We start from the raw sequence: 57671 nt of genomic DNA on the forward strand, positions 1-57671 counted from the left end.
GGAAAAGTGATATTTTAATTCAGGGAAAAAACAAATACTTTAGTATGCTAATACACTAAATAATTCCGTTGACATGCATTTTAAAATTGTGTTAACTTTATATTACGATATTTCATCACTCTAATACATTAGTAAACTAAAGTAAACAGAGTAATACTAAAGCCAAAGGTGGTTTTTAATATGAAACGAATAGCGACAATTATGCTGACGATAGTAGCTGTATTTTCACTACTTGCAGCATGTTCTTCCAAACAGGAGGAGAAAGATAACACGCTGGTGATTGGCATCGACGATAAATTTGCCCCCATGGGATTCCGAGATGAGAATAACAAAATCACTGGTTTTGATATTGACTATGCTAAAGCTGCTGCAGAAAAAATGGGGGTAAAGGTTAAATTTCAACCCATCGACTGGAAAACAAAAGAATCCGAACTAAGCAGTGGTCGTATAGACCTCATTTGGAATGGGTACACAATTACGGATGAGCGTAAAGAGAAGGTTCTTTTTACAAAGCCCTATTTAAAAAATGCACAGGTGGTTGTAACACGTGAAGATTCGAAGCTTACTAAACTGGATGATTTAAAAGGAAAAGTAGTGGGCCTTCAATCGCTTTCTTCCGCATCAGATGCATTGAATGCTAATCCGATTCAATCTAAAATCAAGACGATCACGGAATTCTCCGATAACGTATTGGCTCTAAGTGACCTTAAATCTGGCCGTGTTGATGCTGTCGTCATTGATGAAGTTGTTATTAAATATTACATGTCAAAAGAAAAAGAAACCTTTAAAATTCTTGATGAGTCGCTTGTACCAGAGGAATATGGAGTAGGCGTGAAAAAAGGGAATGAAGATCTTCTGAAGCAGCTTCAAGGTGCACTTGATGAACTGAATGAGGACGGCACTGCCGCTAAAATCTCTGAGAAATGGTTCGGGGAAAATAAGGTATTAAAGTAATTGAACGTACAATATTAAGCAAACAGGATTTCCTATGGAAACCCTGTTTTGTTTTTGGGGGAATCCATTCATGTCCGCAGATTATATTTTATCAATACTTAAGCCTATGCTCGAAGGGGCACAGATGACGGTCCTCTTATTTTTGATCGCCATAGTCTTGTCCATTCCTTTGGGCTTCTTGCTAACTCTGGCTGTAAGAAGCAAGATCAAGCCTTTAGCCTGGCTTGCCCATACCTATATTTACTTGATGCGCGGTACACCGCTGTTGCTTCAATTGCTATTTATCTGTTTCGGGCTTCCGATGATTCCCGTGATTGGCGAATATATGGTTTTGGATCGCTTTGTAGCTGCATGTTTGGGCTTTATTTTAAATTATGCTGCCTATTATGCCGAGATTTTCCGAGGAGGTCTTCTCGCTATTGATAAAGGCCAATATGAGGCATCCCAAGTATTGGGTTTGACTAAATGGCAGACAATGAGGAAAATCATTCTGCCTCAAATGTTCCGCGTGGCGCTTCCGGCCGTTTCCAATGAATCGGTGACACTTGTTAAGGATACTGCTCTGCTCTATGCAGTTGCTGTACCGGAACTATTACACTTTGCGCAGACAGCAGTGAATCGTGACTTTACAATTGTTCCATTTTTCTTAGCAGGTATCATTTACTTAATCATGACGCTCATTTTAACAGTATTCTTTAAATTTCTAGAACGAAGGTTCAAATTTGAATAAGAAGGGGTGGGGAATGTGGCTATAATTGAAGTAACTAACCTCAAAAAGTCATATGACAAACTTGATGTATTAAAACAATTTACTTTTGATGTAAATAAGAACGATGTGGTTGCAATAATCGGCCCCTCCGGTTCAGGAAAAAGCACGATGCTCCGCAGTTTGATTTATCTCGAAGAAATCAACGAAGGTAGCATCTGTATATCCGGAGATTATCTGGTGAGGGATGGCATCTACTCGAAACCGCAAGAGATCAAGCAAATCACCTCCAAAATGGGGATGGTCTTCCAACATTTTAATCTCTTCCCGCACCTAACTGTTAAAGAAAATCTAGAAGTCGCCCCCAGAATGGCGAAAAAGGGGACAAACACAGAGCTTCACAAGCAAAGCAGGGAGCTCTTGGAGAAGGTTGGTCTTTCTGACCGGGAGACAGCTTACCCGGAGAATCTTTCGGGCGGACAAAAACAAAGAGTAGCCATTGCAAGGGCACTTATGATGAATCCAGAAATCCTGCTGTTTGATGAGCCCACTTCGGCTTTGGATCCTGAATTGACCGGTGAAGTACTAGAAGTAATGAAGGATCTAGCTGAAGAGCAAATGACTATGATTGTGGTGACGCATGAGATGGGGTTTGCAAAGGAAGTAGCAAACAGGGCCATTTTCATGGATAATGGGGAAATTATCGAATCAGGTGATCCGACAGAGTTGTTTACAAACCCCCAGTTCGAGCGAACGAAAGCTTTCTTGAACCGTAGTTTGAAATAAACCCTGAAGTGCACTATCAATTGATTTTATAAAACCTCGGCATTTGCTGAGGTTTTTTTGCATATAAACAAATATGAATCATAAAAGCCTAACGGTAGTGTGATTCGATTAGGAAAATGCAAAGACGAGGAACGCCACAAATGACTTTTCGAAAACGTAATGTTTGTATCACTTAAAATGTGAATTTCATAAATTATACTTGCAACTTGCAAATGTTGGTGTTATAAATTGGATATAGAATATTTGTAATAAATAATGTTTACAAGTGAAAGGAGAAGGGGAAAGGTATGATCATTCGTGAAGCGATGGCAGCGGACATAGATTCCATCAAAGAAATTTACAATCAAGGGATTGAGGATAGAATTGCCACGTTAGAAACAGAACTGAAGGATCAAGCCTACATGGAGGAGTGGTTCGCCAAACACATCGGACGCTTTAAGGTAATTGTCGCTGACCAAGAAGGGGAAATCGTTGGATGGGCTTCCTTGAATCCGTATAACAGCCGCGATGCTTATAAAGGGGTTGCTGACTTATCCGTTTATATCTCAAGAGATCATCGAGGAAAAGGGATTGGCTGTTTATTGCTGCAATCCATCGAAAAGCTCGCAAAAGAAAATGACTTCAATAAAATTGTGTTATTCACTTTTCCCTTTAACCAGATGGGTCAAGGATTGTACCAAAAACGGGGGTATCGCGAAGTGGGAGTGTTTAAGAACCAGGGGATTTTAGACGGGGAATTTGTCGATGTGATGGCTATGGAGAAATTACTTTAAACAATTAGGGGGTAGGAGGATTATGACAGTGAACCATTCAAGCGTATTGTCTGTTGGTTATTTTGATGCTTATTTCAAGCTGGTTTTAGCTTCTCGTGAACCTGGGTTGGAAAAGGCAAAAGATTTCATTGAAACCAACTTTTTTAAAGGAGAAGCGTGTTATTATGGCGAGCAAACTCACCGAAATTTCATGGCTGCTTTTAATAAGCTAAAAGGATCAATAAAAAAATAGTTGAATCAAATAGTTGCAAAATGCAAATAATTAGCGTATAAATAAAGAGAGGTGAAAGTAATGGAAAATGAAAACCTTAGAGGTCTCTTCCAACTCTTGACAAGACGTTTTGGATTATTGAATAAAAATTGTTGCAGCGCTGATGGAATTGAGATATCCCTCGTTCAAAGCCATATCCTGTATGAAATAAACAGACAAAAAAAAGCTTCCATCCAGCAGATTGCAGAAACACTAGGAACGGATATTACGACGTTCAGTCGACAAATCCAATCCCTAATAAAATTGAATTTAGTCACTAAAACGCCTGATGTAGAAGATCGGAGAATTTCTATCCTTTCCCTAACCGATGAAGGCGTGAAAATCAATCAAACCATCGATCAACAAATAAATGATTATTTGAATGAAATCTTCAAGACGATGAATGAGTTTGAAAAGGAATCCGTCGTGCGGTCTCTGACATTGCTTAATGATCGAATGTTGAAGTCTTCCGTATGTTGTACTACTCCTTGGGGGTAGTATAATTTTTCGACAATACTTGCAAATTACAACTTTTTTAAACGAAATATAGGAGGGAATAATGATGGTTCAATTTGATGAAAGTGCTTTACCCGTAGCAATTATAGGCGGGGGTCCTGTAGGGCTTGCCGCTGCCGCTCATTTACTGAAAAAAGGGGAGAAGTTTATCGTACTGGAAGCGGGAGATTCGGTTGGTTCCAGCATGCTGGAGTGGGGGCATGTCAGAATGTTTTCCCCATGGCAGTATAACATCGATCAAACAGCAAAGGAACTGCTGGAGAACGCAGGATGGACGTCACCTGACGAAAATGCTTTGCCAACAGGTCGCGAACTGGTAGAAGAGTACCTTCTTCCGCTAAGTAACCTTCCAGAAATAAAAGAACAGATTATGTTACAGGCAAAAGTAGTCGGTGTTGCCAAAAAGGCTCATGATAAATTAAAAACAGGAGAACGAGACACGGTTCCCTTTCAACTGTATGTAGAAGTGAATGGTGACACACAAGTCATTGAAGCGAAAGCAGTGATTGATTCCTCAGGTACTTGGACCAATCCAAACCCCATCCTTTCAAGTGGAATTTGGACGAATGCGGAGAAACAATTACACAATCAAATCCACTATGGCATCCCTAACGTCGAACAATTAGAAAACAGATATCAAAATAAATCCACCGTGGTGATCGGAAGCGGTCATTCTGCCATAAATGCTCTATTGGATTTGGCCACTTTACAGCAGAAATTTACGGATACAAAGATCTACTGGGTTCTTCGTAAAAAACAAATCCATGAAGTGTACGGCGGGCAAGAAAACGATGGCTTGGCAGCTCGTGGAGAATTGGGCACTAGAATTCAGCAATTAGTGGAGTCTGGACGAATCAATATTCTTACTCCCTTCCATATTAACGGAGTGTATCCAACGAACAATAAAATCACTGTGGTGGGGGAACTTGACGGAGAAAAAACCACAATCGGTGAGATCAATGAAATCGTTGTGAGTACGGGGTTCAGACCAGATACATCCTTTTTAAATGAAATAAGGATAAACCTTGATTCAGCTGTGGAAAGCATAGAAGCGCTTGCTCCGTTAATTGATCCTAATATTCATAGTTGTGGAACGGTGCGGCCGCATGGTGAACAAGAACTACGACATCCTGAAAAGAACTTCTATATTGTTGGCATGAAGAGTTATGGAAGAGCACCTACATTCTTACTGGCGACAGGCTACGAACAAGTCCGTTCCGTGGTGGCTTATCTCACAGGGGATGTAGAGGGGGCAAAAGAAGTACACTTGGAACTCCCTGAAACAGGAGTTTGCAGTGTGAATCTTGCATCTAATTCTTGCGAATCTGATCTTCCTGCAAATGAAACAAAGGATGGTTCATGCTGTGGCAGTCCTGTGTTAGCGAGATTGGAGATCAAAAATAATTCTTGTTGCGAATAAACCAAAAGACCAGTCTGAAATTAGGCTGGTCTTTTTTGATACTTTTTATTTCGAGATGCAATATTAAATTATTTTTGGATAGTCGGACCACTTATTGTGTCTTCTTTTGCCCATGGAGCTACCGCACCCGTTAGCCATCCATGAAGCGCAAAAATCAGCGCTTCACCACAGAGAATGAAAATTGGTCTCTATGTCGATAATGTTTTAATGGCTGGCGAAGAAGGTCGTTGAACTATGGTGCCTTTGAGCCCATCCGTTAGTCTGACTCCGACGACCACGGTGTACCACCGACTGTCGCGCTAGCCTCTACTTAATTTGCTATAATTGGAGGTTTTTGTTTAACGATTGATCAAACTCAATCAGATCACTCATAAGGCTCAGCCTTTTTTTTAAAAGCGTTTTTACTGGGTCTATTTTGTTGTGATTTTTTTGGATTTTGAGCTTTTTTAATTTTCATGGGAGTTCTATAAGATGTTTTATATTTTAGTGGGCTTCTAATGGTATTTTTCCAATATTCGAAACGTCAATATGCTCGTATTTTATCACTTCAAAACCTGGTATTCGTAAAGTAATTGTATCGAAACCGTAAGGTGGCATTCTAGGTCCTTCATAAGTAACAATTTGAATTGTTATATCGTATTTATCATCGAATTCATCACGAACAATATCGATAACTCTTTCCGAATCAAAGAGCCTTGATTCACCATAATACTTTTTTGTTACATTGAGTATCTCTGTACCGATAGATCTCAAAAATGCCTGTTCGAGTATAACTTCACTACCGACCGTAGGAAGTTTCTTCTTCTCAGTTTTAACGACTTTCCAGACGTTATTTTCTTTTTTTAGTGTATATAAAAAATTTAATCCATCTAACTTGACTGCATGTATATAAGCAATGTTTTCTTTAACATAAATCCTTGGCTCCCTAACCCACGTCCATATATCACCCTGTAATACAGATAATACTGCCCTACCTAAAAGTGAAACTTGTCCTTTATCATTATAGAAGGGAAATTCTCTGAAGAAATATATATCTTTAACCCCATTTAAATTAACATCGAAATAATACTTATTAATTAATTCTTGACTTGGTGCTTCTTGCCTTGCAAAAACAGCAGTATTATTTATAAAAAACAAGATACAGAAAATCACATAGAGTTTTTTCTTCAATAAGAACCACCTACTTTTAATTTTGTAGGTATCTTTCCCAAAAGCTTTTGCAACAAACCTGTCCCTTAGTAACTAAACTGTAAACGGAATGTTACGCAAATAGCATTGTTGGAGGAGACTTCAATATATATAATTAAGACTCGTTAAGGAGTGATGAAATTGATAAGCGTTACAGTAGATAAGTTAAAATTCAAGAAACAATTATCGGGAATTGAACAAATCACACTGAAAGATTTTCTGTATACCTGGGTAGGTAGCTCAAGCAAAGGATTGGATGATTTTTTTCACCTTGAGTACACAGTAGATGTATTTGCCAAAATGGAAAAAACGACGAATGACACCGATTTGTTGATTTCTGATGATGATTATTTTAGATACATAACATTGACGGAAGATAATCAAATTGTGATAGGTGTTTTAGATATGAATTCAGAATTAAAACATAGAATAATTTCATTAGATAAGATTAAATAATTCTGCGTGTTCTTTAACCCATAAAAAAAGAGGCAGCATTGCACATAACCCTGTCAAGTAGACAATAAAAAAAGAGTATTTTTTAAGCTGCGGCCTTTTCTCGATATTCAATTGGGGAAAGGCCGTTGAATTTCTCTTGAAAGCGAGCCGTATTGTAAAACTCTATATACTCTTGAATAGCTAGATAAGCTTGCTCTGCTGTTTTTGGACATTTTAAATATAACTTTTCTGTTTTTAAATGTGAGAAGAAGCTTTCTATACACGCGTTGTCGTGACAATTGCCACGACGAGAGTGGCTTCCTCGAATGCCGAGTTCCTTCACCTGATTTTCATATGATTTCGTCGTATATTGGAATCCTTGATCTGAGTGCAGGAGAGCCCCCTTGCTAAACGGCTTGTCCCTTAGCTGGTTTAGTGTATTATGAACCAATTCAAGATCATTTCGTGTAGAAACTTCCCATGCAACAATTTCATTATTATACAAATCTAATTCGGCGGAAAGGTAGGCAAACGTGTCTCCAATCCGTACATAGGTTATATCTGTTACTAACTTATGAAACCTCATCTCTGCGTAGAATTCACGATTTAAGACATTATGAAATACAACTGACCCTCTTCGGCCGTAGAAAGGGCGTTTCTTCCGAATGACAGATTGGACCCCCAACTCTCTCATCAATCGACGAACACGCTTGTGGTTTACAACGATTCCTTCTCTGGACAAAGCTCCAGTCATCCGTTTATATCCGTAGTAGGGGTGTAGCTTATGGATGGCTAAAATATGTTCTTTTATCCATAGATTTTTCTCAAGTCGCAAAGAACGAGCAGACTGTGCCTTCCGCCATTTGTAGTATCCAGCCTTTGAAACTTCAGCGATTTTTAATAGCCACGAAAGTGGGTGCGTTTTCCTCAAACCATCGATTATTTGAAACCTTTCGGCTTTCAGGACCATTCCTTCCCATGTAGATTTGGATTGCGCTTTTTTAAATAATCCACCTGCGCTTTTAGATAGGCATTTTCCTCTTCGACACTAGAAAAATTCTTACGGTTCCATACACCACGTTGATCTTCAAAAGACTCGTTATTCTGCACTTTCTTCACCCAACTCGCTACCTGTGCATCACTTTTAATACCAAAACGCTCACGAATCTGGCGATATGACCAACCTTCCTCCACCTTCAGACGAACCACTTCTCTCTTTAATTCTTCTGTATACGCTTGAAACGTTTGCCCCTTTTTTGCCATACAAAAAATCCCCTCCAGATTGACAGTTAAGAACATTTTATCATGTTCTCTTTTTTCTCTGTCTACTTGAAGGGGATAATACCACATGGTACACTGTCTTTTTTTATTTGTTCACTATATGTCTTATGCGACGTTACTGAATTATCCTGCCCCGATAGTTGCATAAGAAAAGGAGCTGCTGGTCAGCTCCTGATAATGAAGTAAAGCACATGTTAGTTCATTAAGAAAATCGATTCTTAAACCCAATATAGAATTGATTCATACTTTATTTTTTTTGTCTGCAACTTCATTACGGTGTAACTACATTTATAATTTGCCCTTTTAATTCAACTAACTTGTTCTTAATGAATGGATCTGTTTCTTCAGGTAATTGATCTAGTTTAAAAAATTGAGCCTCAATTGCCTGATTCTCATCAGGAGTTAATTCTCCTTCATAGTGAGTACATAAATATCCTATTGCAACAATGTGATACTCATCACCAACGTCCTCTGGTTTCTTAGATAATTCCATACCAGAATAAACACCAAATAATTGTAATGAATTTAACGTTAACCCAAAATCTTCTTGTACATTTCTTTTAATACATTCCTCAACTGACTCATTTAACTGCAAAATACCACCAGGAATCCCCCATGTTCCACCTGCATATCTATACAGTATAATTTCTCCTTTATTATTAATAATAGCTACACTTGGCCTTACTACTATCAATGGGGAATTTCCAATCATTTCTCTCATAACTTCACAATAATCCATAAAATCCTCCTATGATAATTGATTAGTAAACTTTGTAACATTTCCTAAACAACAACTACCTTGAGGGTTGTTTACCTCACAACCACATCTATTTTCTTTTATGTTTTCACGAATATGTTCTACTGGATTAGGATTAATTCCTTTTTCTACATATTGTTTAATTTTTTCCTTTGTCCAATCAAAACAATAACAAATTGGTGTAGTCACTGAGTCATTTTTTTGATGAACAGCTACCTTTATGTCAGATACAATGTACTTTTTTTTACTTGTATCAAAATAGACTACTTCACAATCTTTGGTTGAACAAAAATAGTGATTGTCTTTAGCATTTAATGTTTCTAATGCAGATGGTCTAAGCAATGATTTTAGTGTAATTAACTTTACATTTTTAGCTTTATTTTCACAAGATGGACAATTACCATTATTATCGATTTTTATTGTTTTTAGGTTACTACAACAATCTTCCATCATTCCTCCACCTTTACAATTTATATTTTTATAAGCCTTATTCCGTTTTCTTGTTTTCACCCATTAAAGTTTCGATAATAGGACATTCATGTAAAGTTTTTTCAACAGGACAACATTCTTTTAAATTATTAAGCATTTGTTCGATCTTTTTTAAGTCTCTTATCTTCTTTTGGACTTCATCTATTTTTTGAATTACAAAATCATACATATCTATACATCGTTCATCGTCTTTATCAACGACTCCAAGTAATTTATCAATTTCTGATAAAGAAAATCCTAAATCTTGCATTCGTTTAATGAACTGTATACGATTGACGGTTACATCTTGATATGTCCTATAACCAGTATTAGTTCGAGTAGGCTCTGGAATCAGTCCAAATCTTTCGTAATATCTTATCGTTTCTTTATTAACTCCGCATTTATTTGCAAGCTCACTTATAAGATATTTCACCATATTCACCTCATAATAAATTATAAACCCTGTACCATAGTACAGGGTAAAGGGGAGTTTTGAATTTTTTCACTAATTGACGTTAATACAATACAATACAATACTTCACAATCTCATCTATGTATTAACATGAATAGCGTTAACCCATCAACTTCAAAGGTCATAGAAAAATGTTCTTCACCGTAAATATCATAAAAATTAGAGCTTTGGTTTTCTTTAGATTTAACAAGAAAAATACTTTGGTTTGTAAAATTAAGAATTGCTTTTATAGCTTAACTCTGTAACCAATTTACTTACATAAGTTCAATAAGTATCATTTTTTTTCAACTCTTTTAAGCAGACTAAAATTAAAAATTATTTTGTTTTGAATAGTTAATGATTGATTAAATAAGAATATACTTATACAATGATGTTAAATAACCACATAAGCATATGATTATTTATTAGATTAGGCTAGGAGGGATAACATGCAAACGAATGAAGCGTTGGATATAGAAGCTACGGCAAATGTTCTTAAACTTTTAGGTGATAAAACACGTTTGACGATGGTAAAAATTATGTCTGAGCATGAATGTTGTGTCTGTGAATTTGTTGACCTGTTTGATATGAGCCAACCTGCTATTAGCCAACATTTACGAAAGTTGAAAGATAGCGGAATTGTGAATGAAGCAAGAAGGGGACAATGGATATTTTACTCGTTAAATCAAACATCTCCGTATTACTCATTTATTCAAACGGTCATCAAAGATTTGCCAAGTCAAGCATTTAAATTAGAAGAATTAACAGCACAAGGAAAACGAATTTGTTGTGACTAACGAGGAGGAGAACATCAGTGGGTATAGTTATATTAGCAAGTATCATCTTTTTGCTGACGTTGACATTCGTCATCTGGCAACCCAAGGGATTGTCAATCGGCTGGTCAGCATGCGGGGGTGCGGTACTTGCCTTACTCGTTGGGGTTGTTGACTTCAACGATGTAATTACCGTTACGGGTATTGTATGGAACGCGACGTTGGCGTTCATTGCTATTATCATTATTTCTTTAATTTTAGATGAAATTGGTTTCTTTGAATGGGCAGCTCTACATATGGCGAGAGCGGCCAAGGGAAATGGAGTGAGGATGTTTGTGTATGTGAGCATTCTTGGAGCCCTAGTCGCTGCGTTCTTCGCAAATGACGGAGCCGCGCTCATCTTAACTCCGATTGTATTGGCGATGGTTCGAAACTTGAAGTTGGAAGAGAGAATGATCTTTCCATTTATCATCGCGAGTGGGTTTATAGCGGACACTACATCCTTACCGCTTGTGGTAAGTAATTTGGTCAACATTGTTTCTGCTGACTTTTTTGATATCAAGTTTATTGAGTTCGCATCTAGAATGATCGTTCCCAACCTGTTTTCATTAGCAGCAAGCATTCTGGTATTATATTTGTACTTCAGAAAGAGCATTCCGAAGAATTATGATATGGCTCAATTGAAGAAGCCAGTCGATGCCATTCGGGATGTGAAAATGTTTCGCCTGTCTGGGATTGTTTTAGGTGTTCTGTTGGTAGGTTATTTTATCAGTGAATTTTTCAACATTCCCGTATCCATCATTGCAGGTGTTATCGCCATTTTCTTCTTGTTTATGGCAAGGCGAAGTCCAGCTGTTAATACCAAAACTGTTGTAAAAGGCGCACCATGGGCGATTGTGTTCTTCTCCATTGGAATGTATGTTGTGGTGTATGGATTGAGAAACGTTGGATTGACGAACATTTTAGCTGACCTTATACAAGTAACGGCTGATCAAGGATTATTCGCTGCTACTGTCGGAATGGGATTCATCGCAGCTATTCTTTCATCGCTTATGAATAACATGCCGACGGTTATGATAGACGCTCTTGCCATTTCCGACACGAATACAACGGGCGCGATTAGGGAAGCCCTTATTTATGCCAATGTCATCGGTTCGGACTTGGGACCAAAAATTACACCGATTGGTTCTTTGGCTACCTTATTGTGGCTGCATGTCCTTTCATTAAAAGGCGTGAAAATCTCATGGGGAACCTACTTTAAAACGGGAATCATCTTAACCATCCCAACATTGTTCATCACATTAGTTGGCTTATATATATGGTTGAATATTATTCACTAAATACATCATTTTACTCATAAAGGAGATAAACAACATGGCTAAAAAAACACTTTACTTCTTATGTACAGGTAACTCTTGCAGAAGTCAAATGGCTGAAGCATGGGGTAAGAAATATCTAGGAGACGAATGGCAAGTGCTAAGTGCAGGAATTGAAGCACATGGCTTGAATCCGAAGGCTGTTAAAGCGATGAACGAGGTTGGAATGGATATTACCAATCAAACTTCCGATATCATTGACCCTGACATTTTAAATAATGCCGATTTTGTGGTCACATTATGTGGCGATGCTGCAGACAAATGTCCAATAACGCCACCGCATGTGAGGCGTGAACATTGGGGCTTTGATGACCCAGCAAGAGCGGAAGGAACCGATGAAGAAAAATGGGCGACCTTCCAACGTGTTCGTGATGAAATCAGAGAAAGAATCGAACGTTTCTCTAAAACGGGCGTATAAATAAAACTGAAAAGCCGAGTAATCACTCGGCTTTCGTTTTATCCATGGCATAAGTAAATGATTATATATGAAGGGGAGATGAGCAAGTGATGAAAGTTGAAATCTTTGATCCTGCGATGTGTTGTTCAACGGGGGTATGTGGACCGAGTGTTGATCCTGAATTAACAAGGGTGGCATCTGCTGTTTATTCTTTAGAAAAGAAAGGGTTCGATATCAAACGTTATCAATTAACCAATGATCCTGCTAAGTTTGTAGATAACCCTGAGATTAATAAAGCTTTACATGAAAAAGGACCTGACGTCTTGCCAATTATTTTAGTCAATAATCAGATTGTAAAAGAGGGAAGTTATCCAACGAACGAAGAGTTTGGAGAATGGTTTGAAATAAAACCTGATGAGTTAAATGAAAAGCCAAAAGCTCGTCTTTCCATTGATTTAAATCAACTGAAATAAGAAAGAAAGAAAGAAAGAAGGGGAAAGAGCATGTTTCAATCTTTCAATCCGAAGAATGTCATTCAAACACCCTTTTTATTTTTAACAGGAAAAGGTGGGGTAGGAAAAACATCGACAGCCAGTGCCACCGCCGTTGCATTAGCTGATAGTGGGAAAAAGGTGTTGCTCATCAGCACAGACCCAGCTTCCAACTTACAAGATGTATTTGGAATAGCGTTAACCAATTCACCCATAGCCGTACCAGGTGTTGATAATTTATTTGCCAGTAATTTAGATCCAGAAGCTTCAGCGAGAGCGTATCGTGACAAAGTGGTGGGTCCATATAAAGGAAAGCTACCTGATTCGGTCGTTGCCACCATGGAAGAACAATTATCGGGAGCATGTACGGTGGAGATTGCTGCATTTGATGAATTTTCCAATTTGTTGACTAATGTTGACATAGTCAATCAGTATGACCATATTATCTTTGACACCGCTCCAACTGGGCATACGTTAAGGCTTTTACAGCTTCCGACGGCATGGAGTGGATTCCTGGAAGAAAGCACACACGGTGCGTCATGCTTAGGTCCTTTATCAGGGTTGGCGGACAAAAAAGACCTTTATTCTAAAACTGTGGAGGTCCTTTCCAATCCAAGTAAAACCACATTAATCCTAGTTACAAGACCTGATGCCTCATCCTTATTTGAAGCAGACCGTGCATCCAATGAACTCAAAGAAATTGGCGTGAAAAACCAAATACTTATCGTGAATGGGCTTCTTCAGACACACCTTGAAGAAGATGAAGTGTCATCCGCCTTTTATCACCGACAACGAAACGCATTGCAGCACATACCAGAACATTTAAAACAGATCGCTGTTTATTCGTTACCGTTTGTTTCTTTTCCCTTAACAGGGATAGACAATTTACGATATTTATTTAAACAATACACGATCCCATCAAAGATGGTGACATATGAAGATTACACAGCGAATCTTCCAAGATTGAATGAAATGATCACTGATTTCTCATCAAATAATACAAAGCTTATTTTCACAATGGGGAAAGGCGGAGTGGGGAAAACAACGGTTGCTTCCGCTATTGCCGTTGGTTTAGTGGAAAAGGGGCACCGTGTACACTTAACGACAACAGATCCTGCGGGGCACTTGAATTACCAATTCGAAAATGATCAATTCAATCAAAACTTAACGATCAGCAGCATTAATCCAAAAGAAGAAGTGGAAAAATACAAAGCAGATGTCATTACAAAAGCAGGCTCAGATTTAGATGAAGAAGGACTCGCTTATTTAGTGGAAGATCTTAATTCACCTTGTACAGAGGAAATAGCCGTTTTCCGAGCCTTTGCTGAAATTGTAGCTAAATCAGAAAATGAAATGGTCGTTATTGACACGGCGCCAACGGGTCACACGTTGTTATTGTTGGATGCTGCACAGTCTTATAGTAAAGAGATTTCGAAGTCAACAGGTGAAGTCCCTGAAAGTGTAACAAAACTGCTTCCTCAAATTAGGAATGCAGAAGAAACAGCTGTTGTAATTGTCACGCTTGCAGAAGCCACACCCGTGTTAGAAGCATCCCGATTACAAGATGATTTAAGAAGGGCCAATATTACCCCACAGTGGTGGGTGATTAATCAGATTCTATATACTACAAATACGATTGACCCTGTACTAAGCGGGAAAGCATCGGCAGAAAAAGAATGGATTCATGAAGTTAACGATAAGTCATTTGGAAAATGTGTCATTATTCCATGGATGCTAGAAGAAAAGATCGGATATGACAAGTTGAAAGATTATACACATTAACTGTGCAAATTTTGGTCAAAAAACCTTAGTTGGAGGGGAAATATAATTGACCGCAAAGAATTATCATGAATTAATTAAAGATCGCATCTTCATCGGTGGAGCAGATGATGTGAAAGAAATGATGGAAAATGAGGGGGCAGATATAATTTTTGATTTGAGTGCAGAAGCACCTGACGAAACTGCATATAACCGCCTGCATAGTCCCATTGTCGATGATGCTGAACACCAAGATTAATCCATTAAAACGTCGATCGCTCATGTCGTAAAAGCATATAATGAAGGAAAAAAAGTGTATTTTCATTGTGCTGGCGGAAGCAATCGTACGGGTACTGTTGCCGTTGTGACCTTGTTGACTTTGGGTAAGGGAAAGTCTATTGAAGAAGCAGAGGAAATGGCTAAGTCCGCACGTCCTAAAATTAAGGTGAAACCAGAAATGAAAGAAGCATTAAAAAGAATATTTCCTAATGTATAAAAGAAAAGGGGAGGAATTAATATGAAGATAACAGATGAAGCAAAACAACTTTTAGAAAATGTGTTAAATGAAAATGGTGCAGAAGGAATTCGTCTATACTCGGTCGCAGGTTGTTGCGGCCCACAAATGGCATTGTCTTTAGATGCCCCACAAGAAACAGATGTTATCCAGAACATTAACGGAATTAAAGTGGCAGTAGATTCTCAAATTGCTTCAACTGAGGAATTCACATTAGACAAAGAAGAAAATCAAGATGGTGTAGGCTTAGTTTTAATTGGCGGTAGTAACTGTTGCTAATGCTTAGGTAAAAATAAGGGGGGAGTTGTTCATTTTGGTGAATAACTCCCCCTCCTCTATTTAATTGTAGGATTGAAACGCTTAATTGGAATAATTGGAATCTTGGCTGAGGGGACTACATGCCACTAAGTGCTTTCCTACAACTGCAATGAATTATACTTTTCATTCGGTGTAAAAAATTATGTTTTGAACTCTAAGAGTAACCTTTTTGAATGATGGTCGTACGTTATCCAATGGCCTTCAGAAATCCCTAAACTTATGAAATTTTATAAATCCCGTACAATTAGATACAAACTGACTTCCACATTAAAAGGCTTTTTAGTCCAAACATATTAATACTTTTGCTCCAAAACCAACTTTTAGATTCTTCTATTTAAGGCATCCCTTAAAATTTCACAAAAAATGCAGTAAAGTACATAATTAAAAGTCCAGTCGCTAATCCAGAATGGTTTAACCATGAAACAGATGCTTCATTGATATTGTAGGAATGAAAAGCTACGGCCGAGCACTTACATTCCTTATGGCTACAGCAGGATATGAACCTGGTTCGATCTATTGCAGCTTATATAACATATCTATGGTATAGAAAAAAATTCCAAAAAATGCTAAAAATAATCATTTTATACTGGTGCAATTTTCCCGTATCATTTGGTAACAAAAGACATAAAAATACAATGAGTGGATCGGTGAGAATTATTGAGAAGTGGTTGTTCAACGTGTTAAATAAAGATAATGGAGTGTTATTGAATAAGGATTTATTAAAATCGAGAGTGGGATTTAAAAGGATTATAACTTTAGGTGGTATATTTTTGATTTCATCAGAAATTTCTTTTTGGAAAAAGTTTAAAATAATCTTTAACTAACAACATGAAAAATATATTCATACATGCATTAGGTTAGTATAGATACACTTAAGTATTTTTAAGCAAACCCTAGTAAAGTAAATAGAATCTATGTCAAATACCTATTTTAAAACTTTTTATAAAAAAACCTTCACATACCATAGAGGGGTATAGTATTATGTAATTAAGGAGGTGAGGCAATGTCGATGAATTCAGAATGTCTTGATAAAATTGTTGAAATTGATCAATACTGCTCATCAGACGGTGAAAGAAAGAGCCATCATTCAGATAAAGTGAAAAAAAATTTAGTATCAAGATTGAATCGAATTGAAGGACAAATTCGAGGAATAAAAGGATTAATTGAAAAGGATACGTATTGTGATGATGTCATTACTCAAATATCTGCGACTCAATCAGCATTAAATAGTGTCGCTCGTATTTTACTTGAAGGGCATATGAAGTCATGTGTTTTAGAAAGAATTCAAGAAGGGGATACGGAGATTTTAGATGAGGTAATGGTGACAATTCAAAAATTAATGAAAAAATAAAAGGAGACTAAGCGATATGGAAAAAATGACTCTTAACGTAAAAGGAATGTCATGTGGGCATTGTATAAATTCAATTGAAGGCAATGTAGGCGAATTATCTGGAGTTACCACTGTTAAAGTAAACTTAGATTCTGGAACTGTTAGTGTAGTGTTTAATCCGAACGAAGTTAGTATTGATAAGATCAAAGAAACAATTGATGACCAAGGTTATGATGTACAATAAAATTAATACAGAACCTGCTGATTAAAGCACGATTTCTTTCAGAAATTAATATACTATACAGGGGTATGGTTTAAGTAATTAAAATAGATCAACTGACATAAAATAAGGAGGAGTAAGAAATGGAGAATGTAATATTAACAGTGAAAGGAATGTCATGTGGGCATTGTATAAATTCAATTGAGGGAAATGTAGGGAAATTAAATGGTGTTCATTTTGTAAAAGTTCACTTAAATGAAGAAAAAGTAGAAGTATCATTTAATTCGAAAATGGTCTCTTTAAAGGGAATTACTGACGTTATAGAAGATCAAGGTTATGATATACAATAATTTTAATAAAGAACGTGCTGATTAAAGCACGATTTCTTCCTAAAATTCATATACTATACCAGGGTATGGTTTGTGTTATTAAAATAGATCATCTAACATAAATTAAGGAGGACAAAAGAATGGAGAATGTAATATTAGTAGTGAAAGGAATGTCATGTGGGCATTGTATTAATTCAATTGAAGGGAACGTAGGAAAAATGAATGGAGTTCTTTTTGTAAAGGTTCACTTAAATGAAGAAAAAGTAGAGGTATCATTTGATCCGAAAGTAGTTTCTTTAAAGGGAATTACTGACATTATAGAGGGCCAAGGTTATGATGTAGAGCTGAGTAAATTATCTAAAGATCAAAGTTGTCACTAAGGAATTGAAAAAACGTGCTGTCTCGTCCCGGCACGTTTTCTTCCCTAAAAATATACCCCACTATAGTATGTGGTGATAGGAGTGTAAGGTTATGAGCGATAAAAAAGAAACAACACTTCAAATAGCTGGCATGACGTGTGCTGCATGTGCAGTGAGAATAGAAAAAGGTCTAAAAAAAATAGATGGAGTAGAGGATGCAAGCGTGAATTTTGCTTTAGAAAAATCAAAAGTAACGTTTGATCCATCCAAATCAAGTGTTAACCAACTTAAAGATAAAGTAGAATCCTTAGGGTATAAAGTGGTTAGTGAAAAAGCGGAATTTGATATATCTGGTATGACATGCGCAGCATGTGCTAACAGGATTGAAAAACGTTTAAACAAGTTAGATGGAATACAAAGTGCAACTGTAAACTTCGCCTTAGAATCAGCCCTTGTAGAATATAATCCTGACGAAGTTTCGGTCCCAGATATGAAGGATGCCATTAAGAAATTGGGTTATCATTTAGAACAAAAGCAAGAAACTACAGGCGAAAAGGTTGATCATAGACAGAAGGAAATTGAGAAACAAACAGGAAAATTCATATTCTCTTCTATTTTGTCCATCCCTTTACTTTGGGCGATGGTCAGTCATTTTGAATTTACCTCTTTTATTTGGCTACCAGAGATGTTCATGAATCCATGGGTCCAACTCGCACTTGCGACTCCTGTTCAATTCTTAGTTGGAGGTCAGTTTTACGTAGGCGCCTTTAAAGCATTAAGGAATAAAAGTGCAAACATGGATGTTTTAGTTGCACTTGGCACCTCTGCAGCTTATTTCTATAGTGTTTATTTAAGCATTTTGTCAATAGGGTCCGATGCACACATGGTGGAATTATATTTTGAAACAAGTGCCGTGTTAATTACTCTTATTATATTAGGTAAGTTATTTGAAGCAAAAGCAAAGGGACGTTCATCGGAAGCCATTAAAAAGCTTATGGGTTTGCAAGCAAAAACAGCCACAGTTTTAAGAGACGGTCAAGAAATGAATTTACCTATCGAAGAGGTGATAGCTGGAGATATCGTTTATGTTAAACCAGGTGAAAAGGTGCCTGTAGACGGAGAAATATTTGAAGGGAGATCTGCCCTGGATGAGTCAATGATTACAGGGGAAAGTATTCCTGTTGATAAAACAGTAGGAGATTTAGTAATTGGCTCAACCATTAACAAAAACGGGTTTCTAAAGGTTAAGGCAACAAAGGTAGGAAAAGATACCGCCTTAGCTCAAATTATCAAAGTAGTCGAAGAAGCACAAGGATCAAAAGCGCCTATTCAACGCTTAGCCGATGTCATCTCAGGAATATTTGTCCCTATTGTAGTGGGTATAGCGATTATTACGTTTCTTGTGTGGTACTTTTTTGTAAGTCCAGGAGAGTTTGCAGTAGCTCTTGAAAAATTAATTGCCGTATTAGTGATCGCCTGTCCATGTGCTCTAGGCCTAGCTACTCCTACGTCCATTATGGCAGGGTCAGGTCGAGCAGCTGAATATGGGATTTTATTTAAAGGCGGAGAACATCTTGAAACCACTCATCGGGTGGATACAGTGATTCTTGATAAAACGGGAACTGTAACAAATGGAAAACCAACACTTACAGATGTTATTCTCTCAAATGGGTTTGAAGAAAAGGAATTTTTAAAATTAGTCGGTACTGCAGAGAGAAATTCTGAACATCCGTTAGCTGAGGCGATTGTTGAGGGGATTAAAGAAAAAGGGATTGAACTAGGCAGCTCAGAACACTTCGAAGCCATTCCTGGCTTTGGAATCGAGTCTAAAGTTGAAACCAAATCCTTGCTGATCGGAACGCGCCGACTTATGAAGAAAAATAACATTGATATTAGGGGTATATTACCCAAGATGGAAAACTTAGAGAAACAAGGCAAGACTGCAATGCTAGTAGCCATTGATAACCAGTTTGCTGGAGTGATTGCAGTCGCGGATACAATTAAAGAAACCTCTCAAAAAGCTATCGCAAGGTTAAAAGAGATGGGTCTGGAGGTTGTTATGATTACTGGAGATAACAAGCAGACAGCTCAAGCAATTGCAAATGAAGTAGGAATTGACCATGTTATAGCAGAAGTCCTGCCTGAAGGAAAGGCAGAGGAAGTTAAAAAGCTTCAAAAATCTGGAAAGATTGTAGCAATGGTCGGTGATGGAATTAACGATGCTCCAGCGTTAGCTACTGCTGATATTGGGATGGCAATCGGTACGGGTACGGATGTAGCAATGGAAGCTGCTGATATCACCTTAATCAGAGGAGACTTAAATAGTATTGCCGATGCCATTTTTATGAGTAAAATGACGATTCGAAATATCAAGCAAAATTTATTTTGGGCCTTTGCTTATAATGCTATAGGAGTTCCAATTGCAGCCCTAGGATTTCTGGCACCGTGGCTTGCAGGAGTAGCAATGGCATTTAGTTCAGTTTCAGTTGTTTTAAACGCACTCAGATTACAAAGGATTAAGTTAAAAGGATAATCTATCTATAAAGAAAGGAGTGTTTTTATGAAACAAAAAAACATGCTAACCTGGGCGATTTCAGCCATTGTTTATCTCGGGTTAGTAATTGGCGGATATACCGTATTTGCAAGCTTGGGCAGTAATAACGATCACACGGATACCCATGCGGCAAATAACGAGGAAAAAGAATCTATTAATGAGCAAGCACATAACGATAATCATACAAGCCAAAAAAGTGATGGTGAGGATACAGGGCATTCAGATCATGTAGATCAATTACAAAGTGAAGTGGTCACAAACGTAAAATATGAAGAAGGTATAATTACCATCGATGTGAAGGATAAAGAGCAAAATTCACCTAAATTAGAAATATCACATGAAAAAATAATGCATTTAATTATTGTAAGTGCAGACTTAGAAGATTATTATCATTTACATCCTGAGGAAAAAGGAAATGGCGTTTATACTCTGAAGTTCGCCCTACCTGAAAACTCTTATAAAGCGTTTGTTGATATTAAACCAAAAAACCTTGCTTATCAGGTTAGTCCGATAGAACTGCAGGTGGGTAAAGGTCATAGTGAACATGAAGGAAATTCATTAAAGGTTGATACAAACTTAACAAAAACTATCAATGAGAAGACAGTTGAATTAAACACTACAGAGCTAGGGATAAACAAAGCTGTGACGTTAAGTTTTGATACGAAAGAGACTACTCCAGAGCCCTATCTGGGTGCTCTAGGGCATGTTGTTATTTTGGATGATATGGGTGAAAAATTTGTTCATGTGCACCCTACATCAGAAGAAAAGACAGTCTTTGAAACAAAATTTGATAAACCTGGGATTTACAAAGTATGGGGAGAATTTAAATTTGATGGTAAAGTCAATAGCTATCCATTTGTTATAGAGGTCAAATAAATTCGAAGAATAAAGGGGAATTTTTTATGAACTTAGATGGGGTTAGCAAACATCTATTAATTTGCAACGGGAAAACATGCACGAAAAATGGAGCAGAAGAAGTAACAGAGACCATTAGGGGAGAATTGAAAAACTTAGAGCTGCAAAAGGAGATCCACACAACAAAAACATTATGTAACGGCCAATGCAAGCATGGTCCAATCGCTGTTCTATATCCACAAGGAACCTGGTATAAAGAAATGAATAAAGCAAAAAGTGAAGAGCTTATTCGTCAATTGAAAGAAGAAAGAAATGTTAATTTAGGCTCTGAACTTTATTACCATGATGGGAAAACATTTAAGAACCATGAGGTTGAGTAAACTGTAACATCTTATATCTTATATCTTATATCTAAAAAGGCGTTTCTGTATAACAGGACGCTTTTTTACTGTAAGAAGTGTCGAGTGACAAATGCAATAATGTCAAATATAAGGTTATAAGGCTATAAGGCTATATATGTAGTCATGGGCATGCTCAAACCCGGCACCGCGAATATAAATACGTGGTGTAGTCATTTCATGGAGGTGGGTGTATGCACAAATGCCGTTGTTGTCTAGGGGTAGGATGTTGTCGATATTGTAGTGGATCAGGTGTCCAACCGGTAGGTAAAGCTTCCTAAATTCTATTTAGACAGGAGCTTGCATAACAAGCTCCCGTTACTTATGCTTACTAGATTGATATAGAGTAAACATTGTTTTATATGTACATTTATTTCACATATAAGTGTATTTCTTTGATAATATAAAATAGGAATGAATTGAAGGTGGTGAAAGTAACCCTATGTGTGAACCCTACTATAAAGTGTTGCCAAAAATCTTAGGTCCTCTTGAATTAGAAGTAATGAAAATTATTTGGTCTAAAAATGAAGCAACAGTTCAGGAAGTCTTGATAGAGTTAAACAAACAAAATAATTATGCTTACACAACGATCATGACGATTATGAATCGTTTAGATAAAAAGGGAATTCTTACACGAAATAAGGTAGGTAAGGGATACCTATATAAAGCTCGTTATAATCAGGATGAGCTAGTTCAACAGACTTCTTCTGAGAAAGTAGAACAAATTCTCGGAAACTATGGTGATATTGCTATTGCACAGTTTGTAGATGCTGTTGGCCATAATCCTGATCAACTAAATAAACTAAAACAGCTCATTCAAAGTTTAGAGAAAGGTGAAAAATCGTAATGCACTTATCTCGCCTGTATAGCACCTACATTGCATGCTCAGTTAGTATCGTAAGTTTATTTTCCCTCTGCTTTTTTGCCTACCATCATGAAAATCAAAGTTTGTGGGATTCAATGCTGATGTGTTGTAATAGTCATTCATGGGAACAAGTATTCAAGCTTTTGTTTATTTTACTATTGGTTGCATGTATATTATTTGTCGTTTATTTTGTAGATGTTATTCAAAAAACAAAACGATTTCTCTCTACTCTAATCCCTTATAAAAGGGGGCAGCTCCCTCAAGAGATAGAAAATTTTCAGCAAAAGTATTCAATCCGAATTCATGTTATTGATGATAAGCGACCTATAGCTTTTACGTATGGATTTATTTATTCTCAAATTGTCATTAGTACAGGTCTTGTTCAGATACTAGATTCAGATGAAGTAAAAGCTGTATTGGAACATGAATATTGTCATTATAAAGACAAGGATCCTTTTAAATTGTCGTTATATAAATGTTTAGCACGCCTATTCTTCTTCATGCCTGTATCTCAAAAAATATTGCAACGTTATGTGACTAAAAAGGAATTAGCTGCGGATACGTTTGCAATTGAACAAGTGGGGCTAAAACCCATAGCATCAGCCCTATATAAATTAATGTCGTATTCTTCGTCCATGCCTTTCTCAACCGTTCATTTTCAAAATGGAGAACTTCAGGATGTTCGTATTGAGTTTCTTTTGACAGGGACATTTTCCATGCCCTTTTTAACTAAAAAAGAATGGATGGTCTCGGTTCTACACTTTATTTTTATTACTTTGATAACAGGATGTGTGTCATTTCTGTGGCATATTATATCTTTCATGCCATTATAAATACTACAAATGTGTAGTAACATATTGACACTATTTTTTTCTTCTACTACAATCAAGTAGTAGATAGAGTGTTTTATAAACTTTGTCCTTATTACATAGAGGAGGGAAGAAATATGAATATAAAAAAAGCGTTTGCGGGATTATCTTTGGTTGCACTAATGGCAGTTGGGGGCACAGTCTTTGCAGCTAGTCCTATGGAACATAAAACGATGAGTGAAGAAGATTGTATGACAATGACTAAGAAAGACTGTATGGAAATGATGAAAAAAATGAGTGAAAAAGATTGTATGGAAATGATGAAAAACATGAGCAAAAAAGATTGTATGAAAATGATGAAAGATATGAAAAAATAAAGAATTATCTATGATGTAAAAAATGAGATGTTTCTTCTGTAGAAACATCTCATTAACATTTATTCTTTAAATTTTAACAACCTTAATGCATTTAATATAACAATTAATGCAGCGCCTGTATCACTTAAAGCTGCCATCCAAAGTGTTAGCCAGCCCGGAAAGATTAAAACTAATGCAATTACTTCAATAAGTTTGCCTTTGATAGTCTGACTACACTTTTAATACTCTAAATGCATCTCTTACTTTTTTGGCAAAATCTAGTGGTGGTTCAACCGATTCAAAGTGCATATACATTGCCCGTGGTTCTTCAAATAACCAGTGATTATGAATAGATGTAACTAAAATGTCCCTTTTTCGAAGTTCAGTTAATAACGGGTTAACTTCTTCTTGTAAAAGAACTGTTTCCCCTAAATTTAACGCATTTCCCCTACTATCAACATTTTCAAACGTAAAAAATTGCGGATTGACTAATGGAGATTGTGTTCTACGGTCAAGAATAGTAAATCTAATATTACGAAACTTTTGTACCAAGCATACCCCTTCTGGAGTAATCATTCCGTCTCCGTTTAAGATTCTTGCAAATTCCTGACATAATCTTTTTCGTTTTTCCGTACTCATAAAAATCCCCTTTCAAAATTTATATTCCACTTTTCTATGAAATTCACGATTATTATATTCATCAGTTTTAATTATTAGACGAGGCTATTAGTTTAATACCCTCAACTTCTAATAATCTAGGTTATATGAACATAAAAAATCCTTCAGAGTATGTTCTGAAGGGGTGAGCCATCGTCTTTCCATTAGATAAAATGCGTGAGCTTACTCAGAAAGTTGCAAAAGGGGATAGCGTGTACAAGCTGATGTTGATAGCAATAACGAAAACGTTGCCTTAGCTCATTCATTTCAAATAAGCCGGGAGTTGGGGAGTATTGAAAGGTTACGCCGGACACATGTCTGGATGTGGTGCATCAACTACGAACACCACTCTCAACTATTCGCGGTTATATAGAAGCTATACGAGATGGATTAACGTAAGAATAGTTACGCATCAGATTGTAACCACGTTTCTCCCCGAATGGGCAATTCTATAAAATTCGATATGGATTTACCTGAGAAGTTTCCAAAGATATGGATCGATCAGGCTTACTTGATCCAAGTTCTTATTAACCTATTTGATAATACTGTTCTTTATACACCGGAAAATGAGTCTGTACATCTTACTAGACAAGAAGATAATGCAATACTGAGATTTCGCTTGACGAATATGGGTGTAGAAATATCAAAGGAAAGTTTATCATTAATTTTTGAAAGGTTTTATCGGGTAGATGAATCTCGTTAAGAACATAAGGGGGAGCATGTATTGGACTTGCTCGTGCCATTGTTGATAAATACGGTGGAACCATTTGGGCGACAAGTGAAAATTATTCTACAACAATATACCCGGAGCTGCCTCTTTCAAATACTTAACTCTTCAAAAAATTACATTGATATATGAAACTATAGGGCCTGAATATTCTTTGAGGAGTGTTATCTTTGCTTGATTTAGCTGATGCTATGGTTACCTTACAGCAACAAATTTATATATCGGTTTGGACCAATGTCTTTATTAATAAAAGTTCATAAAAAATATTATTATTATCCCCTTGTCTCTAGGGTATAAATAGAATTTAATTCAGATACCTTAGTCAGCTAAGAGTAAATGATCGATGGGGGTTAATAAAATGACTTTTAGTAATTCAGCAGATGATTGGAGTAATCAAATTATAAATAAAATAGAGGAATTGAGCATACCAGCTCAGTATTATTTGTTTCGTAATTTTTTAGATAATACATTACATCTATCAAATAATTTAAGCAATAAAACAAGATGGATCCTTATGTACTTCTTAGAAATTGAAGTGAAAACCTTAAAACAACTCGAAATGGATATTTACTATGAGTATTTATTAAATGATATAGAGCTGGAGAAAAAACAAGCGAAATTGTAGCTTAACCAATTTCGGGTTTAGTTCAATTTGGAGTGACAAAGGATAAATTATACAGTTAATTTGGAAATAAGTATGACGGGTGTAAAGGTATATATTTAACACGCTAAGAAAAAATGAGGAGGACCACGACAATCCAATATAAGTGGTCCTTTGGAAATTAAAACACATTCACCTTATAGTTATCTTCTTCTCTTCTCTTAACTTACTTACAAATATCTTCTGTTGAAAATAAGTCCAGTCAAATAATATGTTTTCTTATTAGATACACATCTTTACTATTAGGAATAGGAGCTGTGACAATAGTCTATTAGTGGAGCAACAACAGCAATCTTTATTCAGCTGATTGTTCGATAACAGAAAAATGGCCTTTTATCTGATTTATAGTATTATCCGGAGCATTTCCCCAATAAAAAGATAACAATGTTTCTTTATTTTAAGTACCACAATGTTGTAATATCCTAAGAAAATTCCAAGATTAATAGTCTTTATTAGTATAGATTTTCTTTAACACTGTTTTCCCGATATAAGGGATTCAATCATTTCAGTTATTTTCTGTCTCTGATTTGGTGAAAGTTTTTTTGCAGTATCTATTAAGTTCATCATATCTGCTGAAATATCCTCACTGTCAAAAAAATAAGTAATGGAGGTTTCTAAAGAATTACAAAGCTTTAATAAGGTTTCAATCGATGGAGATTGTGTATTATTTTCTATTCTATTTATAGTAGTTCTATGAACACCTGACAATTCTTCTAAATTGATTAGTGAATAGCTCTTTTCTTGCCTTAAAGTCTTTAATTTTTCCCCTATATTTAACATTATTAAAACCTCTCCATAGTTAATAGAATTCCTATTTATATTTTTGGAATAATCATAACAAAAATTTTTCGAAAAAAAATAAAAAAAGCGCAAACGCTCAAAATATGTTTAAAAATGTGCGTTTATGCACATAATGTATTTATTGTTATTTGTTCCAACTTTAGGAGTGAGGGAAATATGTCAATTGATACAAAGAGATTAAGTATTGGTAAAATGCTCGGAAGTGTTAATGAGGTTTACCGGATACCACTTTATCAAAGAACCTATAATTGGGGAAAGGATCAATGGAATGATTTATGGGAGGATTTGATTAAGCTTGAAGGAGAAGAAACGCATTTTCTTGGTTTTGTTATTACCATTGGTTCGGAACGCAAAAAAGGGTTTAGTTTTTTTGAAGTAGTCGATGGTCAGCAACGCATTACTACTGCCTTAATAGCACTGACAGCCATCAGAGATTTTGCGGAGGAAATAGACAAAGACCGAGCTGGATATATAAATAACTATTTTTTAAAGAGTTCAACAATAGATGACCAAGAAGCTAAACTCATTCTGGGTAGAAAAGACAATAAGGTATTCAAAAGATTAGTGGAGAAACGGGTAACAAAAGACGAGGCTAAATCAGAAAAAATAATTCAAGCATATTTCTTTTTTAAAGAAAAACTTCAAGAAAAAGGTATACAGTGGCAGAATGTGTATACGAGATTATTGGAGTCATTTGATCTTGTTTTAATGGTAACGGATTCCTACTACGATGCATTTAGGCTGTTTGAAACACTAAATAATCGAGGATTGTCTCTTTCTTCAGTGGATTTAATAAAAAACTACCTTCTAAGTACGATCGCTTCTAATGAATCTATGTTGGAAGAATGTATAGAGATATGGGATAGAATTATTGAGAATATAGAAGAAATAGAATCTGTCCGGCATGATAAGGTCCGATTTTTTAGGCACTATTTATTCTCAATTGAATACGGTATAGTCCCTATTCCAAAATTGTATTCCAGATTTCAAAAACTCATTGATAATACAGACGATATTTTAAATCTTGTTGAGGATATATGGCTTAAATCGGAAGTGTACGTAAAGTTGTACAATGGAATTTTAGGTGTAAAAAGAGTTGATGAAAGATTAAATACCTTAGTTCGTATTGAGGCTACAACTTGCTATCCATTGCTAATAAAATGCGTTTCGATGGAACTTAAGAATGAGCAATTATTAAAAATTCTAAAAGCTATTGAAGTGTTCACCCTTAGAAGAAGTATATGCAACATTTCTACTAGGGATATTGACAGGATTTATAATCACCTGTCTTTGGAAGCATTTGATAAAGAAGATCCCATAAACTATATAATTGGGTACTTACAAAAGCGGACCCCGAGTGATACCGAGTTCTATTTGAGTTTCCAAAGTAGAGACTTTACAAGGTCCCCACAGACAAAATATATCTTGGAAATGATTGAAAATGCTTTAACAAACAATACAAAGGAGAAAATGATTAGTTCGAGAACTGATGTTCATATAGAACATATAATGCCTAGGGAATTGCGAAAAAGATCCAAAGTAATTGTTAGCACCTGGGAAAAGGAGCTAGGATCAAGAGCTTCTGAGCATCAACTATTTGTTAATCGTATTGGTAACCTAACTCTTTTGGGAAGTGAATTGAATATTGGGGCTTCAAATAATCCATTTGAAGAAAAAAAACAGAGATATGGTCAGTCCAATATTCTATTAACAAAAGAACTATGTAAGAAAAAGAAGTGGGATTTTGATGAAATCATAAACAGAAGTAAATACCTCGCAGATATTGCAAAGCAAATATGGAGTTTTAAAAATTTAGTATAAAAGAATTCAAAAAAATTTCTTTCACAGGTCTTTCTTTAGCGCAATAGTTACTAGACTATTGTGGTAATTAATAATTTAAGTTGCGGGGCACGGTAGTGAATCCAAGTTATGCCATTTAATCGCTTGGCATAGCTATGTACACGCTCGTTCTGTACATTGTTAATATTTGAAAAAAAACTCTTTAGTGAAAATCGGAGAGTTTTTTATTTAGGGTGCTTATGGAATGTTTCGTTCAATTCTTTAGTTGAAGATTATATCTCAGGATTTCTTCGTCGTATACCCACTTATTTTTAAGTTAATGTGTTAAACATTTTCTAGTGAAACGATGAAAAAAGATTTTACTTAGAATGTTATACGTGTTTTCAAGAAGAAGTAGAAATATAGAGGTGAGGAAAAGGAAAAATAATTACTTTTCGTCAGTAAAGGGGAGATATAACTGCATTATCAAAGTAAATTGCAGTCATACCTTTTTCCCTAGGTGCACTCCTATAAGTAAGCTGCCATCATTGGTAGCTTTTTTAACGGGATAAAAGTTAAAAACCTAAAAAACGCCCTTCAAAGGCTGAGGTTTTGAGAAGAGATAATTAATTTATTAAAGAAGTTTATGTATCCCCTTGTTTTTTATTAGGCATATCGAATTTAATTCAAACACCTTAGTTAACTAAGAGAATTAAATCAGATTGGGGATAAATAAAGTGACTGTACATAGATCAGCAAGAAAATTGAATTTAATAAATGGTGACGCCATTAATGAAATTAAAAAGATTGATAGTAATTCAGTTCATTTAATCTGTACGGATCCGCCATATTTTATATCTAGAAAGACGAATTTTAAAAGTGGCGGTGGTGACCAAAAAAAATATGGTTCTATTTCAATGGAATTTGGTGTATGGGATTTAAAAGAGAATAGTGTAAATTGGTTTTCTCTTTTACAAGAATTTAAAAGAGTTCTAGTTCCAGGCGGAACAATGGTCATTTTTTACGATATTTTTAAAATGAGTGATATATCAAAAGTTGCGGAAAATCTGAAGTTGAAACAACAAAGAATAGGGATTTGGGAAAAAACCAATCCGGTCCCAATAAATGCGAAAGTAAATTATTTGTCAAATTYAAGAGAGTATTTTATTTCCTATACTAAAGGGAAAAAAAGAACATTTAATTCTTATTATGATAAGGCTTCTTATGAATCACCTATAGTTAGCGGAAAAGTGAGATTTCATCCTTGTCAAAAGCCAGTTCCTGTTCTCGAAAAAATCATTGCAACTCATACCAATGAAGGTGAAACAGTATTAGATTGTTTTATGGGTTCAGGATCAACAGGTCAGGCTGCTATAAATCTAAATCGGAACTTTATTGGTTTCGAATTAGATAATACCTACTTTAACCAAGCTTCAAATGCTTTGAAAAAAAATATCGTAAGGTAAATGATGTTGTTGCAGTTGAAACCTATTATAAAATGAGTGTCTATCATACTGTCTTAGGGACAAAACTGTATAGCACCGGGAAGGGGCATCGTAAAACGATGTCTTTCTTGATTTTGAGTGAGGAATATCTGCGAACAAGGGGTAAGGAAAGCAGAAAGACTAACTATCCTTCTCCTATTGTATTCTTAATACTCAAATGGACTTTAGGCATCCATTCAAGTTACCGTATTATATTTTTTAATGATTTTTCTAATGAATTACAATATACTCTAGTTCTTTTAATTCTCTTCAAAATCATAAGAGCTTGTTTAATGATGGATAATTCTTCCTTTTTTATTCTATTCTTTAATTTCCAATAGGCCTCATCACTTAATCTTTCAATGCCAGGAAAATAGAAATCAATACTGCAAAAGCTTTTGTTTTGTTCGTCAAATATGATTTCAACTAGTGAGTTTTCATTATCTTTTATCTTGAAAGTGAAAATTCGAACTGTTTCATCGCATAAGCCACCAAGCACAGGCATTTCAAATTTAGTTGGTTTCCCTATTAAATAATCAAGTTCGATATCATATGGAAGCCTAATGCAATTTAATTCCTTTGGTTGAAATGAAACAATATCTTTGCTCATTTTATTTTTCTCCTTCCATTAAAAAATATGTCTTTCAAAAATTCCGCTCAACATTTCTAATACTTATAGTTTAAATTGAAATGGTTTAAGAGCAATTTTGCGTCTTTCGCATAAGTATTTCTCCTATAAGGTTTAGAACTTCGTTCTGGAGAGTCTTATCTTGATCAGGGATATGTCACCACACCAAATATTAACTTTATTTCCTGTAATTTATATATCTTATATTATACTAAATTGGGATAAAAATAAAACTTTGTATAAGTTAATATATCAATAGTTTGGTTAGTAAGGTTGAAAACTTAGATGGAAAGTATCATAAAATCATCAAAACGAATGCCTTTTTTGAAAAAAAATATAAAAATGCAATTTCAATAACTACCGGTGTATAAATCTGTGATGATCAACTCTTTTTCTTAAGGAGCTCAGATAGAATACTCAACATTTGAATTATTTGTTTTTTATAGGTGTGATCTGAATAATAGGTTAAACTTGGGGTAGTTAAATTAAGAGAGAAGGGATATTAAAATTATGATCACAATTTTGTTCGGGAAAAGTAATTCACAAAATTATCCCATGGCAATCAGACAGGCTAAAAGAAGTGCTGACAACTATACAGAAAGTGATGAAGGAAAGTTTGTTATACATAAGGCTATTTACTCTTACGAAAATTACGTAAAGGCAGAGAAACTTTGGAATACTGTTGGAAATTGGAAGAGTACTGAAATGTATATCCAAGATGAACTGGCTGTAGGAATTCATTTTTTTGAGATTCGAAGAGTCATGGAATGTGCAAAAAATCTAGAACGGTCGCTCTTACCAAATCGGTACTGTGAAGGGCATGATGAAGGGAAAAACGAAAAATATTTTGCATGTAACCAATTAAATAGTGTTGTACGCTATCCAGATATCACGGGTAGATCATATTATAGAGAAGATACTGTTTGGTATCATTATGGAACATTTGATGAGGATTATAAAACTTTTACCATAGATAAAGAAGCTATAAAAACCTTATTAAATAATGAGGCTGATCAAAAAAGAATTTCAATATGTCCACATTTTTCAATTGATCGGATAGATGACTTAATAAATACATTGCCTAATAATATTAACTTGGTAGATCAAGAGGAATATGTAGTTGATAAAGAATCAACACCTCCTAAACTTCGTACAAAAGCAGAATATGAAGCTTTACAAGATTCTAAACAGCCACTATCTTTTAATTATAAACAAGATGAAGAAGAAGAAATAGCACCGGTTGAAACAAATATTAATTTTGAGGATATTGGTGGTTTAGAAGAAGAAATCCGGCGGATTCGTGAAAGTGTAGAACTCCCAATAACACATCCAGAACTTTTTGAACATTATGGTATTACTCCTTATAAAGGAATCTTGTTGTTTGGTCCACCTGGAACAGGAAAAACTTTATTAGCAAAAGCAGTAGCGAATGAGTCTAAAATGAATTTTTTTAAGGTAAGTGGTCCTGGAATTTTTGATAAATGGTTTGGAGAATCTGAGCGAAAATTAAGAGATATCTTTGAAACAGCAAAAAAACAACAACCAAGCATTATCTTTTTTGATGAGATTGATGCCATTGGTTCAAAAAGAACCGAGGATTCAACAAATTCTCATTACAGCAAGATAGTTACTCAACTTTTAACCTTAATGGATGGAATGGAATCACGTGACCAAGTTATTGTTATGGCAGCGACAAATCGTCCAAACAGTTTAGACCCAGCTCTTCGGAGGCCCGGTAGACTTGATACAGAGATTTATATTGGCCCTCCAAGTGAAGAAGGCCGAAAGAAAATACTGGATGTGCATACTAAAAAAATGCCGTTGGATATGTCAGTGAATTTAACAGATATATCGTCTACTTTACATGGTTACGTTGGAGCAGATATAACAGCTCTTTGTAAGGAGGCCGCTTTACAATCTTTAAGAAGACAATTACTTGACGGGAACCTAGAGACTAAAGCTTTGAATGATATGAAAGTAAATTTAGAAGATTTCAAACAGGCTAAAAAGCAAATTGTTCCTACTGCCGGTCGTGAAGTGTTGGCATATACTCCAACTGTTAATTGGAATCATGTAATTGGCTGTTACCGAGTAAAAGAGGAACTTGAGAAAAAGGTAATTAAACCATGGCGTTCTGCAAACCTTTATAGAAACATCAGGAAAACGAAAGGGATTTTATTTAGCGGTCCTTCAGGTACTGGAAAAACATACCTTGCTAAAGCATTAGCCACTGAACTCGGTATGAATGTTATTTCTCTCAAAGGTTCCGATGTATTATCCAAATATCAAGGTGATTCTGCAGGCAACCTTAAAAAATACTTTGAAAAAGCGAGAGAACTTGCCCCTGCTATGATTATAATCGATGAGATAGATGCAATAGCCCCTAGTCGTTTGAAAAATAAAGGGGGAAATGATTTAGTAAATGAACTATTGTCACAAATGGATGGATTTGATGCATTAACTGATGTCTTAGTGGTAGGAACAACAAATTATTTAGACATTCTTGACGAAGCCGTTCTAAGACCTGGGAGATTTGATATCCATATAACTGTCTCGATTGCTAATCTTATTGAAGCTAAAGAATTGGTTAGTTATTATTTAAAGAAATCAGGATTTGAATATGACGCATCTTTGATTGACACTATTGGAAGTAGGGTGAAAACCGGAGCAGAGGCAGAACACATAGTGAATCAAGCTGCTTATGAGGCCATCTGGAGAGATGAACTTATTTTAACGAAACATCACTTTTCTTATAAATAAAGATCATTGGACTTTGATAGATTTGATAAAAATAAAGAAAAACTGGTAAGAATATCACAGATATATTTTTTACCGTTTTACCCGTCGGATAATACCCAACTAACAGGTGACCAAAATGGAAAGATTCCAAGAAGTTGTGGTTTACGTAATTGATCTTCCGTACCAATCCATTAATAAAAGGCCGTAGATGGGATGGAGAAGAATAATATTTGGAGGAGGACAAGAAATAAATAAGTATATTGAAGACCTGGAGGAGGTTTAATCCAAAAACTTCAAAGAATCCATCTTTTCTCCCTTCGAGGAATTGCCATTCTAACTGTCTTACAATGTTAAAGTTATTAAGATTCGAGAATGATTCAATAAATAAATGTATAAGGACCACTTTCTAATAAGAAGTGGCCCTTTTTCTGTCTATCAAAAAAAAACAATAAATTTCCATTTCTCAAATTGCAAAAATGCTTCTATATATATATTCCAGATTTAATGTGCTATTTAGAATTTTTGAAATATCACTCTTTATTCCCTTTTAGCTGTTCTAGTCTTTCGTATACTTTCTGAAAATGTTTTTCTTGTCCATTTTGTTTTGGGTGGTAATACTTTCTGCTTAACAATTCGTCAGGTAAATATTGCTGATTAACCCATGACTTGGGATAATCATGAGGATATTTATATCCATGGCCATGCCCCAAGACAGCAGCCCCCTTATAGTGAGCATCCCTTAAATGCAATGGTATTTCTCCATATGTTCCATTTCTTACATCTTCTAGGGCTAAATCAAGGGCTTTATAAGCACTATTTGTTTTTGGAGATAAGCATTGTTCGATAACAATATTAGCAAGTGGAATACGAGCCTCGGGAAGACCAAGCCTTTCTACTGCATCTACCGCAGCAACAGTTCTTACACCCACTTCCGGAGCTGCTAGTGAAATATCTTCATATGCAATTACTATTAATCTACGGCAAATTGAAATTAGGTCCCCTCCTTCAATTAGACGAGCTAGATAGTGCAAAGCTGCCGTAGTATCACTTCCCCTAATTGATTTTTGTAGCGAAGAGAGTAAAGAATATAAAATATCCCCACGCTTATCATGAGAGAACCCCTTGTTTTGTACACATTCCTTAACTAAATCTATTTCTACGACTATACTGTTATCTTCATTAACTTGCGACGCATATACAACTTCTTCAAGAACATTTAAAGCTGAACGAGCATCGCCATTGGTTGAAGTTGAAATAATTTCAATTGCTTCGTCCGATATGTTAATATCTTGCTTTCCAAGTCCTCTTTCATCATCAGATAAAGCACGGGAAAGCAATTCTTTAATATCTCTAGGATTTAACGCTTTAAGTTCCTTAATTTGTCCACACCGACTCCGAATAGCAGGATTTACATCATGGAAAGGATTTTCCGTGGTAGCTCCAATCAAGGTAATTAATCCTTTTTCTACATGTGGTAAAAGGTAGTCTTGTTGAGCCTTATTAAATCTGTGAACTTCATCAATAAATAAGATTAGTTTACCTTCTATTTTTGCTTGCTCAACTGCGTTTTCCATATCCTTTTTACCAGCAGTTGTAGCATTAATTGATATAAAAGGTATGTTAACTGTTCCGGCTATCGCTTTAGCTATTGAGGTTTTTCCTACCCCTGGCGGTCCATAAAGTAAAGTAGAAGGAACAAAACCGTTAACAATCATTTTATATAAAGCAGTATCTTTTCCAATTATATGTTTTTGCCCAGCTATTTCATTAATAGTTCGTGGTCTCATTTTATATGAAAGGGGCATATTATTCTCTTTTTGTATATCGAATAGGTCCATTCTAAAGTATTTCCTCCTTCATTTAAAACTTATACATTATTATAACTTACATACGGAAATCCTTGAAAAAACAAAAAACTAAATGTATGGGTAACAACTACATCCTCGCGAAGTAAATATACCTTAAGAAATTTAGACATATCAAGAATTAGATTAGGGCCAAATACAATATATGCAATATGAATTCCGGTCTATTAGTGATTTTTAATAGTGTTTGGTTTTATTGTTAAGAAAATCAGAAATTTGTCAATAATGAATTCAAGAGAGGGTTATGTAACAATCTTAGTCATAATAAGATAAACCAAGAAGGTAATTTTTTTATTTAAATGCGAATGGTTGAGGAAGTGTAGAAGTCTTTTTATTATTTTAACTTAAAAAGAACACTTAGGTGTTGTAGTGTTTATAATCCTAATTATTAGTATAATTAATCTCAAAAACAATATATTTTCAGTGAGGAAAATATATATTCCCTTTGGTAATATTGAATTTGTTATTAAATCTCATATAAAAATGTACATATACTTTTTGGAAAGCCGACAGAACATCATAATGGGCATCTCCATCCTTGTCATGCGAGAAGCTTTTTTTCTGCATGCATTCCTCGGCAATTTGCAGATCTATATGAATGGTTCCGGACTCATCGGGTTCTGTGGAAATGACGGCGAGCTCAAGTGCGTTAAGGGCACTGCGGACATCCCCGTTCGAAGCAGTCGCGAAATGGGTAAGGGCATCAAAGCTGACCTCGGTTTTATATGCACCAAGTCCCCGCTCTTCATCATGAAGTGCCCGTTCCAGCGCTTTGGTTATATCATCGGTTACCAATGATTTGAGCTCGAAAATCTGGCACCGGCTTCTGATGGCCGGATTGATGGCATGATAGGGATTGCTGGTCGTTGCACCGATCAGGGTGATCATCCCGTTTTCAAGATAAGGCAATAGGAAATCCTGCTTTGCCTTATCGAGCCGATGAACCTCATCAAGCAGCAAAATCACTTTACCGGACATTTTAGCTTCGGCTGCCACGATTTCCATATCCTTTTTATTATTGGTCACCGCGTTCAGCGTCCGGAACGCAAACTTCGTGCTTCCGGCAATCGCACTTGCGATCGATGTCTTGCCAATTCCCGGTGGACCATACAGGATCATGGAAGAAAGCTGCTTGGCTTTCACCATCCTAGCGATAATTTTTCCTTCACCGACCAGATGCTCCTGCCCGATGATCTCATTAATCGATCGAGGCCGCATCCGGAAAGCAAGCGGTTTAATATTCATTGCGCACCTCTCCTTTTTATATAAGGTATCACAACTGATGGGGGGAATGCGCTGATTATGCTATAAAAAGAGGGGTGATTTCCTATTATGGCAGTCTCTTTGGGAATTTAATGTGTGCTGTAGGGTTATCAATCGATTTAGCCTCACGAGCGAATAATTCGATCTAGCCCCTCGATCGGTTTACATTTCATTCTTTATTTTCCCTTTTCCTACCTCTCCAATTAGGATAATTTGACAAAGGAAGGGCGGGTGAATGCATTTCCGGCGGGAATATGCTATAATTTCAAAAGAATTTAGAAACGGATAAATAATTTGAGGTGTATATGTATGAAGATATCTACTAAAGGCCGTTATGGTTTGACGATCATGATCGAGCTTGCTAAACATTATGGAGAAGGCCCGAAGAGTTTGAAATCGATTGCCCAGACGCATAATTTGTCGGAGCATTATTTGGAGCAGTTGATTGCGCCGCTTCGTAATGCAGGGTTGGTGAAGAGTGTCCGCGGTGCGTATGGCGGGTATGTCCTGTCTAAAGATCCTCAGGAGATTACTTCAGGTGATGTCATTCGTGTTTTGGAAGGGCCGATTACGCCTGTTGAGGGAATTGAGGATGAAGAGCCGGTGAAGCGTCAGCTTTGGATCAGGATTCGCGATGCCGTGAAGGATGTATTGGATAATACGACGCTTATGGATTTGGCGAGCTACAAGGATACGGGTGAAATCGATTCTTATATGTACTATATTTAATTGATTAGCAATGCGCCTCTTATGTAGGCGCTTGCGTTTTTTAATGGAGGCGACAAAAAAGTGGACAGAATATATTTAGATCATGCTGCGACTTCACCGATGCATCCGAATGTGATCGATACGATGATGAGGGTCATGAGCAATGATTTCGGAAATCCGTCGAGTATTCATGCTTTCGGACGGGAGGCGCGGCATGTTTTGGATGAGGCGCGTTCGAGTATTGCAGCGAGCATCGGTGCCGGGCGGAATGAAATCATTTTCACGAGCGGCGGAACCGAGGCTGATAATACGGCGATCATTGGTGTTGCGAATGCTTATAAAGAACAAGGGAAGCACATCATTACGACGGAGATTGAGCATCATGCGGTCTTGCATACTTGCCAATACCTAGAGAAGTCTGGCTTTGAGGTCACATATTTACCTGTGAATGAAGCGGGGCTTATTTCAATTGCCGATTTAAAGGCGGCATTGAGGGACGACACGATTTTGGTTTCGGTCATGTTCGGCAATAATGAGGTGGGTACGATCCAGCCGATTGCTGAAATAGGGCAGGTGCTCAAGGGTCATCAAGCCATTTTCCATACGGATGCGGTTCAGGCATATGGTTTGATCTCTATCGACGTTCGTGAGTTGGGTGTGGATTTGCTGAGTGTATCCGCGCATAAAATCAACGGTCCCAAGGGAATCGGCTTTCTTTATATTCGTGAAGGATTGAAGCTGAATCCGCATTTATATGGCGGGGAACAAGAACGCAAGCGCCGTGCTGGTACGGAGAGTGTGCCGGCAATTGCCGGTTTTTCAGAAGCTGTTTTAATTGCACAGAGCACGATGGAAAAGAAAAAGGAGCAATACAAGCGATTCAAAGACGTATTGCTTGCCGTCTTTGATGAGGCGGATGTACAATATGAAATTAACGGATCCATGGAACAGTCGCTGCCGCATTTGCTGAATGTCAGTTTTCCGGGTACGAATGTGGAATCGATGCTCGTAAATATGGACTTGGCAGGTGTTGCTGTATCGAGCGGATCCGCTTGTACAGCCGGGTCAATCGATCCGTCGCATGTGCTTGTGGCGATGTTCGGGAAAGATTCGGAGCGGACGAAGAATTCGATTCGTTTCAGCTTCGGTTTGAACAACACGGAAGAGGAAGTAAGGCAGGCGGCTGAAACCACCGTTAAAATCGTTAATAGATTAGTGAGAAGATAATTCTTACTTTAAATAAATGAGGTGACAGAATGAGAAAAGCACCACAGGACACCCGCGTCGTCGTGGGTATGTCAGGAGGCGTGGATTCTTCTGTGTCAGCCCTGCTATTGAAGAATCAAGGCTATGATGTGGTCGGGATTTTCATGAAGAACTGGGATGATACAGATGAAAACGGAGTCTGTACGGCAACGGAAGATTACAATGATGTAATTGCCGTTTGTAATCAAATCGGCATCCCTTATTATGCAGTCAATTTTGAAAAGCAGTATTGGGATAAAGTTTTCACTTATTTCTTGGATGAGTATAAAGCGGGCCGTACCCCTAATCCGGATGTAATGTGCAATAAGGAAATCAAGTTCAAGGCTTTTCTTGAACATGCGGTAAGCCTTGGTGCCGACTATGTGGCTACAGGTCATTACGCACAGGTTGAATACCGGGATGGCGAATACAAAATGCTGCGCGGTGTCGATAATAATAAAGATCAAACGTACTTCTTGAACCAGCTTACTCAAGAACAGTTGGAAAAAGTCATGTTTCCGCTTGGACATATTGATAAGAAGGAAGTCCGTGAAATTGCGAAAGAAGCGGGTCTTGCCACGGCAACGAAAAAAGATTCTACAGGGATCTGTTTTATCGGTGAACGCAATTTCAAAGAGTTTTTAAGCAATTACCTCCCAGCTCAGCCAGGTGATATGGTCACGATGGATGGCAAGGTTATGGGCAAGCATGACGGATTGATGTATTACACGATCGGTCAGCGTCACGGTCTGGGAATTGGCGGCAGCGGCGATCCTTGGTTTGTTGCGGGAAAAGACTTGAAGCGCAATGTACTGTATGTGTGTCAAGGCTTTGATAATGATGTGCTGTATTCCAATTCCCTTCGTGCAGTGAATGTCAGCTGGGTAGCGGAACAGGCGCCTGCCGATGAATTTACATGCACGGCAAAATTCAGGTACCGTCAAGACGATAGCGGTGTTAAGGTGAAGGTCTTGGACAATGGTGATGTCGAAGTCATCTTTGACGAGCCAGTCCGCGCGATCACACCTGGACAAGCAGTCGTATTCTATGATGGTGAAGTGTGCCTTGGCGGCGGTACGATTGATGAAGTATTTAAAAAAGGTGAAAAACTGACTTACGTAGGGTAAAATAAGCATGTCCCCAGCTGTGTTTGCGGTTGGGGACTTCTTTTGGATTGCGGGTGACCGCCTGAATTCGACCACTGGCTTATGCTATACTTTTTAATATAAAAATGGAGTGTGAATGGATATGGATAAGAATCAACAAGGTATTGAATTTATGCAGCAAGGGAAATACGAAGAAGCGGCGAAAGTTTTTAATGAGGCGATCGAGGAAAATCCGAATGAGCCTGTTGCTTACATAAACTTTGGGAATGTATTGACTGCCGTGGGTGAAACGGATAAAGCGGTCAAGTTTTACAAAAAGGCGATCGAGCTGGATGAAAATGCAGCAGCGGCGTACTATTCATTAGGAAACTTATATTATGAATCCGATTCTAAACTGGTCGAAGCGAAGGATATGTTTGAAAAGGCCATCCGTCTGGGACTGGATAACAGCGATGCTTACTTCATGCTTGGATTGACATTGATGGCATTGGATCAACCGAAATTGGCGATGCCTTATCTGCAGAGAACGGTGGAGCTGAGCCCTGAGGATGTTGATGCAAGATTCCAATATGCGTTATGTCTTGCTAATGCGGAATTGTATGATGAATTGATCAATCAACTGAATAAAGTTGTGGAACAGGATCCTGGCCATGCGGATGCTTATTATAATTTAGGTGTTGCGTTTGCAGGGTATCGCGAGGATGCGAAAGCCGCGATGGTTTATTTTGATAAGGCTTTGGAAGCACAGCCTGACCATATGCTTGCTGCGCACGGTAAGAAACTGTTGGAAGAAATGAATGCTGAGTAAATAAAAAGCATATGCATGGAAAGGTGGGGAGAAGAGTTGAGCCAGCAAGATTCGTTGGATTTGTTTTCAGAAGAGAAAATGTTCATGAAAGGCAGTCATTTAGTGACGATCTTTCATAATGAAGAAAATATGTACTCGGTTGTGAGAATTCGTGTGCATGAAACGAATCTGAATTATGAAGAGAAGGAAGCGGTCGTAACAGGTTATTTTCCAAGGATGCATGAAGATGAGATCTATATTTTTTATGGGGCCATGAAGGAACATCCGCGTTTTGGCCTTCAATTTCATGTAGAGCATTTTCGCAAGGATCTGCCTCAATCCAAGGAAGGTATCGTCAGTTATTTATCAGGTGACCTTTTCAAGGGCATTGGGAAAAAAACAGCCGAAAGCATTGTTGAGACACTGGGTGAAAAGGCCATTTCAAAAATTCTGGCTCAGCCTTCGCTGCTTGATGATATCCCGAAGCTATCAGGGGAAAAGGCAAAAGGCCTCTATGATACATTAGTCGAGCATCAAGGTCTGGAGCAGGTGATGATCGCCCTGAATCAATATGGCTTCGGTCCGCAGCTGTCGATGAAAATTTATCAAATGTATAAGCAGGATACGATCACGATGGTTCAGGGAAATCCGTATAAGCTCGTAGAGGATATTGAAGGGATTGGGTTTGGACGGGCGGATGAGCTTGGGCATCAGCTGGGCATTTCCGGCAGCCACCCCGACCGAATCAAGGCTGCGTGCTTGTATACGCTTGAATCCCAATGCCTCCAGGACGGAAATATCTACATAGAAGCCGAGCAGCTTTTGGAAGCGGTCAAACGGCTGCTGGAGGAAAATAAGCGGGATCGCATTGAGTTCACCAACATTTCCTCGGAAATAATCGAATTGACGCAAGAGGGGAAAATAGTTGTCGAGGATCAACGAATTTATCCGCCTTCGCTATTCTATTCGGAAAAGGGAATCGTGATGAACATCAAGCGGCTGCTTGCTCAAACCGAGTATGAGGACCAGTTCCCCGAATCGGAGTTCTTGCTGGCACTTGGGGAGCTGGAAGAGCGTCTGGATGTTTCCTATGCCCCGGCCCAAAAGGAAGCGATCCAAACAGCCCTGCAATCACCGATGTTAATCTTGACGGGGGGACCGGGTACCGGTAAGACGACAGTCATTAAAGGCATCGTTGAGCTATATGCAGAGCTGCATGGTGTATCCATGGACATTAACGATTATAAAAAAGAAGGAAGCGATCCCTTTCCATTCGTACTTGCGGCTCCTACTGGCCGTGCAGCGAAACGCATGGCCGAGTCGACGGGGCTCCCCGCAGTTACGATCCACCGTTTGCTGGGGTGGAACGGGAGTGAAGGCTTTTCCCATGATGAGGATAATCAGCTGGATGGCCGTATCGTGATCATCGATGAGGTTTCGATGGTGGATACGTGGCTGGCCCATCAATTGTTTAAAGCTCTGCCGGAAAATGTCCAAGTGATATTGGTTGGTGATGAAGATCAGCTTCCATCTGTTGGCCCTGGGCAGGTTTTAAAGGATTTGCTTGCATCGAATTGTGTACCGACTGTCAGTCTCGAACATATATATCGTCAAGCTGATGGGTCATCGATCATTGAACTGGCCCATGAAATCAAAAAAGGAAGGCTTCCGGATGATGTCACGAAACAGCAGGAAGATCGATCGTTCATTCGCTGCCAAACCAATCAAATCCCCCAAGTAATCGAGAAAGTGGTTGCCAATGCCAGGACGAAAGGCTTCACGGCCAAAGATATACAGGTGCTGGCTCCCATGTATAGAGGGCCTGCCGGAATTGATGCACTGAATAAAATGCTTCAGGAAGTGTTCAATAGCAATGCGAATGAAAAGCGGCGGGAAATAAAATTCGGAGATGTGATATATAGAACCGGAGATAAGGTGCTTCAACTGGTGAACCAGCCAGAGGAGGGTGTCTTTAATGGCGATATGGGGGAAATCGTGTCCATATTGTTCGCTAAAGAAAATACCGATTCTGTCGATAAAGTGATCATATCGTTCGAAGGCATCGAAGTGACTTACACGAAGCAGGATTTGAACCAGATTACACATGCCTATTGCTGCTCCATCCATAAGTCGCAGGGAAGTGAATTCCCCATCGTCATTTTACCTGTAGTGAAAAGTTATTACCGGATGCTCCGCCGTAATTTATTGTATACGGCGATTACCCGCAGTAAAAATTTCTTGATCCTATGTGGTGAGGAAGATGCATTCCGTTTAGGGATCGAGCGTAATGATGAGATGCGCCGGAAAACGACTTTGCGTGAAAAGCTGCGGGAGATCTTGAGTGAAGAAGGAATGCCTGTTGAAAAGGGAGAGGTTCATCAAGAGGCAAGTTATCTTGATATTCTTATGCATGCCGACCCGATGATCGGGATGGAGAATGTCACGCCATATGACTTTATGTAGGTTCTTTTTGATTAATTTTGTTTAAAATTCATGGTTTTGGTGGAACTAATAAGGATATAACTTATATGTGAGCAGGGGGGATTTGATGAAAAAAGGTTGGATAATCGGGATAGTCGTTGTCGTTCTACTAGTCATTTATGGCGCATCTTCCTACAACGGACTTGTAAGTGCCAGTGAAGACGTCGATAATAAATGGTCACAGGTGGATAACCAATTAAAACGAAGAGCGGATTTGATTCCGAACCTTGTTGAAACGGTGAAGGGGTATGCCTCGCATGAAACGGAAGCCATTAAAGCGGTGAGTGATGCACGCTCGAAGCTGGCAGGTGCCAATTCGACCGAAGATGCAATTGAAGCCGATCAAGAATTGAGCGGGGCCTTGAGCCGTCTTTTGGTTGTTGTCGAGAACTATCCGGACTTAAAGGCCAATGAGAACTTTAAGGGTCTCATGGATAGTTTGGAAGGAACGGAAAATCGGCTGACGGTAGCACGAAAAGACTATAATGATGAAGTTACCAACTATAATAAGATGATTAAACGCTTTCCGAAGAATATGATGGCAGGAGCGTTCGGGTTCGATGCCAAACCATATTTTGAAGTGACCGATCAAGAAAAAGAAACGCCAAAGGTTGATTTCGGGAGCGATAAATAATGAAAAAACTCGCTGTGTTTGCGCTATTCTTCATTCTTACGTTCAGTTTAGCAAACGTGGCCGCAGCACAACCTAACATTCCTGAACCAGTTGGGGATATATATGTTCAGGACTTCGCCAGAGTCCTGGATGATCAGGAAAAATCCGAACTCATCGAACTTGGGAAACGATTGGATGATGCCACAAAAGCACAAATTTCCGTTTTGACGGTTGATTCGATGGAAGGATCCGAGATCGAGGAGTACTCGGTCGAGGCATTGAGATCATTCAAGCTTGGTGATGCCGAGCTGAATAATGGAGTCCTTATCGTGCTGGCCATGGAAGAACAGAAAATCCGTATTGAAGTGGGGTACGGTTTGGAAGGGGCCATTACCGATATAAAATCTGGACAGATTTTGGATGATGTGGCTATCCCCGCGCTGAAAGAGGGTAAATATGATGTTGCCCTGACGGAGACCTATAAGGCTGTATATAACGACGTCACGAAAGAATACAACCTAGGTGACGAGTTTTATCAAGATCTCTCCGTTCAGCCCGAGTCAGAAACCTTTCAGCCATCAGGTTTACAGATTTTCCTCATTATCATTGTCGTCATCATCGTATTCATCCTCGATGCCAAGTTCTTTAAAGGGTTTTTCCTTCAAACGCTAATCAATATCCTTTTGATATTCATAAGTCGCGGAGGCGGCGGCCGTGGAGGCGGCAGCGGCGGTCCCCGGGGCGGCGGCGGAGGAAGTTCCGGTGGCGGAGGTGCCAGCAGGGGCTGGTGAAAACAGGTGGATCTGACCGGGAAACCGGTCTTTTTTTTATGTATGGCCCCTGTGTCGGACCAACAATGGAAAACCTTTCAGCACATCTATTTTCAGTAGTAAAGAGATAATAAAAATGTTCGGAAAGGCGGGATGACCTTGCGGACGTTTTCTTTATTGAAAGGAATGCCGGTTTTTACAATCAAAGGAGATAGAATCGGCACGGTCCACGATTTATCAATTTCTGAAATGGGACAGGTAACGGGGTTGGTCGTTCATCAGCAAGCATTGTTCAAAAGAGCTTTTCATTTGAAACTTGACGATATTTCTTCATTCGGTCCAGATGGGATCGTTATCAGCCAGCAAGATTCAACCTTAAGGAAAGTGCCTGCGGATTCCATTTGCCTATCGAAGGACGAATTATTGGGACGCATGCTGTTTTCAGAAATGGGCGAAGAACTTGGTTTACTGCAGGATGTATATTTCAAGGAAAAAATGGGCACGATTATAGCGTATGAAACAACGGATGGGTTTTTCTCGGAGTCGACAGTGATAGAATCAAAACAGCCGCCTGCATTAGGGAAGGACACCATCATTGTTTCAGTTTATGAACAGTGAGGTGTCCATTTTGGAAATTAAATGTCCGAATTGCCGCAGTAAAGATGTTGGGAAGATTGGCGTAAATCAATATTATTGTTGGAATTGCTTTATTGAAATGACTCTGTCCGAAGGGCTCATCAATACGCACCAAGTCGAGGAAGATGGAAGTTTAAGCTCATTGGACGATTTGTTTGAGGAAAATGACCGCCGCTTCGGTATGTAAATAACGGAAGAGGTGTTTGCAATGGCTAGACGTTCACGCAATACTCTAATGAATATGGGTTCGGACTTGATGAACTCGAAGATGATCAAACGGAACATGAAGAAAATACGCAAAAGATTAAAGTCATTATTATAGCAGGAATGGGTGTCCTGATAATGAGGGCACTCTTTTTTATGTATGAAAACCTTCCGCCTTTCGAAGAATAAATGAGCGGGGGGGGTTTATTGTGAGTATTCGGCTAAAGTGGTTTTATCGCCTGGGTTTTTTATTGCTCTTATTTTTCGTCATCTATATTTTTATGAAACTTAAGCCCATGTGGGGACCTGCCGTTACTGTATGTGTGACGGTGCTGCTGCCTTTTTTGATCGGTGCGTTCATCAGTTACTTGCTGCACCCTGTAGTGGAATATTTAAATGAGAAAGGGATGCGTCGCTGGCTTTCGATCACGATCATCTATTTGTTGTTTTTCGGGGGGATCGGTTTTGCCGTTTATAAAGGAATTCCAGTGATGGTCAGCCAGGTTCGCGAGCTGTCGGAAAGCGTGCCGGAACTGGTTGAACAGTACCGGGGCAGGATTGATAAGCTCAATCATCAAACGGCGGCCTGGCCGTTCGGAATTCATGAAAGATTCGAAGAGGGTGTCACCCTTTTCGAAGGGTGGCTGAAGCGTATACCTGAAAAGGCGATGGAGTATGCAATGAAGATGATTGATTTCATCGTCCTGATAGCGTTGATTCCATTCATTGCTTTTTATATCCTCAAAGATTTCACCGTTTTAAAAAAAATGGCATGGTATATGACCCCGAAAAAATGGCGCAATCAGGGACGGGCATTCGTTCGTGATGTCGATGCATCGCTTGGCGGCTATATCCGCGGACAAATCATCGTCTGTGTCGTGATCGGCTTGATTTCCTCGCTGCTCTTCTGGATAGCCGGAATGAAATATCCGCTTCTTTTGGGGGCGATAATCGGGATAACGAATGTCATTCCGTATTTCGGACCGATTATTGGGGCCATTCCTGCGGTGGTCATCGCCGCGACAATGTCAGTAAAAATGGTGTTGATCATCGCGGTCATCGTGCTTGTCCTTCAATTTCTTGAAGGAAATATCCTGTCGCCGCTAATAGTCGGTAAAAGCCTTCATATGCATCCGCTGTTCATCATGCTTGCATTATTGGCCGGAGGCGAAATAGGCGGTATCGTCGGCATGGTCCTTTCGATTCCCATCTTGGCTGTGTTGAAAGTTTTTGTACTTCATGCCCGCGTTCACTTTAGAAAGAAGCCGCCCCTTATTGACAAATAAAAGTCTTGTGAATATAATCCATAACATAAGATAATTCGTTGAAGGATGAAGTATGCTGAAGTCCATCTAAAGAGAGGGGTCCCCCAGGCTGAAAGGGACTGCCAGGTGAAGAGCAGCAGAAAGCTAGTCCTGAGAGCAGCTAATACCTGCCGTCACGCCGCGTTAAGGCTTTTATGAAGGTGATGGGCCTGGGATGAATTCCTGCGTCCATAATCAGGGTGGTACCGCGAGTCAACTCTCGTCCCTGTTTTTGGGATGGGGGTTTTTTGTGTGCTCAAAATTACATAATTTTTAAAAGGAGGATATATATATGAAGTATTTAACTGGTGCTCAAATCCGCCAAATGTATTTAGACTTTTTTAGTGAAAAAGGACATAACATCGAACCGAGTGCGTCATTGGTTCCTCATGAAGATCCATCTTTGCTTTGGATCAATTCCGGGGTGGCGACGTTAAAGAAATATTTTGATGGACGGGTGATTCCTGAAAATCCAAGGATTACGAATGCTCAAAAGGCGATCCGAACAAACGATATTGAAAACGTGGGGAAAACGGCACGTCATCATACGTTTTTCGAAATGCTCGGAAACTTCTCCATTGGTGAATATTTCAAAGAAGAAGCCATCACATGGGCATGGGAATTTTTGACCGATGAAAAATGGATTGGGTTCGACAAAGATAAATTGGCTGTGACGATCCATCCTGAAGATGATGAAGCATTCGAACTTTGGAATAAAAAAATCGGAGTACCTGCTGAAAGGATCATTCGCCTGGAAGAAAACTTCTGGGATATCGGGGAAGGTCCAAGCGGTCCGAATACGGAGATTTTCTATGACCGCGGACCAGCATATGGCGATGATCCGAATGATCCGGAACTATATCCGGGCGGGGAAAATGAACGTCATCTGGAAGTATGGAATCTTGTATTTTCTCAATTCAACCATAATCCGGACGGTTCTTATACACCGCTTCCAAAGAAAAATATCGATACAGGGATGGGCCTTGAACGTATGGCTTCCGTCGTTCAAGATGTGGCGACGAACTATGATACAGATTTATTCATGCCAATCATCCGCGCAGTCGAAGAGATATCCGATGTGAAATATGGTGTTGATACAGAAAAAGATGTGGCATTCAAAGTCATTGCCGACCATATTCGTACGGTAGCCTTTGCTGTAGGTGACGGGGCTCTTCCATCCAACGAAGGCCGCGGTTATGTATTGCGCCGTTTACTTCGCAGAGCGGTTCGATATGCTAAGCAAATCAACATCAACCGACCATTCATGTTCGAGCTTGTGACGGTCGTCGGTGAAATCATGAAAGACTTCTATCCTGAAGTCCTCAAGAATAAAGAATTCATTGCAAAAGTAATCAAAAATGAAGAGGAACGCTTCCATGAAACCCTGAATGATGGACTGTCCATCCTTTCTGAGGTCATTAAAAAGGAAAAGGAAAAAGGCAATACGACCATTCCAGGCAGCGATGCATTCCGTTTATATGACACATATGGCTTCCCGATTGAGTTAACGGAAGAATATGCAGAAGAAGAAGGCATGACGGTCGATCAAGCTGGATTTGAAAAAGAGATGGATGCTCAGCGTGAACGTGCCCGTTCAGCTCGTCAAGATGTTGATTCCATGCAAATTCAAGGTGGGGTATTGGGCGATATTAAAGTTGAAAGTGAATTTGTCGGATATGATCAAGTTGCTGTCGAAGCCAAAGTTGCTGCCATCATACAAAATGGCGAGCTTGTAACGGAGGCACAAGAAGGAGAAGAAGTTCAAGTGATATTGGACAAGACTCCTTTCTACGCGGAAAGCGGCGGACAAATAGCCGATATAGGAACGATGGCCAGTGAATCGGTGAAGGTCGATGTCCTTGATGTCCAAAAAGCTCCTAATGGTCAAAATCTGCACCGTGTAACAGTTACTGCCGGCACATTAACAGCAGATTCCCATATCGTTGCTGCGGTAAATCAAGAAAATCGCATCCATATCACGAAAAACCATACAGCGACGCATCTTCTGCATCAAGCGTTGAAAGATGTGCTTGGTACACATGTCAACCAAGCGGGTTCACTCGTACAGGCTGAGCGCCTTCGCTTCGATTTCTCTCATTTTGGCCAGATAACGGCGGAAGAGATTGAACAAATCGAAACGATTGTAAATGAAAAGATTTGGCAAAGCTTACAAGTGAATACGGACTATAAAAACATCGAAGAAGCCAAGGCTATGGGCGCAATGGCCTTGTTCGGCGAAAAATACGGCAAGATTGTACGTGTCGTTCAAATAGGCGATTACAGCTTGGAACTTTGCGGCGGTGTCCACGTTCCGAATACAGCGGTGATCGGCTTATTCAAAATCGTTTCCGAAAGCGGCATCGGTGCAGGGACTCGCCGTATAGAAGCGGTAACGGGTGCCGGGGCGTACAAATTGATGACCGATCAAATCGGTGTCCTGAAAGATGCGGCTGCTAAATTGAAAACGAACTTGAAAGACGTACCTTCAAGAATTGAAACGGTACTGGCTGAAGTGAAGGATCTTCATCGTGAAAATGAAAGCCTTACTGCAAAATTAAGTAATATTGAAGCAAGCAGCCTTGTTTCTAACGTAAAAGACGTAAATGGTGTTCAAGTATTGGTGGCGAAGGTTCAAGCTACCGACATGAATAATCTGCGTGCCATGGCGGATGATTTGAAACAAAAGCTCGATTCTGTCATTATCGTATTAGGTTCGGCCCAAGGCGATAAAGTCAATTTGATTGCCGGAGTGACCATGGATTACATCGACCGCGGTTTCCATGCTGGTAAATTGGTCAAAGAAGTTGCTTCCCGTTGCGGCGGTGGCGGTGGCGGACGTCCAGATATGGCCCAAGCCGGCGGAAAAGACCCTGAAAAATTGGATGCAGCACTTAATTTTGTTGAAGAATGGGTCTTATCGATTTCATAATCAATGGAAAGTGTTGTACAATGTAGGTAATAGTGGATTTGGACGCTGAGGAGAGGTGCATGTTAATGAGTTCCTTTGATAAAACGATGAAATTTAATTTTCCCGAAGAACCATTCGAAAGAGATGTACAAGAAGTATTGTCTCAAGTGTATGTTGCACTTCAGGAAAAAGGTTATAACCCGATAAACCAGATTGTCGGTTATCTATTATCTGGTGACCCGGCCTACATCCCGCGCCATATGGATGCTCGAAACATTATTCGTAAGCTTGAACGCGATGAAATCATCGAAGAATTGGTTAAATCGTATCTTAAGAACCATCGAGAGGAATACTAATGCGCACAATGGGACTTGATTTAGGTTCAAAAACCATCGGCGTCGCCCTGAGTGACGCGATGGGTTGGACTGCACAAGGATTGGAAACGATCAAAATTAACGAAGCTGGAAATGACTTCGGCTTTAAACGCCTCAATGAAATTATAAAAGAGCATGATGTTTCTAAAATTGTCCTCGGTTTACCTAAGAACATGAATGGGACTGTTGGACCGCGAGGCGAGATCAGCCAAGATTTCGCTAAACGATTAGAAAACAAATTCAAGCTGCCGGTGTTTCTCTGGGATGAACGGTTGACAACTATGGCGGCTGAACGTGTCCTTCTTGAGGCGGACGTGAGCCGAAGCAAACGCAAGAAAGTCATTGATAAAATGGCAGCTGTCATGATTCTGCAAGGATTCTTGGACAGACAAACAAATTCAATATGAGGTGAATACAAATGGAACACGGCGAAAACAACATTACAGTAGTAGATGAAAACGGAAACGAGCAGCTTTGCGAAATCCTTTTCACATTCGACTCAGATAAATTCAACAAATCTTATGTACTTTACTATCCGATGTCTGCAGAAGATGAAGAGGAAGAAATTGAAATCCACGCTTCATCATTCGTACCGAGCGAAGATAATAAAGATGGTGAACTTACACCGATCGAAACAGAAGAAGAGTGGGACCTTGTCGAAGAAATGTTAAATACATTCCTTGACCAAGAAGAAGCTGAAGAAGAATAAAAGAAAAAAACCGGCCCCTAGAGGTCGGTTTTTTTTTGAAAAGAGACTCAAGCTAAAATTTAATAACAAAATTGATTGGAGCGGGTGTGCGAGACTCCTGCGGGAAAAGCGTGTCTAAGGAGACCCCGCAGGCGGAAGCCGAGGAGGCTCCCGAGACCGCCCGCGGAAAGCGAGTACCTGGAGTGGAAATCACCGTTCAAATTGCACAAACCCATAAAAAACTGTAGACATTAAGGTCGGCTTTTTCATTTATGTACCAGTAACCCCTTATCTTTTCTTTGCTAATAAAAGCATAAAAGTAGCGAACGGGCCCAAAAATAATGATAGCAAGAACCAGTTCAGCGCCGTTCTATTTTTTCCTTGAGCAAGTCCGGCGTTTATGAGTGCCAATGTCCCCCAACCTACAAAATAAGACTGATCCAACTCCTCCACACCTTTCCTTTCCTCAAATCATTATGGCATTCCTATATGAATATTTCTGTAATTCCCTAAAATGCCAACATATGCAGGAAACTTTTTAAGCTGAGTATAATTAAAACAAAGTTGATTGGAACGGGTGTGCGAGACTCCTGCGGGAAAAACGCATCAAAGGGTGTGCCTGGAGCGGAAAAGATATCACTATTTTCCTATTAAATAATACCTGTATATTGACAAAACTAGTGCATTTTTGCCATAAATAGAGTATTGATGAATGTAGTTTTGCAAAAAACATGTAATTATTTGTTGATTTTAGTATAATGTTCGAAGCAAAGATTAATTAGAGAAAAAGCATCATCTAGAAACCATTCTGTAGTTGGTGTGAGTTTGCAGGGGGAATGAACATGGATGAAAAAGATAAAAATCTATCTAAAAAGGAACATATCCGAATGAAATTGTTAGAACAGCAAGGAGAAGCCAAGCTGGTTCGTAAAATCATCATGATTACGATCGCTTCGCTTATTGTACTAATTGGGGTAGTTGGTCTTGTGGGCTTTTTATATATCAACTCAGCCATGAAACCAGTCGATCCGGATGATGACACCATCAAGAAAGTGAAAATCCCGATCGGTTCTTCCGTTAACGGAATTTCAACACTGCTTGAAGAGCAGGGAATAATCAAGGACGCACGCGTATTCAAATATTATATTAAATTCCGCAATGAATCCGGTTTTCAGGCAGGGGAGTATAAATTATCACCTTCGATGCCGATTGAAGATATTGTCACAAGCATCAAAACCGGAAAACTCATGAAGGAAGCGGCAATGAAGATAACGATTCCTGAAGGGAAGCAGCTAATCCAAATTGCCGATATCATCGCGGGGAAGACGGGTGAAGATCCGAAAAAGGTCTTCAAGAAATTGAATGATAAAAAGTTCGTTCATTCCATGCAAGAGCAATTTCCGCAGCTATTGACCTCGGAAATTGAAAATGAAAAGGTTTTATATCCGCTTGAAGGGTACCTTTTCCCAGCAACTTATGACTTTTATGAGGAAAAGCCGACCCTGGAATCGATCGTCATCGAGATGCTGAAGAAAACCGAAGAGACATTGCAGGCTTACGAGGGCCAAATGGACAAGAACGATTATTCCGTACACGAGATGCTGACCTTCGCTTCGCTTGTCGAAGAAGAGGCGACGGCACAAGTCGATCGCGGAAAGATAGCTTCCGTCTTTTACAATCGTATCGAGGAAGATATGCCGCTTCAAACGGATCCGACCGTTTTGTATGCGAAGGGTTCACATAAGAGCAGGGTATATTATAAAGACCTTGAGGTGAAGTCCCCTTATAATACGTATAAGAACAAGGGGCTGCCGCCAGGGCCGATTGCAAATGCCGGAACGACATCGATCGATGCGGTATTGAAACCTGAGAAAACGGATTACCTGTACTTTTTGGCAACACCTGAAGGGGAAGTCCTTTACTCAAAGACCTTGGATGACCACAATAACAAAAAGGCAGAGCATATTTCCAATAAATAAATAAATAAATAAATAAATAAAAAAATGCAAGGACACTGAGGGGGGAGAGATATTACTTTCCCCTTGTTTTTATGATAGAATAGTACAAGTGAATTTTTGATCCGATTCTAATCGGTGACGTAACTCGGCGAATGCCGGGTTTTATTTTGAAAGATAAGGAAATGTAGATCGTCAAGCATACTTGTTTCAGCTCCTTTTGAAGAAATTGTTCATCAATTTTTTCATGTTACTGACCAAGCGCTTTTGTTTTTCCTTATAAATGGAGGAAACGTTTTGAACGGAAAAATAGAACAATATCTTCATTCCTTAATTCCGGAGCGTACGGGTTTGCTTAAGGAGTTGGAAGATTTTGCGATGGAAAATAATGTGCCGATCATGGAGCCCGAAGGAATTGAAGTGCTGCTTCAGATTTTAAGGCTTCATCAGCCAAAGGCGATATTGGAAGTAGGTTCGGCAATTGGCTATTCGGCCATAAGGATGGCTGAGACCCTTCCGGAAGCAGAAATCGTCACACTTGAACGGAATGAAGCCCGTATTGAGCAGGCAAGGGCTAACTTCAAGAAGGCGGGACTGTCGGAAAGGATCACCCTCATTGAAGGGGATGCCCTTGAAGCGGGACCGAAAGTGATGGAGCATGGCCCGTTCGATATCATCTTCGTAGATGCAGCTAAAGGGCAGTACAAGCGATTCTTTGAACTGTTTGAACCATTCCTTGCTGATGCTGGCATTATCATTACTGACAATGTTTTATTCAAAGGCTTGGTTGCCGAAAACATTGAAGAAATGGAAATGACGAGAAGAAAGCGAGCTCTTATCAAAAAAATCAGAGACTTTAACATCTGGTTACATGACCATCCCCATTTCGATACCGTAATTTTGCCGATTGGTGATGGTGTGGCCATTAGTAAACATAGAGGTGACAAAAATGAAAAAGCCTGAATTACTCGTGACTCCGACAAGTGTCGATCATATAACAGAACTCATCGATGCTGGCGCTGACGCCTTCGTCATTGGCGAACAACGTTACGCGCTAAGGCTGGCAGGGGAGTTCAATCGTGAAGATGTAGAGAAGGCGATTGAGCTTGCACATGCTGCGGGCAAGAAAGTGTACGTATCCATGAACGCCATTTTTCATAATGAAAAAGTGGACGAGCTTGAAGGGTATGTTACATTCCTTAAAGAGGCTGGTGCCGACAGGATCATTTTCGGTGATCCCGCAGTCTTGATGGCTGTCCGTGCCGTGGCACCTGATATGCCCCTGCACTGGAATACAGAGATGACGGTAACGAACTGGTACACATGTAATTACTGGGGAAAACGCGGTGCTGTCCGTGCCGTTGCTGCCCGTGAGATAAGTCTGGACGAGATCGTGGAAATGAAGGAAAATGCCGAAGTGGAGATTGAAGTGCAAGTGCATGGCATGACATGCATGTTCCAATCGAAGCGTACGCTCCTAGGTAATTACTTTGAATACCAAGGCAAGGCATTGGAAGTGGAAAATCGGAAGGAACAAAGAAATATGTTCTTGCATGATAAGGAACGCGAAAATAAATACCCGATTTATGAAGATGAAAATGGTACACATATCATGAGTCCGAATGATATGTGCATGATTGATGAACTTCAGGAATTGATTGAAGCGGAAATTGATTCACTGAAAATCGAAGGGTTACTGCAAACACCGGAATATGTCATTGAAATGACAAAGTTATATCGGGAAGCGATTGACGTATGTGCTGAAGACCCTGACCGCTATGAGGATATCAAATCGGAACTTTTTGAAAAAGTCAAAGCGGTTCAGCCGGATAACCGTGAGTTGGATACTGGGTTCTTCTTTAAAGAATCGGTTTATTAAAGAAAAGGGTAAGAGAAAGAGGAGGAATAGCCTTGAATGCTATTGCTGATAAAATTTCCAAGATCGTTGATGGAAAGAGAGTCATTGTAAAAAAACCGGAATTGCTGGCTCCGGCCGGCAACCTGGAAAAATTAAAAATTGCCGTCCATTACGGCGCGGATGCCGTGTTCATTGGCGGTCAGGAATATGGTCTTCGTTCCAATGCCGGTAACTTCACGTTTGAGGAAATGAAGGAAGGCGTCGAATTCGCTAATAAGTATGGTGCCAAAGTATATGTAACTACAAATATCTTCGCACATAATGAAAATATCGATGGTCTGGATGAATACCTGGAAGGTCTTCAGGAAGCAGGGGTTCATGGTATCATCGTCGCCGATCCATTAATCATCGAAACCTGTAAAAGGGTCGCTCCGAAAGTCGAGATCCATTTAAGCACACAGCAATCGCTATCGAACTGGAAGGCTGTTCAGTATTGGAAAGAGGAAGGCTTGGAGCGTGTTGTTTTGGCACGTGAGACGAGTGCTGATGAAATCCGTGAAATGAAGGAGAAGGTCGATATCGAAATCGAGGCTTTCGTTCATGGGGCCATGTGCATTGCCTATTCTGGACGCTGCACCCTTTCGAACCATATGACGGCTCGTGATTCGAACCGGGGCGGCTGCTGTCAGTCTTGCCGTTGGGATTATGATTTATATGAGTTGGATCAAGATGGGGAAAAGGCTTTATTCGATAAAGAAGATGCTCCATTCGCAATGAGTCCAAAAGACTTGAAACTGATTGAATCACTGCCTGGCATGATTGAAATTGGCATAGACAGCTTAAAAGTCGAAGGAAGAATGAAATCGATTCATTATATTGCAACGGTTGTCAGCGTGTATCGTAAAGTGATTGATGCGTATTGTGCTGATCCTGACAATTTCAAGATTAAACAAGAATGGCTGGAAGAGCTTGATAAGTGTGCGAACCGTGAGACGGCATCATCGTTCATGGAAGGGGAAATTCCTGGGTATAAACAGCAAATGTTCGGGAATCATACCGTAAAGACTCGCTTCGACTTCGCAGGATTGGTGCTTGATTACAACGAGGAAACTAAAATCGTCACCATGCAGCAACGTAATTTCTTCAAGCCTGGGGATGAAGTGGAGTTTTTTGGACCGGAAATCGAAAACTTCACTCAAAAAATCGGTACGATCTGGGATGAGTCAGGTAAGGAGCTGGAGGCAGCCCGCCATCCGCTTCAAATTGTCCGCATTCAAGTAGATAATAGAGTTTATGTGAACAATATGATGCGGAAGGAGAATTGATATGACAAGAAAGAAACCAGTGGTCATCGGAGTTACCGGAGGGTCGGGATCAGGTAAAACAAGTGTTACCCGTTCCATTTTTGAATTCTTCCAAGGACATTCCATCTTGATGATCGAACAAGATTATTACTATAAAGATCAAAGTCATCTGCCTTTTGAAGAGCGCCTGAAAACGAACTATGATCATCCGCTTGCATTTGATAACGATTTGCTAATCGATCACATTAACGCTTTGCTGCGCTATGAAACGATAGAAAAACCCGTTTATGATTATTCGATCCATACGCGTTCGGAAGAAGTCATCACAGTTGAGCCCCAGGATGTCATCATCCTTGAAGGGATTCTTGTATTGGAGGATGAGCGCCTCCGAGACCTGATGGATATGAAGCTATATGTCGATACGGACGCAGACCTGCGGATCCTTCGCCGGATGACCCGTGATATTAAAGAACGCGGCCGTTCCATAGATTCCGTCATCGAACAATACATCAGTGTCGTCCGTCCGATGCATAATCAGTTCATAGAACCGACGAAGCGTTATGCCGACATCATCATACCAGAAGGCGGTCAGAACCATGTGGCGATTGACCTTATGGTGACAAAAATTCAAACAATCCTTGAACAAAAGTCTTTTTTGTAATAACATAGCATAAATAATGATAGGTGCCATTTTCCTCCGTTTATTTAAAAATCCCATTTATTTAATGGGAAAGACTGGACAAATGTTGGAAAACGCAATACTCTATTCTTGATACAGAACGAACCGGCTGCTCACCGCAGTCGGTTTATATACTAAGGAACGGATTGTTTCTTAGTATCGAAGCGCGACTTTTTAAGTCGCGCAATTATATATTTTGACTCGATTTAGGGTTAAGCACGATATAGTACATAAACTTGTCACAGCGAATGCTTGCTGTAAAGAATTTGAAGGAGTGAAGGGTTTTGGCAATTGAAAAAGAGTATCCAATGACTAAAGAAGGTAAGTTAAAGCTTGAACAGGAACTGGAACAGTTAAAAACGGTTAAACGTAAAGAAGTGGTGGAAAGAATCAAAATCGCCCGCAGTTTTGGGGATCTTTCCGAGAACTCAGAATACGATTCCGCAAAAGAAGAGCAGGCTTTCGTTGAAGGACGTATTACAACAATCGAAAACATGATCCGCAATGCAAAAATCATTGAAGGCAATGATTCGAATACAGATACAGTTTCACTTGGAAAATCGGTAACATTCGTGGAACTTCCAAATGGTGATGAAGAAACATATTCCATCGTAGGAAGCGTTGAAGCGGACCCATTCGAAGGAAAAATCTCCAATGATTCCCCGATTGCGAAAAGCCTGATAGGGAAAAGGGTCGGCGACAAGGTATCGATCATGACACCTGGCGGCGAAATGAGCGTCAAGATTGTATCCATCGACTAAATAAAATGCAAAAGGGGATGTCCATCGGGGCATCCTCTTTTTTATGGAAAAGTGCCGCGTTAAATTTGTTCATAATTGTTTAAAAATTCGCACCTCGTCAACAATGGTTACCGAGGTGTATTTTATGAAAAAGAAACGAATGAGGTTGCTGGCTCTTTTTTTGACCGCTTTCATGCTGATGCTCATAGGCAGGCTTGCCTACATCCAACTTGTATCGACAGAATCTTTTTCAAAGCATGATGTGAACCTGTTGGAAGCAAGCGTGAATCAACGTTCACAGATATTAAAGATTGATGATGGACGCGGAAAGTTCTATGACAGAAATGGAGAACCGCTAGCACATGAAGAAATCCCGACACTCGTCCTTTTTCCATTTTTGAAAAAAATGACATGGCCCATAGATGATGTGGCTTCGATAATAGGAAAATCGGAAGCGGAGTTAAAACGGGCGATAGAAGAGGCGGATGAACCATTCGTATTTGGCGGGGATGAACCGATAGAGTTGACGTCCAGCCAATCGAAGGCAATCAATGAATTGAAGATTCCCGGGGTCTTTGCCGTGAATGAGAAATTATATCATGATCAAACGCCAGCAGCACAATTGATCGGAACGACGAACATATCTGATGCGGAAAAGAAAAAACGTTATCCGGACATGAATTTATCTCCTGAAACGAAAATAGGCAATACGGGACTGCAAAGGACCTTCGATGAGTTCTTGCTTTCCGCTGGGGAATCGAAGCTCGTTTTTCACGTGGACGCCAGCGGTGGACCAATGTTCGGTGTCGATGTTAAATATGTGGAACCTGCAAATCCGCTTTACCCGGTGAAGGTCATGACGACGATCGATAAAGAAATTCAGGAGAAAGCGGAGAAGCTAGTCGATGAACGCGGGATAAAAAAAGGCGGTCTCGTACTGATCGATATCGAAAAAAGTGAAATCGTCGCCATGGTATCACGTCCGGCGCTTAATATAAAAGATCCGAATGGCGAAGGGGC

60 protein-coding genes and 3 pseudogenes (1 of these 63 only partly in view) are annotated in these 57671 nt (G+C 38.9%); 52 read left to right on the top strand and 11 right to left on the bottom strand.

The window, feature by feature from the left end:
• Positions 1-180 precede the first annotated feature (180 nt).
• From AC1DIV_RS05220 to AC1DIV_RS05250, 7 genes are all read left to right on the top strand, one after another.
• Complete coding sequence (locus AC1DIV_RS05220) at positions 181-954, top strand: amino acid ABC transporter substrate-binding protein (protein ID WP_340876983.1); 774 nt, start codon at positions 181-183, stop codon at positions 952-954.
• Positions 955-1024: 70 nt separating this feature from the next.
• On the top strand, positions 1025-1684 hold the full coding sequence (locus AC1DIV_RS05225; protein ID WP_095395590.1) for an amino acid ABC transporter permease: 660 nt from the start codon (positions 1025-1027) through the stop codon (positions 1682-1684).
• Between the two features lie 15 nt (positions 1685-1699).
• Entirely contained in the window at positions 1700-2446 is a 747-nt protein-coding gene (locus AC1DIV_RS05230) for an amino acid ABC transporter ATP-binding protein (RefSeq protein ID WP_340876982.1), read from the top strand.
• Positions 2447-2733: 287 nt separating this feature from the next.
• A complete protein-coding gene (locus tag AC1DIV_RS05235; protein ID WP_340876981.1) occupies positions 2734-3219 on the top strand; it encodes an arsinothricin resistance N-acetyltransferase ArsN1 family A in 486 nt (161 codons plus the stop codon).
• Between the two features lie 22 nt (positions 3220-3241).
• Entirely contained in the window at positions 3242-3451 is a 210-nt protein-coding gene (locus AC1DIV_RS05240) for a hypothetical protein (RefSeq protein WP_340876979.1), read from the top strand.
• A gap of 60 nt (positions 3452-3511) precedes the next feature.
• Entirely contained in the window at positions 3512-3967 is a 456-nt protein-coding gene (locus AC1DIV_RS05245; protein ID WP_340876978.1) for a MarR family winged helix-turn-helix transcriptional regulator, read from the top strand.
• A 61-nt stretch (positions 3968-4028) separates the two neighbouring features.
• The gene (locus tag AC1DIV_RS05250) at positions 4029-5405 is read left to right on the top strand and encodes an NAD(P)-binding domain-containing protein (protein WP_340876976.1); all 1377 of its coding nucleotides are present in this window, start codon (positions 4029-4031) and stop codon (positions 5403-5405) included.
• A gap of 483 nt (positions 5406-5888) precedes the next feature.
• Here AC1DIV_RS05250 and AC1DIV_RS05255 read toward each other — a convergent pair whose 3' ends face one another.
• The gene (locus AC1DIV_RS05255; RefSeq protein WP_340876975.1) at positions 5889-6575 is read right to left on the bottom strand and encodes a DUF3888 domain-containing protein; all 687 of its coding nucleotides are present in this window, start codon (positions 6573-6575) and stop codon (positions 5889-5891) included.
• 159 nt (positions 6576-6734) lie between these two features.
• Between AC1DIV_RS05255 and AC1DIV_RS05260 the strand changes: the two genes are divergently transcribed.
• A complete protein-coding gene (locus AC1DIV_RS05260) occupies positions 6735-7049 on the top strand; it encodes a hypothetical protein (RefSeq protein ID WP_340876974.1) in 315 nt (104 codons plus the stop codon).
• A gap of 82 nt (positions 7050-7131) precedes the next feature.
• On the opposite strand, the gene AC1DIV_RS05265 is transcribed toward AC1DIV_RS05260, so the two are convergent.
• The 5 genes and pseudogenes from AC1DIV_RS05265 to AC1DIV_RS05285 form a co-directional block, all read right to left on the bottom strand.
• Positions 7132-8291 (bottom strand): IS3 family transposase gene (locus AC1DIV_RS05265; RefSeq protein ID WP_445670131.1). Its coding sequence is split into 2 segments (ribosomal slippage): positions 7132-8033 and positions 8033-8291, totalling 1161 coding nucleotides; the frame shifts between segments, so codons are not numbered across the junction.
• A gap of 289 nt (positions 8292-8580) precedes the next feature.
• Positions 8581-9048, bottom strand: a complete 468-nt coding sequence (locus AC1DIV_RS05270) for an NUDIX domain-containing protein (RefSeq protein ID WP_340876973.1) — start codon at positions 9046-9048, stop codon at positions 8581-8583.
• 9 nt (positions 9049-9057) lie between these two features.
• On the bottom strand, positions 9058-9516 hold the full coding sequence (locus tag AC1DIV_RS05275; protein ID WP_340878560.1) for a putative iron-sulfur cluster-binding metallochaperone: 459 nt from the start codon (positions 9514-9516) through the stop codon (positions 9058-9060).
• Between the two features lie 37 nt (positions 9517-9553).
• The gene (gene merR / locus AC1DIV_RS05280; protein WP_340878558.1) at positions 9554-9967 is read right to left on the bottom strand and encodes an Hg(II)-responsive transcriptional regulator; all 414 of its coding nucleotides are present in this window, start codon (positions 9965-9967) and stop codon (positions 9554-9556) included.
• A gap of 119 nt (positions 9968-10086) precedes the next feature.
• A pseudogene (locus AC1DIV_RS05285) lies at positions 10087-10267 on the bottom strand (VOC family protein); the annotation flags it as partial.
• A gap of 167 nt (positions 10268-10434) precedes the next feature.
• Between AC1DIV_RS05285 and AC1DIV_RS05290 the strand changes: the two are divergent.
• The 17 genes and pseudogenes from AC1DIV_RS05290 (at position 10435) to AC1DIV_RS05370 (ending at position 23708) form a co-directional block, all read left to right on the top strand.
• Positions 10435-10782, top strand: coding sequence for an ArsR/SmtB family transcription factor (locus tag AC1DIV_RS05290; RefSeq protein ID WP_340876972.1), 348 nt, complete (start codon positions 10435-10437; stop codon positions 10780-10782).
• A gap of 17 nt (positions 10783-10799) precedes the next feature.
• Positions 10800-12098 (top strand): arsenic transporter, encoded by a 1299-nt coding sequence (locus tag AC1DIV_RS05295; RefSeq protein WP_477575923.1) that lies wholly within the window; start codon positions 10800-10802, stop codon positions 12096-12098.
• A 34-nt stretch (positions 12099-12132) separates the two neighbouring features.
• Positions 12133-12552: an arsenate reductase (thioredoxin) gene (gene arsC, locus AC1DIV_RS05300; RefSeq protein ID WP_340876970.1), complete on the top strand. Its 420-nt coding sequence runs from the start codon at positions 12133-12135 to the stop codon at positions 12550-12552.
• 86 nt (positions 12553-12638) lie between these two features.
• A complete protein-coding gene (arsD, locus tag AC1DIV_RS05305) occupies positions 12639-13004 on the top strand; it encodes an arsenite efflux transporter metallochaperone ArsD (protein WP_340876969.1) in 366 nt (121 codons plus the stop codon).
• A 30-nt stretch (positions 13005-13034) separates the two neighbouring features.
• Positions 13035-14804, top strand: a complete 1770-nt coding sequence (gene arsA / locus AC1DIV_RS05310) for an arsenical pump-driving ATPase (protein ID WP_340876968.1) — start codon at positions 13035-13037, stop codon at positions 14802-14804.
• A gap of 46 nt (positions 14805-14850) precedes the next feature.
• Positions 14851-15276, top strand: a pseudogene (locus tag AC1DIV_RS05315) (protein-tyrosine phosphatase family protein).
• Positions 15277-15297: 21 nt separating this feature from the next.
• Positions 15298-15573: an adhesin gene (locus tag AC1DIV_RS05320; RefSeq protein ID WP_340876967.1), complete on the top strand. Its 276-nt coding sequence runs from the start codon at positions 15298-15300 to the stop codon at positions 15571-15573.
• Positions 15574-16621: 1048 nt separating this feature from the next.
• Entirely contained in the window at positions 16622-16963 is a 342-nt protein-coding gene (locus tag AC1DIV_RS05325; RefSeq protein WP_340878556.1) for a metal-sensitive transcriptional regulator, read from the top strand.
• Between the two features lie 16 nt (positions 16964-16979).
• The gene (gene copZ, locus AC1DIV_RS05330; RefSeq protein WP_101222666.1) at positions 16980-17186 is read left to right on the top strand and encodes a copper chaperone CopZ; all 207 of its coding nucleotides are present in this window, start codon (positions 16980-16982) and stop codon (positions 17184-17186) included.
• Between the two features lie 119 nt (positions 17187-17305).
• The gene (gene copZ / locus AC1DIV_RS05335; protein ID WP_340876965.1) at positions 17306-17512 is read left to right on the top strand and encodes a copper chaperone CopZ; all 207 of its coding nucleotides are present in this window, start codon (positions 17306-17308) and stop codon (positions 17510-17512) included.
• A 119-nt stretch (positions 17513-17631) separates the two neighbouring features.
• Positions 17632-17871, top strand: a complete 240-nt coding sequence (copZ, locus tag AC1DIV_RS05340) for a copper chaperone CopZ (RefSeq protein WP_340876964.1) — start codon at positions 17632-17634, stop codon at positions 17869-17871.
• A 91-nt stretch (positions 17872-17962) separates the two neighbouring features.
• The gene (locus AC1DIV_RS05345; RefSeq protein WP_340876963.1) at positions 17963-20383 is read left to right on the top strand and encodes a heavy metal translocating P-type ATPase; all 2421 of its coding nucleotides are present in this window, start codon (positions 17963-17965) and stop codon (positions 20381-20383) included.
• Between the two features lie 27 nt (positions 20384-20410).
• A complete protein-coding gene (locus tag AC1DIV_RS05350) occupies positions 20411-21280 on the top strand; it encodes a hypothetical protein (protein ID WP_336864820.1) in 870 nt (289 codons plus the stop codon).
• A 26-nt stretch (positions 21281-21306) separates the two neighbouring features.
• Positions 21307-21639, top strand: a complete 333-nt coding sequence (locus tag AC1DIV_RS05355; protein WP_336864818.1) for a (2Fe-2S) ferredoxin domain-containing protein — start codon at positions 21307-21309, stop codon at positions 21637-21639.
• 460 nt (positions 21640-22099) lie between these two features.
• Positions 22100-22504 carry a BlaI/MecI/CopY family transcriptional regulator gene (locus AC1DIV_RS05360; protein ID WP_336864816.1) on the top strand — a complete coding sequence of 135 codons (405 nt, stop codon included), beginning with the start codon at positions 22100-22102 and terminating at the stop codon, positions 22502-22504.
• Positions 22504-23355 carry a M56 family metallopeptidase gene (locus AC1DIV_RS05365; protein WP_340876962.1) on the top strand — a complete coding sequence of 284 codons (852 nt, stop codon included), beginning with the start codon at positions 22504-22506 and terminating at the stop codon, positions 23353-23355. The genes AC1DIV_RS05360 and AC1DIV_RS05365 overlap by 1 nt, the downstream gene beginning before the upstream one ends.
• 113 nt (positions 23356-23468) lie before the next feature.
• Positions 23469-23708, top strand: a complete 240-nt coding sequence (locus AC1DIV_RS05370; RefSeq protein WP_336864812.1) for a hypothetical protein — start codon at positions 23469-23471, stop codon at positions 23706-23708.
• 210 nt (positions 23709-23918) lie between these two features.
• Here the strand turns inward: AC1DIV_RS05370 and AC1DIV_RS05375 are convergent, their stop codons facing one another.
• Entirely contained in the window at positions 23919-24326 is a 408-nt protein-coding gene (locus AC1DIV_RS05375) for a DUF1259 domain-containing protein (protein ID WP_336864811.1), read from the bottom strand.
• A 345-nt stretch (positions 24327-24671) separates the two neighbouring features.
• On the opposite strand from AC1DIV_RS05375, the gene AC1DIV_RS05380 reads away from it, so the two are divergent.
• The 3 genes from AC1DIV_RS05380 (at position 24672) to AC1DIV_RS05390 (ending at position 25696) form a co-directional block, all read left to right on the top strand.
• Entirely contained in the window at positions 24672-24743 is a 72-nt protein-coding gene (locus tag AC1DIV_RS05380) for a histidine kinase dimerization/phospho-acceptor domain-containing protein (protein WP_477576024.1), read from the top strand.
• A gap of 64 nt (positions 24744-24807) precedes the next feature.
• Positions 24808-25047 (top strand): ATP-binding protein, encoded by a 240-nt coding sequence (locus AC1DIV_RS05385; protein ID WP_477576026.1) that lies wholly within the window; start codon positions 24808-24810, stop codon positions 25045-25047.
• A gap of 382 nt (positions 25048-25429) precedes the next feature.
• Positions 25430-25696, top strand: a complete 267-nt coding sequence (locus AC1DIV_RS05390; protein ID WP_336864809.1) for a hypothetical protein — start codon at positions 25430-25432, stop codon at positions 25694-25696.
• A 504-nt stretch (positions 25697-26200) separates the two neighbouring features.
• On the opposite strand, the gene AC1DIV_RS05395 is transcribed toward AC1DIV_RS05390, so the two are convergent.
• A complete protein-coding gene (locus AC1DIV_RS05395) occupies positions 26201-26512 on the bottom strand; it encodes a helix-turn-helix domain-containing protein (protein WP_336864807.1) in 312 nt (103 codons plus the stop codon).
• A gap of 177 nt (positions 26513-26689) precedes the next feature.
• On the opposite strand from AC1DIV_RS05395, the gene AC1DIV_RS05400 reads away from it, so the two are divergent.
• Together AC1DIV_RS05400 and AC1DIV_RS05405 are read left to right on the top strand one after the other, a co-directional pair.
• Complete coding sequence (locus AC1DIV_RS05400) at positions 26690-28354, top strand: DUF262 domain-containing protein (protein WP_336864805.1); 1665 nt, start codon at positions 26690-26692, stop codon at positions 28352-28354.
• Between the two features lie 695 nt (positions 28355-29049).
• Positions 29050-29778 (top strand): DNA-methyltransferase, encoded by a 729-nt coding sequence (locus tag AC1DIV_RS05405; protein WP_477575925.1) that lies wholly within the window; start codon positions 29050-29052, stop codon positions 29776-29778.
• Positions 29779-29998: 220 nt separating this feature from the next.
• Here the strand turns inward: AC1DIV_RS05405 and AC1DIV_RS05410 are convergent, their stop codons facing one another.
• A complete protein-coding gene (locus tag AC1DIV_RS05410) occupies positions 29999-30406 on the bottom strand; it encodes a hypothetical protein (RefSeq protein ID WP_336864801.1) in 408 nt (135 codons plus the stop codon).
• A gap of 528 nt (positions 30407-30934) precedes the next feature.
• Between AC1DIV_RS05410 and AC1DIV_RS05415 the strand changes: the two genes are divergently transcribed.
• Complete coding sequence (locus AC1DIV_RS05415) at positions 30935-33184, top strand: AAA family ATPase (RefSeq protein ID WP_340876960.1); 2250 nt, start codon at positions 30935-30937, stop codon at positions 33182-33184.
• Positions 33185-33693: 509 nt separating this feature from the next.
• Here the strand turns inward: AC1DIV_RS05415 and AC1DIV_RS05420 are convergent.
• Both AC1DIV_RS05420 and AC1DIV_RS05425 read right to left on the bottom strand, forming a co-directional pair.
• Complete coding sequence (locus AC1DIV_RS05420) at positions 33694-35001, bottom strand: replication-associated recombination protein A (protein ID WP_336864797.1); 1308 nt, start codon at positions 34999-35001, stop codon at positions 33694-33696.
• A 522-nt stretch (positions 35002-35523) separates the two neighbouring features.
• A pseudogene (locus AC1DIV_RS05425) lies at positions 35524-36273 on the bottom strand (AAA family ATPase); the annotation flags it as partial.
• 327 nt (positions 36274-36600) lie between these two features.
• Here AC1DIV_RS05425 and cymR point away from each other — a divergent pair.
• The 21 genes from cymR to AC1DIV_RS05530 form a co-directional block, all read left to right on the top strand.
• Positions 36601-37020, top strand: coding sequence for a cysteine metabolism transcriptional regulator CymR (cymR, locus tag AC1DIV_RS05430; protein WP_034308657.1), 420 nt, complete (start codon positions 36601-36603; stop codon positions 37018-37020).
• 60 nt (positions 37021-37080) lie between these two features.
• Positions 37081-38226 carry a cysteine desulfurase family protein gene (locus AC1DIV_RS05435; protein ID WP_048681270.1) on the top strand — a complete coding sequence of 382 codons (1146 nt, stop codon included), beginning with the start codon at positions 37081-37083 and terminating at the stop codon, positions 38224-38226.
• A 29-nt stretch (positions 38227-38255) separates the two neighbouring features.
• On the top strand, positions 38256-39371 hold the full coding sequence (gene mnmA / locus AC1DIV_RS05440) for a tRNA 2-thiouridine(34) synthase MnmA (protein ID WP_252267094.1): 1116 nt from the start codon (positions 38256-38258) through the stop codon (positions 39369-39371).
• 121 nt (positions 39372-39492) lie between these two features.
• A complete protein-coding gene (locus AC1DIV_RS05445; RefSeq protein WP_127778432.1) occupies positions 39493-40158 on the top strand; it encodes a tetratricopeptide repeat protein in 666 nt (221 codons plus the stop codon).
• A gap of 36 nt (positions 40159-40194) precedes the next feature.
• Positions 40195-42600, top strand: a complete 2406-nt coding sequence (gene recD2, locus AC1DIV_RS05450; protein WP_477575927.1) for an SF1B family DNA helicase RecD2 — start codon at positions 40195-40197, stop codon at positions 42598-42600.
• A gap of 82 nt (positions 42601-42682) precedes the next feature.
• Positions 42683-43252, top strand: coding sequence for a LemA family protein (locus AC1DIV_RS05455; protein WP_372464783.1), 570 nt, complete (start codon positions 42683-42685; stop codon positions 43250-43252).
• Positions 43252-44022 (top strand): TPM domain-containing protein, encoded by a 771-nt coding sequence (locus AC1DIV_RS05460; protein WP_477575929.1) that lies wholly within the window; start codon positions 43252-43254, stop codon positions 44020-44022. The genes AC1DIV_RS05455 and AC1DIV_RS05460 overlap by 1 nt, the downstream gene beginning before the upstream one ends.
• Positions 44023-44160: 138 nt before the next feature.
• Positions 44161-44619, top strand: a complete 459-nt coding sequence (locus tag AC1DIV_RS05465) for a PRC-barrel domain-containing protein (protein ID WP_063594210.1) — start codon at positions 44161-44163, stop codon at positions 44617-44619.
• Positions 44609-44824: a hypothetical protein gene (locus AC1DIV_RS05470; RefSeq protein ID WP_034311361.1), complete on the top strand. Its 216-nt coding sequence runs from the start codon at positions 44609-44611 to the stop codon at positions 44822-44824. The genes AC1DIV_RS05465 and AC1DIV_RS05470 overlap by 11 nt, the downstream gene beginning before the upstream one ends.
• Positions 44825-45050: 226 nt before the next feature.
• Entirely contained in the window at positions 45051-46127 is a 1077-nt protein-coding gene (locus AC1DIV_RS05475; protein WP_340876956.1) for an AI-2E family transporter, read from the top strand.
• 310 nt (positions 46128-46437) lie between these two features.
• Positions 46438-49074, top strand: coding sequence for an alanine--tRNA ligase (gene alaS, locus AC1DIV_RS05480; protein ID WP_477575930.1), 2637 nt, complete (start codon positions 46438-46440; stop codon positions 49072-49074).
• Positions 49075-49139: 65 nt separating this feature from the next.
• Positions 49140-49409: an IreB family regulatory phosphoprotein gene (locus AC1DIV_RS05485; protein ID WP_034311358.1), complete on the top strand. Its 270-nt coding sequence runs from the start codon at positions 49140-49142 to the stop codon at positions 49407-49409.
• The gene (ruvX, locus tag AC1DIV_RS05490) at positions 49409-49834 is read left to right on the top strand and encodes a Holliday junction resolvase RuvX (RefSeq protein ID WP_034308633.1); all 426 of its coding nucleotides are present in this window, start codon (positions 49409-49411) and stop codon (positions 49832-49834) included. Before AC1DIV_RS05485 ends, ruvX begins: the two co-directional genes overlap by 1 nt.
• Before the next feature lie 11 nt (positions 49835-49845).
• Positions 49846-50136, top strand: coding sequence for a DUF1292 domain-containing protein (locus AC1DIV_RS05495; protein ID WP_034308630.1), 291 nt, complete (start codon positions 49846-49848; stop codon positions 50134-50136).
• Between the two features lie 821 nt (positions 50137-50957).
• Positions 50958-52094, top strand: coding sequence for an endolytic transglycosylase MltG (gene mltG / locus AC1DIV_RS05500; RefSeq protein ID WP_445670130.1), 1137 nt, complete (start codon positions 50958-50960; stop codon positions 52092-52094).
• A 273-nt stretch (positions 52095-52367) separates the two neighbouring features.
• Positions 52368-53033 carry an O-methyltransferase gene (locus tag AC1DIV_RS05505; RefSeq protein WP_034308624.1) on the top strand — a complete coding sequence of 222 codons (666 nt, stop codon included), beginning with the start codon at positions 52368-52370 and terminating at the stop codon, positions 53031-53033.
• Positions 53020-53949, top strand: coding sequence for a peptidase U32 family protein (locus AC1DIV_RS05510; RefSeq protein WP_048682757.1), 930 nt, complete (start codon positions 53020-53022; stop codon positions 53947-53949). Before AC1DIV_RS05505 ends, AC1DIV_RS05510 begins: the two co-directional genes overlap by 14 nt.
• Positions 53950-53981: 32 nt before the next feature.
• Positions 53982-55253 carry a peptidase U32 family protein gene (locus AC1DIV_RS05515; protein ID WP_034308621.1) on the top strand — a complete coding sequence of 424 codons (1272 nt, stop codon included), beginning with the start codon at positions 53982-53984 and terminating at the stop codon, positions 55251-55253.
• Position 55254: 1 nt separating this feature from the next.
• Complete coding sequence (gene udk, locus AC1DIV_RS05520) at positions 55255-55893, top strand: uridine kinase (RefSeq protein WP_034308619.1); 639 nt, start codon at positions 55255-55257, stop codon at positions 55891-55893.
• Positions 55894-56195: 302 nt separating this feature from the next.
• The gene (greA, locus tag AC1DIV_RS05525; RefSeq protein ID WP_034308617.1) at positions 56196-56672 is read left to right on the top strand and encodes a transcription elongation factor GreA; all 477 of its coding nucleotides are present in this window, start codon (positions 56196-56198) and stop codon (positions 56670-56672) included.
• Between the two features lie 124 nt (positions 56673-56796).
• Positions 56797-57671 carry the beginning of a peptidoglycan D,D-transpeptidase FtsI family protein gene (locus AC1DIV_RS05530; RefSeq protein ID WP_477575932.1) on the top strand. 877 nt of this gene lie beyond the right edge of the window, so only the first 875 of its 1752 coding nucleotides appear in the window; it begins with the start codon at positions 56797-56799; its stop codon lies off the right edge, out of view.

This window comes from Peribacillus sp. 05N428 (assembly GCF_056397085.1).

Bases quoted from the DNA above. Each gene is read 5' to 3' on its own strand.
- AC1DIV_RS05220 (WP_340876983.1), top strand. From the start codon at position 181: ATGAAACGAATAGCGACAATTATGCTGACGATAGTAGCTGTATTTTCA.
- AC1DIV_RS05225 (WP_095395590.1), top strand. From the start codon at position 1,025: ATGTCCGCAGATTATATTTTATCAATACTTAAGCCTATGCTCGAAGGG.
- AC1DIV_RS05235 (WP_340876981.1), top strand. From the start codon at position 2,734: ATGATCATTCGTGAAGCGATGGCAGCGGACATAGATTCCATCAAAGAA.
- AC1DIV_RS05240 (WP_340876979.1), top strand. From the start codon at position 3,242: ATGACAGTGAACCATTCAAGCGTATTGTCTGTTGGTTATTTTGATGCT.
- AC1DIV_RS05245 (WP_340876978.1), top strand. From the start codon at position 3,512: ATGGAAAATGAAAACCTTAGAGGTCTCTTCCAACTCTTGACAAGACGT.
- AC1DIV_RS05250 (WP_340876976.1), top strand. From the start codon at position 4,029: ATGATGGTTCAATTTGATGAAAGTGCTTTACCCGTAGCAATTATAGGC.
- AC1DIV_RS05270 (WP_340876973.1), bottom strand. From the start codon at position 9,048: ATGGATTATTGTGAAGTTATGAGAGAAATGATTGGAAATTCCCCATTG.
- AC1DIV_RS05275 (WP_340878560.1), bottom strand. From the start codon at position 9,516: ATGGAAGATTGTTGTAGTAACCTAAAAACAATAAAAATCGATAATAAT.
- AC1DIV_RS05290 (WP_340876972.1), top strand. From the start codon at position 10,435: ATGCAAACGAATGAAGCGTTGGATATAGAAGCTACGGCAAATGTTCTT.
- arsC (WP_340876970.1), top strand. From the start codon at position 12,133: ATGGCTAAAAAAACACTTTACTTCTTATGTACAGGTAACTCTTGCAGA.
- arsA (WP_340876968.1), top strand. From the start codon at position 13,035: ATGTTTCAATCTTTCAATCCGAAGAATGTCATTCAAACACCCTTTTTA.
- AC1DIV_RS05320 (WP_340876967.1), top strand. From the start codon at position 15,298: ATGAAGATAACAGATGAAGCAAAACAACTTTTAGAAAATGTGTTAAAT.
- AC1DIV_RS05325 (WP_340878556.1), top strand. From the start codon at position 16,622: ATGAATTCAGAATGTCTTGATAAAATTGTTGAAATTGATCAATACTGC.
- copZ (WP_101222666.1), top strand. From the start codon at position 16,980: ATGGAAAAAATGACTCTTAACGTAAAAGGAATGTCATGTGGGCATTGT.
- copZ (WP_340876965.1), top strand. From the start codon at position 17,306: ATGGAGAATGTAATATTAACAGTGAAAGGAATGTCATGTGGGCATTGT.
- copZ (WP_340876964.1), top strand. From the start codon at position 17,632: ATGGAGAATGTAATATTAGTAGTGAAAGGAATGTCATGTGGGCATTGT.
- AC1DIV_RS05345 (WP_340876963.1), top strand. From the start codon at position 17,963: ATGAGCGATAAAAAAGAAACAACACTTCAAATAGCTGGCATGACGTGT.
- AC1DIV_RS05350 (WP_336864820.1), top strand. From the start codon at position 20,411: ATGAAACAAAAAAACATGCTAACCTGGGCGATTTCAGCCATTGTTTAT.
- AC1DIV_RS05355 (WP_336864818.1), top strand. From the start codon at position 21,307: ATGAACTTAGATGGGGTTAGCAAACATCTATTAATTTGCAACGGGAAA.
- AC1DIV_RS05360 (WP_336864816.1), top strand. From the start codon at position 22,100: ATGTGTGAACCCTACTATAAAGTGTTGCCAAAAATCTTAGGTCCTCTT.
- AC1DIV_RS05365 (WP_340876962.1), top strand. From the start codon at position 22,504: ATGCACTTATCTCGCCTGTATAGCACCTACATTGCATGCTCAGTTAGT.
- AC1DIV_RS05370 (WP_336864812.1), top strand. From the start codon at position 23,469: ATGAATATAAAAAAAGCGTTTGCGGGATTATCTTTGGTTGCACTAATG.
- AC1DIV_RS05375 (WP_336864811.1), bottom strand. From the start codon at position 24,326: ATGAGTACGGAAAAACGAAAAAGATTATGTCAGGAATTTGCAAGAATC.
- AC1DIV_RS05385 (WP_477576026.1), top strand. From the start codon at position 24,808: ATGGATTTACCTGAGAAGTTTCCAAAGATATGGATCGATCAGGCTTAC.
- AC1DIV_RS05390 (WP_336864809.1), top strand. From the start codon at position 25,430: ATGACTTTTAGTAATTCAGCAGATGATTGGAGTAATCAAATTATAAAT.
- AC1DIV_RS05395 (WP_336864807.1), bottom strand. From the start codon at position 26,512: ATGTTAAATATAGGGGAAAAATTAAAGACTTTAAGGCAAGAAAAGAGC.
- AC1DIV_RS05400 (WP_336864805.1), top strand. From the start codon at position 26,690: ATGTCAATTGATACAAAGAGATTAAGTATTGGTAAAATGCTCGGAAGT.
- AC1DIV_RS05410 (WP_336864801.1), bottom strand. From the start codon at position 30,406: ATGAGCAAAGATATTGTTTCATTTCAACCAAAGGAATTAAATTGCATT.
- AC1DIV_RS05415 (WP_340876960.1), top strand. From the start codon at position 30,935: ATGATCACAATTTTGTTCGGGAAAAGTAATTCACAAAATTATCCCATG.
- AC1DIV_RS05420 (WP_336864797.1), bottom strand. From the start codon at position 35,001: ATGGACCTATTCGATATACAAAAAGAGAATAATATGCCCCTTTCATAT.
- cymR (WP_034308657.1), top strand. From the start codon at position 36,601: ATGAAGATATCTACTAAAGGCCGTTATGGTTTGACGATCATGATCGAG.
- mnmA (WP_252267094.1), top strand. From the start codon at position 38,256: ATGAGAAAAGCACCACAGGACACCCGCGTCGTCGTGGGTATGTCAGGA.
- AC1DIV_RS05445 (WP_127778432.1), top strand. From the start codon at position 39,493: ATGGATAAGAATCAACAAGGTATTGAATTTATGCAGCAAGGGAAATAC.
- AC1DIV_RS05460 (WP_477575929.1), top strand. From the start codon at position 43,252: ATGAAAAAACTCGCTGTGTTTGCGCTATTCTTCATTCTTACGTTCAGT.
- AC1DIV_RS05470 (WP_034311361.1), top strand. From the start codon at position 44,609: ATGAACAGTGAGGTGTCCATTTTGGAAATTAAATGTCCGAATTGCCGC.
- alaS (WP_477575930.1), top strand. From the start codon at position 46,438: ATGAAGTATTTAACTGGTGCTCAAATCCGCCAAATGTATTTAGACTTT.
- AC1DIV_RS05485 (WP_034311358.1), top strand. From the start codon at position 49,140: ATGAGTTCCTTTGATAAAACGATGAAATTTAATTTTCCCGAAGAACCA.
- ruvX (WP_034308633.1), top strand. From the start codon at position 49,409: ATGCGCACAATGGGACTTGATTTAGGTTCAAAAACCATCGGCGTCGCC.
- AC1DIV_RS05495 (WP_034308630.1), top strand. From the start codon at position 49,846: ATGGAACACGGCGAAAACAACATTACAGTAGTAGATGAAAACGGAAAC.
- mltG (WP_445670130.1), top strand. From the start codon at position 50,958: ATGGATGAAAAAGATAAAAATCTATCTAAAAAGGAACATATCCGAATG.
- AC1DIV_RS05510 (WP_048682757.1), top strand. From the start codon at position 53,020: ATGAAAAAGCCTGAATTACTCGTGACTCCGACAAGTGTCGATCATATA.
- udk (WP_034308619.1), top strand. From the start codon at position 55,255: ATGACAAGAAAGAAACCAGTGGTCATCGGAGTTACCGGAGGGTCGGGA.